This window comes from Thalassospira profundimaris WP0211 (assembly GCF_000300275.1).
Lineage (GTDB): Bacteria > Pseudomonadota > Alphaproteobacteria > Rhodospirillales > Thalassospiraceae > Thalassospira > Thalassospira profundimaris.
Genome location: NZ_AMRN01000004.1, coordinates 288357 through 344528, shown reverse-complemented (window position 1 = coordinate 344528; position 56172 = coordinate 288357). Strand labels below are relative to the sequence as shown.

Sequence of the window (56172 nt, the reverse complement as noted above, 5' to 3'; positions counted from 1 at the left end):
TTGCGCAGGACAACTGACATGTCCTGCATGGAATTCAGGTTAAAGTCAATTTCGCGTTCAACGATGCCGCCATTGGCAATACGTGCCGAGGTCGGAACGCCTTTGACGATGGTTTCAGCATTGCCACCAGCGGAAAAACCGCCAACCGCGAGATTACCCTGGGCAACGGCATAAACTTCGCCATCAGCACCGACCATCGGGGTCACAAGCAGCGTGCCGCCCTGGAGGCTTTCGGCAGTGCCAATCGCGCTGATATTGACATCAATGCGCGACCCTTGACGCGAAAACGGCGGCAGGGTTGCGGTGGCCATCACGGCCGCGATGTTATCAGACTCAAGGTCCTCGATCTGGTCGCGGACGTTGATGCCAAGGCGTTCAAGCATCGCAACCATGCTTTGGCGGGTAAATTCTGCATCGCCCAGATCATCGCCGGTACCATTCAAGCCAACCACAAGGCCATAACCCACCAGCATGTTGTCACGCACGCCTTCGAAATCGGCGATATCCTTGATGCGTGATTGTGCATGTGCAGGGGTAAGCTGCGTCAGGGCAAGCATTCCCAGCGTGAGCATTGCGAGCGCATTGCGTGCTATTTTGCCAAGACCTGTGATCATACTCTTAATTCCGCTTTTACATGGGATGCAGCGCATCCGGCAAATGAGGCGATTGATCGGGTAAACCGCGTTTGCAAACCTATTTGCGAAAACCATGCCAACTGAGGCTTTCTGCCGATGGTGACCTTGGTGACGCCAAAATCCCCTGAAAGCGACGCGTTTAAGGTGATTTTGCCTCTGTCTCGTCGCGGCCGATGCGCCAACCCGGCATTTTTTTCCCGTTGCGCGTCTGGCGCGATTGAGGGAGACTCATTTCTGCAAGTTTGGTGTTTGCCCTTTCTCCGGCCGCTTGGGCTGTATGAATGCATCCGACCATGCACTGCATATGTTCATTGAACAGATCGACAACAACTGAGCGGACACGGATCATGAAGGTTAGCGGTTCCAAGGCTGCTGGTGCGGGGGCAACCTCGCGCAAGAAATCGTCCGGCACATCTGGCGGAAGCGGTTTTGCTGACGCCATGCGTTCGCTCGACTCTTCCGGGGATGCTGGCGGTGCCGCTGGTGTTCGAAGTGCGGGGGCTGTCAGTGCCCTTGATGCCTTGCTTGCGCTCCAGCAAAGCGGGGATGCACTGGATTCGCCCAAAAAGGCCGCAATGTTGCGCGCAAAAAGCATGCTCGAGCAGCTTGAGGCTGTGCGCGACGGCTTGCTAAGTGGCCAATTATCCCCCGCACGCCTGCAGCAATTGGTCGGTTTGCTCGATCAGCAGCGCGAAATGATTGATGATCCCGAACTCTCTTCTGTTCTCGACGAGATTGATCTTCGTGCCCGGGTTGAGTTGGCGAAACTTGAAGTTTCCGGCCTGATCTGATTGTTTAATCAAAGGCATTTTCCATAGAAATATCGCAGAATTCTGCGCCTTTGAGGGGTGATTGGCATTTATTTGTTCAATCGGCTTGCACCGTTGGCGCGTGGCCTCTATATTGCCGCGCGATCGATGAGTCCTGTATAGAGGGCATACATGACTATCACTTTACCACCTGACTATCGTCCTGCTGAGGACGAAGAGTTCATGAACCCGCGTCAGCGGGAATATTTCCGCCAGAAACTTTTGACCTGGCGGGCAGAACTTCTGCATGAATCTTCAGAAACATTAGCGAACCTGCAAGATGGCGGGCTTCAGGAACCGGATCTTACCGACCGCGCGTCGGCGGAGACTGACCGGGCACTTGAACTTCGTACTCGTGACAGGGCGCGCAAGCTTATTTCAAAAATTGATGCTGCATTGCGTCGAATTGAAGACGGATCTTATGGTTACTGCGAAGAAACCGACGAGCCGATCAGCTTGAAAAGACTTGAAGCTCGTCCGATTGCGACCCTGAGCATCGAAGCCCAGGAACGCCATGAACGGATGGAGCGCACACGTCGCGACGATTGATCGCGCCGGGTGGAAAAAATACTTGGGATTTGGCTTGGCCGATCCCTGTCATGCAACGACATGACATGGTGGGAGATTACTGGTTAGGGATAACCAAAATCACAAAAGCCCGGCCTTCTGGCCGGGCTTTTCGTTTTTTTGTCGCTCTGATGCGAAAAAGGCCACCCGAAGGTGACCTTTGAACGCTTCGCCATGTGGTCAACCGGAACCAGGAAAACGGGATTGAGCCACAAGACTTTTCAAATGTTAGAACGGCAGAATGATGTCGAGAACTTCGCTGCCATAGCGTGGCTGCTGAACATCGGAAATCGTCCCGCGACCACCATATGAGATACGGGCTTCTGCAATCTTGTCGTAATTGACTTCGTTTGCGGAGCTGATGTCAGCAGCGCGAATAACACCGGCAATCTGGACTTCGCGAATTTCACTGTTCACACGAATTTCCTGGCGACCATGAATGACATAGTTGCCGTTCGGCAGAACCTGAATGACGATGGCTGCAACACGCAAATCAATGGCTTCGTTACGATCAAGAGTTCCGGCACCCCGGTTTGAGGTGTTGCTGTCGAAATCCAGCATCGAACTCGGATCAATCGCATCAGGCAGCACCTTGGCTACTTCCGCCTCGAGGCCGAACAGGTTCGGAACGGCGAGATCCTCGGAATTGGTGCGCGAGCGCACTGTCGTGTTGGCAAGGGCCGCGCGGTCTTCCATTTCAACAACCACGGTCAGGATGTCGCCAACCTGGTTTGCGCGTTGATCCTTGAAGAAGGACCGTGCGCCGGCACGCCATAGTGAGTTCGGGTTGCGTTCGGCAACCTGCGGGGCCGGCATCGGCAAACTTACCGGGCGATAGGCCTCTGACTGTGTCGGGTTATCAATGGACGACAGCTTTGGCGGTTCGCCAACTTCGGAAAGCCGTTTCATCGCGTTGCAGCCTGACAGCAATGCTGTGGCCCCGATGAGCGAACTGACAAGCGCAATGCGCCGCCATGATATCTGGGTGATTTTAGTAGGCATGAATTCCTCCTGGGTTCCTGCATTTCTTAACGCAAGTACCGTGCCAATTATCAGCTGGTATAAGAGGAAAAGCTTGCCGGGTTGTGTGGTGTTTTGGGGCGCGGATTACTGCGACAGAGCGGGCAGGGCGCGGACTTCGTTCTCGGCCACAACTTCGACCTGAATGGTCTTGTTGCTCGATTGGTTGACCACGCGAATGACATCACCAAGTGATCCGTCTTCCATTGCCTTGCCGCGTGCAGTCAGGGACATGTTGGCAGTGACCAGGCGAATAATCACAAGCGATCCGCGGCGGACCAGAATGGGGTTGCTCAGATCCCGGAACATCAAGGGTTCATTGGGATTGCTGGGCCGCATGACTTCCTTGCCAATAACATCATTGATGTCGCGAATGGCCCCGTTTGGAACGCGTTCGGACCGGAAATCACGGTATTCAACCTGGTCGGCACGGATGACGGAACCGCGAGATACTGGCTCGACCAGGACGGGAACGCTTGTTAGCGGGTAATATTTGCCGCTGATCCGATATGTCCGCTGCTGGGCCGTCTGGGCGCCGGTTGTGACGCTGGCAACAAAGCGCTGGGTGCGTGAATTGACCTCGATGGCACTGACGTCAACACTGTTGCGGGCGTCAACGGGCAGATGAATCTGGAAATTGTCACTCGAAAGATCGACCGTGAAGGGACGCTGAATACCATAGTCAACCAGGGAAATTTCGACCGCTTCACGGATTTCATCCATGGTAATCACTTGGCTGGCGCGGGTGATCAGGACCTGATCGGCTGTTGTGCGCGGACGCCATTCGACATTGTGGCGCTGGGCAATCCCGTATAGCCAGCGATAATCAAGAACGGTTTGTTTGCCCGGCTGTGGTGCATGGGCAACGGCAATATCTTGCTGTTGGGGATCAAGCCCGGAAAACAGATCACCCAAGGTCACATACTGACCTTCGACAAGGGCATCGGGTTTGAGAAAGACAGAAGAACTGCTCGGCTGATTGTTGCGAAGGTTGCTGCCTTGCGATGATTGCGCCAAAGCGCTCTCTGTCAATGAGGGCAGAGACGCAATTGCGGACAACAGTGCGAGCGCGAGGATTATGTTCTTTATCTTCATCCGCCTACTGTACCACGGAACGGTATAAATCGCGTAAATACAGTTTGCGCAAGTTCGCAGATCATGTGACCGCGACTTGCGCAAACGAAATGCTTTCAGAACCTGAAATTATCGCAGGTTGCTGACGGCGCTCATCATCTCGTCCGTGGTCGAGATCGATTTGGAGTTCATTTCATAAGCGCGCTGCGCCTTGATCAGGTTGGTGATTTCCTGAACCACGTTAACGTTCGAGGATTCAAGATATCCCTGCTGAACCGTGCCATAGCCGACATCCCCCGGGGCGCCGACATTGGCCTGACCGGATGCTTCGGTTTCAAGGAACAGGTTGTCGCCAAGCGCGTTAAGACCCGGCGGGTTGATAAAGGTCGCAAGCTGAAGCTGACCAAGGTTCTGCGGGGCAACCTGACCATCGATCTCGGCAAAAACTTCACCGTTGGAGTTGATGGTTACCGAGCGCGCATTGGCCGGAACCGTAATGCCCGGCTGAACCGCAAAGCCGTCCTTGGTCACAAGCGCACCGTTGGCATCAAGTTTAAGCGTACCATCGCGGCTATAAGCCGTTTCCCCGCTGGGCAGGTCGATCTGAAGATACCCGCGGCCCTGAATGGCAATATCAAGCTCGTTCTCGGTCATGGTCAGCGAACCCTGACCCATGTAGCGGCCGATTGCGGCGGTCTTCACACCAAGACCAACCTGAACACCGGTTGGCACGATGGTGCCGGTGTCGGAGGACGGCGAACCTGCACGGCGCAGATCCTGATACAGCAGATCCTGGAATTCAGCACGCTGGCGCTTGTAGCCGGTGGTGGTCATGTTGGCGATGTTGTGCGAGGTCACATCCACGTTGGTGGACTGAGCCTGCATGCCCAAAGCGCCGATATCAAGTGACCGCATCTGTCTTCTCCTTCGATTGCGCAGATTTCGCGCTATAATTCGATGTTATCTATCGGGTGCCACTGCCGGTTCAGGCGCGGACATCCCCGAGTTTGTTGATCATGTTGCGCATACGCTCGTTCTCGCTTTCAAGAGAACGGCTGACCGATTGATACGTGCGAAGAACGTCAATCATCTGCGTCATGGCGCTGATTGGATTGACGTTGGATTTTTCCAGCGCGCCCTGAACAATGCCGGGATTTTCGACAAGTTCGACGGCGTCTGCGTTATTTTCATCTTCCGGCGCACGATAAAGGGTGTTCCCGGTGACGATCATTTCCTGCACGTTATCGACAGTAACGACCTGAAGTTTGCCGATCTGGCCGATATCGGTGGAAATCGATCCGTCGCCCTTGATCTCGATCTGGCCGTCTGCCTCGTTAAAGAACAGAGGCTGACCGGCATCACTCAGCACGGGAAAACCGTCATTGGTGATCAGCTGGCCGCCCGGATCGAGTGAAAAGTTGCCTGAACGGGTATATTGAACACCAGTTGGCGTTTCGACGGCAAAGAACATGTCCGGCTGGCTAAGCGCCACATCAAGCGGACGATCCGTATGTTCAATGTTGCCGACAGTGGTATTTCTGTATTGCGAGATATCCTGAACCAGCGAGATTTCGCGTTCGCCACGGAACGGCGCGTCCTTGTTCTTTGCGATCCAGTCAGTGAACATCATGCGCTGCTCTTTGTAACCGGTCGTGTTCATGTTTGCCATGTTCTGCGACAGGTTGTTCATCATGCTGCGCAGCGTCTTCTGACGGGACAGTGCAATGTATGAAACGTTTTCCATGGTCGAATTTCCCTTTCAGGACTGTAACTTGACCATCAGGAATGCGATCTGCGTGCCAGTTTGATTAACCAATTGATTTAACATAATAAATTTTAAGTTCGGCATTTGTTGCCGGTCGTTTTTTGCGGTGGTTTGACTGAAAGTGCCGTTGCCGCCTGCCTTGATGGGCAAAGGATTGCCGGGTGACCGGGGAGGTCGGCAAAACATGTCCGGTTTGCAGGGTGGTAAAGGACCATCTGACAATTGCGCAACAAGCCGGATGCTCCGATCCGGCAATTTATTCCGGGATAGCCACGACAGGCTATTGCTTTGCGTGCCCGGGCTGAACATATGGCGCTGAGATGGTAATATTTGCCGCTGTGACAAATCACCAATAGACCGAAACGCAACATATTTTTAACGTGATAGCGTTATGGCTTTTAATCCGGCACAGTGTTTGCTGGATCAGGAAGATAGAACTTCAAACGCAGGAATTTGCGAAGCGATGGGTGACGACGTCGACGAAATCGAAATGGACGAGGGTGGCGGTGGCCGAAGCAAGAAGATGCTGGTCGTGGTCATTCTGCTCGTGCTGCTTTTGCTGGGCGGTGCTGCGGCGGCGTATTTCACCGGCATGCTTCAGCCGGTGATAGACATGCTGACCGGCGGCGGTGGCGAGCAGACCGAGGAAGTCATCACAGAAGATTCGATTGAAAATGACCCAGGCGTTCCGGAAAATGTCGGCTTTGTCGACTTGCCGGAAATTCTGGTCAATCTGAATACCGGTGGCGGCAAGCAGAGCTACCTTAAAATTCGTGTCAGTCTGGAAGTCGCCGACCAAGGAATGCTGCCGCAGGTCGAACAGATGATGCCGCGCATTGTTGACAACTTTCAGGTCTATCTTCGCGAACTGCGTCCAGAGGATCTTTCCGGCTCCGAAGGGATGTTCAGATTGCGCGAGGAACTTTTGATCCGGGTGAGTGCCGCAGCCAAGCCTGCGAAAATAAACGACGTTTTGTTCAAGGAAATGCTGGTACAATAATCTTGTAGCAGCCCGAGTGCCAAATTCAGGAAGCAATCGCTGATGGCTGATGAAGACGAAGATGATGATGCTCTCGCCGCTGAATGGGAAGCCATGGCAGGCGGCGATGACGAGGGTGGAGACGACGGCGGCGAGGATATGGCCGCCGAATGGGAATCCATGCTCGGCGATGATGACGGCGACGATGATGGCGGCGGCGACGATATGGCCGACGCCATGGGCGGCGGCACATCTGCGCGCGTTCTGAACCAGGACGAAATTGACAGTCTTCTGGGCTTTGATGACGGTTCGGGTGCAGGCGATCAGTCGGGTATTCAGGCAATCATCAACTCGTCGATGGTGGCCTATGAACGACTTCCGATGCTTGAAGTCGTGTTTGACCGCCTTGTGCGTATGATGTCGACATCCCTGCGTAACTTCACATCCGATAACGTCGAAGTCTCGCTTGATAACATCCTGTCGCTGCGTTTCGGTGATTACCTGAACTCGATCCCGTTGCCGGCCATGCTTGGTGTTTTCAAGGCAGAGGAATGGGATAACTACGGGCTGCTGACCGTCGATTCAGCGCTGATTTATTCCATCGTGGACGTTCTTCTGGGTGGGCGTCGCGGTACGGCGGCCATGCGTATTGAAGGTCGTCCTTACACCACGATCGAACGTAACCTTGTGGAACGTATGATCCACGTGGTTCTTGGCGACCTTTCGGCTGCGTTTGACCCGCTAAGCCCGGTGACGTTCCGCTTTGAACGCCTTGAAACCAACCCGCGTTTTGCCACCATTGCCCGTCATGCCAACGCCGCCATCGTGGCGAAGCTTCGCATTGACATGGAAGACCGTGGTGGTCGACTTGAACTTCTGATCCCTTATGCGACGCTGGAACCGGTGCGTGAACTTCTGCTTCAGATGTTCATGGGGGAAAAGTTCGGTCGTGACTCCATTTGGGAAAACCACCTCGCAAATGAGCTGTGGCAGACCCATGTTAATCTATTGGCTGTTCTTGATGAACAGATCATGGCCCTTGGCGATGTCCTCAACCTTGAAGTTGGGAACAGACTGGTTCTTAATACTGGTCCGACCTCGCCTGTCGAGGTCCGCTGCGGGGATGTGCCGTTGTTCAAGGGGTTGATGGGGCGCAAGGGTGACAGGATTGCCATTCAGGTTCGTGATCGTGCGCGCATAAACGAGGAAGACTAGCTGATGGACTTCGCGTTCTATCTGGATCTTGTGATGATCGTGCTGTTGGGGGCAACGATTGTCTATGCGATTATTCTGAACCGCAAACTGGCAGCTTTTCGGCGTAGCCGCGAAGATATGCAGAACTTCCTGACCGCGTTCAATGCCGCCAATGAGCGCGCCGAAACGTCGATCACCGCCCTTAAGGAAATGGCGGAGCAGTCTGGCGAACGGCTGCGCGAAGATATTGAAAAGGCCAGCGCGCTGAACGAAGACCTGAGCTTTATGGTCGATCGCGGTGAAAGCATTGCCAACCGTCTGGAAAAGGCTGCGCGTGACGTTAATTCCGTGCGCCGTACCGCTGGAAATGCGGCCGACGGCATCGCTGCTGGCGGTGATGGTGGAAAATCGGCCGGGGCTGGTAATGCCGGTCTTGGGCGAATGAAGGCGGCCAAAGACCGCAATGATGTAATTGACGACCGTGATCGCGTCGGTGTTGAAACCCGTGCCGAAGAACTTGCCGCCAGAATGGTCGGCGAGATCGAGCGCGGGGGAAATGGGCCGGTCGATGATGGCTATGACCGTGAAGAGCCCGCGCGTTCGGGGGGATCATATGGCAGTCGGGCGGATGTGTCCGATCCTTATGATCAGGATGAAGATGCGGGACGTTCCGAGGCAGAACGTGAATTGCTGGCGGCCTTGCGGTCGGTTCGATAAGAAGTTTCAAGCAACGAATTTGCGTTGTTGTCGGTCTTGAGATTACGAGTTTTCTATATATCTAATGGGTAGGATCCCGTTCCACTGGAACGGACAGAAATCAATCGGGAAGGAGCATGGGCACTTTGTGCCGACATGCTTGGGTGTGTGAATGTCAGGTGTGCGTATTCTGCCGTTGGTCGTTCTGGTTGGCGTGATGGTGCTTTCGATGCGGGTGGTTAACCTGTTTTCGTATGACTCCGCCAAGCCGGAAACGGCAGAGAATAAAGGTGTCAGCGTGGTGCAGATGGCCCAGGCGCAGGCACCGGCACCCGATCCTGCTGCCGAAGAGGCCGCAACGCCGGAAAATGGCGATCCGGGTCTGGATAACCCGGAAGGGCTTACCATGGAAGGTGAGCCGATTGACGGTGTCACGGGTAACCCCGACGTGCCGCCGATGCTGGGCGGCGATCCGACCCTTTTCACCCAGGAAGAAATTGACCTGTTGCAGAACCTGTCGGTCCGCCGTGTCGAGCTGGACCGCAAGGAGCAGCGCCTTGACGAACGTGAAAGCCTTATTGCCGCCGCCGAAGCGCGCATCGATGCCAAGATCGAGGAAATGAAATCCCTTAAATCGGCCATCGAAGGTCTGGTCGAAACCAAGGAAGCGCAGGAAGATGATCGCATCAAAAAGCTGATCAGCGTTTATGAAAAAATGAAGCCGAAAGATGCGGCTCGCATCTGGAACGATCTTGATATGGATATTCTTTTGCAGGTCGCACTGGGCATGCGCGAAGCCAACACCGCAGCGGTTCTGTCAGAAATGACGCCGGATCGTGCGCGCGCGCTGACGTCCGAGCTGGCCTACAAGCAGGATATCAACATGTTACCGCTTCAATAGCGGAATGCTGCAAAGGATTGACCGCACGGCCCGAATGGGAAAGAGTGGCCGTTGGGGGAGAATTTTTGAGCGAAGACAACGTGGTGGCGAATTTAATCGTGGGTTAAACATCTTGATTAACCAATATTAAATAGGTACATCACGATTATTAGGGGCCTTGTTACTATGCGGAAGTATGGTAGGCAAGGGTGGGAGATCAGATAGCTGATGGAGTTGTGAATGGCCGTCGATCCGAATATGCCGATCCTGATTGTGGATGATTACAAAACCATGTTGCGTATCATCCGTAACCTTCTGCGGCAGCTCAACTTTACGAATATTGAAGAAGCGACCGATGGTAGCATGGCGCTTCGCAAACTGCGTGAGGCTCCGTTCAGCCTCGTGATTTCCGACTGGAACATGGAGCCGATGACCGGTCTTCAGCTTCTGAAGGAAGTCCGCGCAGACGCAAAACTGAAGGATATGCCCTTCATCATGATCACCGCTGAAGCCAAGACCGAGAACGTGGTCATGGCGAAAAAGGCAGGCGTCTCCAACTATATCGTCAAACCGTTCAACGCAGAGACGTTGAAAGGCAAGATGAAGACTGTCATTGGTGATTTCTGATCAGGAGCGCGGGGCAGGTGTCCCGCGATACCGCTATGTCTAAGGCGACCAAAGACGAACTACGTCAGTTGTTGAATGATCTTCAGGCTCGCCTTGACGGTGATGACCTGAAGGTCGAACAATTGTCCGATCTGATGGATCAGTTGTCGCGCTTTATGGGCGATAAACCGACCGATGATCAGAAACGTTTGTTTGGCGAGCTCGATGAGCTTTCCGGCATCATTCGCAAGATGAAATCGGAAATCGCCTCGCTTCGTCCGGACGACATCAAGGCCGAGTATATCCCCAACGCAACCGACGAGCTTGATGCCATCGTCGATGCGACCGCCGGGGCGACGCACGAAATCCTTGATGCCATGGACACGCTTGAAGAATTCGCAAGCACCCTGCCGCCAGAACAGGCCGAAATCGTGACCAGTGCAACGATGCGCGTTTACGAAGCCTGTAACTTCCAGGATATCACCGGCCAGCGCACGACCAAGGTGATCAAGGCCCTGAAATCCATCGAAGAACGGGTTGAAGGGCTTGTGACGGCATTTGGTGATGAAATCGCCAAATATGCTGCCGCCAACCCGCGGAAGAAAAAAGAACCGGAAGGCGAAGATGCTTTGCTGAACGGTCCGCAGCTTGAAGGAAAAGGCGTAACGCAGGCCGACATCGACGCGATGTTTAACTAAGTGGCGTTATCATGGCGGAGATAGAGGACGATGGACCGACACCACCTTCCCCCCCTACAAACGGGGCAGTGGCGTTGTTTCTTGCGCTCTATCTTCTTCTGCTAGCCTTTTTCATTCTGCTCAATACCATTTCGACCTTTGAAGAGGTCAAAACCCGTGAAGTGCAGGAAAGCCTTTCCTCGGCATTTGCGGCCATTCTCCCGCCGACAACCAGTCTGCAGACCGTGACCTCCATCGAGGGGCCAACAGTATCAGCACAGGAAACACAGGACAAGCTGGGCCATCTTTTCGAGACAGCCATCAAAGTGGTCCGGGTTGAAGTCATTCAGCCGGGCAAGCTGATGGAGGTCATCATGCATGTCGATCAGCTGTTTGATACCAATTCCATTCTGGTCCGCGAAAGACAGGCCGATTTCATGCGCCAGCTTGCCGAAGTGCTGGCTGATGACGATGGTTATGCCTCCTACGAGATGGAAATGGTCATGGGCAGCCAGATCGAAGACAAAGGCACGATCCAGATTGAAAACAATCTTCAGATCGCCCAGGCTGGATCATTTGCTCGCGAGCTGACCGATGTTGGCGCACCCGAAGACCGTTTCTTTGTCGGGATTGATCCGGGTGCCGACCCGTTCATCGTGACATTTCGCTTTTTCTGGAATTTCGGTCCCAAGGAAGCGCCGGAACCGATCAATCGTAACGGCAATGGAAATGAAACGCCTGCCGCAACGCCGACCTCCACGACGCCGGATGCGGGCGCAAATGGCGGTGTTTCGGGCGGGCAGACGGGTGCTGTCGCGCCACAACAATTCATGATCCCGCCGGCAAATGGTGGCGCGCAGCCTTCCATTTCCCAGCCGATCCCGCTTGGACCACAAGCATCGGGAGGTGGCGGATGAGCGAAGACGCACCACGCAAGCCAGAGGTCAAGGGCCCGCCGCCCTGGATGCTTAGTCTGGCGGATCTGATTTCGCTGCTGCTGACATTCTTTGTCATGCTGTTTGCCATGTCCAAGGTCAAGATTGATCGCTGGGACGAGGTCGTTGATGCCTTGTCGCAATCGATCAAACCGTCGCCAGTTGAAGATACCGACGAGCCGATGGCGAACATGAACATTCCGCGCGTCTATCGCAAACCGGCAATGAACCTTGATTATCTCAGTGCCGTGATTGATGACGCGATTGATGACAACCCGGTCCTTGGGGATGCGCGCATGTCGCGCGAAGCCGACAAATTGGTGATTTCCCTGCCGGGTGATATTCTGTTTGTTGCCGGTAGTTCGGATATGACACCCAAGGCACAACAGGCTTTGTTCGTGCTTGGCGGGGTGTTGCGCAATATCGGTAACCGTATCGGTGTTCAGGGGCATACTGATCCAAGGCCGCTTAGCGGGCGTGGGCAATATGCATCAAACTGGGAACTTTCGCTGGCCCGTGCCGGGGCTGTTGCCAACGAGTTAAAGCAATCCGGTTACACAGATTACATAAATATTTACGGATTTGCGGCATCAAGATACGACCAGCTTCCCAAACTTTTGGATGAGGAGGCGCGATTTGCAATGGCGCGCCGGGTCGACATTGTAATCGAGCCTCACGGGGGAAGCGGGATCGGAGGCACGTAAGTATGGCGAAACTTGCCGTGCGCATCCTGCTGGCGGTTGCAATTGCGACCACCACGGCAATGGTTTTGCCTTATAGCGGAATGCGCCCTGCAATAGCCCAGGTGGCGGACCCTGTTATCATCCGCTCCGGGCTTCATAACGGGTATGGCCGAATTGTTCTGCAATGGAACGAGCCGGTCAATTACACCGCCGAGATCATCGGCGACCAGTTGGTCGTGCGGTTCGATCAGCCATTGGTGGCTTCGTTGCGCGGTGTTCTGACGCCGGTTTCACGCTATATTTCCGATGCATTCTTTGATCCCGATGGTCGCACAATCGCCTTTGTGCTGAGTGACGATTACGAAGTGCGCGCGTTTAACGTCGGCAGCAACGTCGTCCTGGATATCCTCGATAAACCCGACGCACCGGCACCCTCCGTACCAACACCCCCGGCGCGGCCCGCGCAGGATGCCCAAACCCCTGAAATAACCCCGGCGCCGACAACGCCGGTTGAAACCGTTGCCGATAACCCGGCAGAACTGGCGGAGCTTGACGTGCGGGTCGGACGCCATCCGACCTTCTATCGACTGGTGTTTGACTGGCCAAACCGCACCGATTACGTGCTTGAAGGGGCGCAAGGCGAGCAGACCATCGCGTTTGATGCGCCGGCCCGGATCAATGCCAACGATATTTCACGACGCCTGCCCGAAGGTGTGCGTGTGCGTCAGGGCGACACCAATCCGCTGGATGTCGTTGTCGAAACGACTCCTGCGCGGCAATTGCGCCATTTCCGGTCGGGCAACAAGGTCGTGGTTGATATCATGGGCGTGCAGCGCGCCCCGGCAACCACCACCGCGCAAACCCGGACGACAGACACACCAGAGGCCGGGGTGACAACCCCAGCACCACCCGCGCCGGAAACCCCGTCTGCGACTGCGCAGAATGAAGATGCGGCGCCGGACGTTCCCGATGCAGCCGCACCAACGTCCGAAGAGGGCGCGCTTGACCCCAACTCCCCCGAAGCCCTTGCCCAGGCCGCGCAGAACGCTGGCAATACCGTTCGAACCAATGGGCAGGCACCGATCGAACGGCAAAGCATTGGCGATCTTGTTGTCACCGTTGATCAGACCGCGACCGAACTTACGCTTGGTTTCCCGTTCGGTCAGCCGGGCGGGGCGGCGGTGTGGTCGCGCGCCGGGTTCTTGTGGTTGGCGTTTGATGTACGTGCCAATCTCAACCTTGATAACGTACGCCAACAGGCCGCCCAGATCATCGGCGTTGTCGAACAGATCGAAAGCCCGTACGCAACGATTGTCCGCATGACAATCCCCGAGGGCATCGGCCTTTACACCGGCCGGAGTGAAACGGGTGATTGGCGCATCACCATGCAGCAAGGCATCATGCAGCCGGTTGAAAAGCTGGGTCCGTCGATTGAATTGGATGAACAGACCCGTGCGCGCCTGATCGTGCCACTTGAGGATGTCGGGCCGATTATCCCGATTGATGATCCCGAAGTCGGCGACACTTTGCGTGTGACCACGACAACCCAGAACGGCTATGGCATCGAGGTGGCGCTGCGCTATCCGGAATTTGAAGTCCTGCCATCCGTTCAGGGCGTGGTCGTTGCCCCGATGAATGACAGCGTGCAGGTCGCCGGGCGCGATGATGGGCAGGCCGTGATTGTTACCGCCGAAGATGGCCTTAACATTTCACCGGAAGGTGCACGGTTGCTGGCCTCGGCAACCGGCGTACGCGCGCAAACAGGTGATGGTCGTGAAGGTCTTATTTTCGAGCTGGATGACTGGCGACGCGGTGGTCTGGATCAATACAATAAAACCATCCGTGGGCTGCGCCGGAAGATTGCAGAATCCGGTGACGAGCATCGCAACAAGGCGCGCCTTGATCTGGCCCAGTATTATCTGGCGAACGGATTGGGACCCGAAGCCGATGCGGTGATTTCCGCCATGGAACACGATGATCCGCTGATTGCCCAACGATTGCAGTTCCGTGCTCTTAAGGCAGCGGTCAAGTTCCTGAACCGGGAATACGAAGAGGCCGAACGCCTGCTTGAAGATGAACGCCTGCGCAAGATCCCCGAGATGCAGCTTTGGCGGGCAGTGACCCTGGCTGCGCGCGGGCGTCCGAACGAAGGTGCGCGCGACCTTCTTGAAAGTGTCCATATCCTTGATTACTACCCGCCCGAATTGCTGTCGCGTCTGGTGCCGATTGCAACCGAACAGGCGTTGATCGTCGGCAACCCAGAGGCCGGCATGGATATGATCGAAAAGATGCTGGTGACCCCGGGTCTTTCCGAAAGCAAGATCATGGATATCCAGTACCTCAAGGGTATTTTCGAAGAAGAAGCCGGCGAGCTTGAACAGGCTGTCGCGACCTGGGATCAGGTGGCAGAGGGTGAAAACCGCAAGGCGCGTGCGCATGCGATCTTTGATCGCACCGAACTTCTGATGCGGCTTGAACGCCTGACGGTCGAAGATGCGATCGAACAGCTTCAGAAGCTGCGGTTTGCATGGCGCGGTGATGCGTTCGAGATGGCGTTGCTCAAACGGATCGGTGAACTGCAGATCGAGAACAAGGATTTCCGCGAAGGGCTTAATACCCTGCGTCAGGTCGCAATCTTCTTCCCGAATATGCCGGTGGCGACCGAGGCGACCGACATGATGCACAAAACTTTCGAAAACCTGTATCTCGGCGAGGAAATCAATAATATCTCGGCGATCAAGGCGGTTGCGCTTTATGACGAGTTCCGCGAACTGACCCCGGCGGGGGACAAGGGTGACGAACTTATTCGCCGTCTTGCTGACCGCATGGTTGATGTCGAACTGTTTGAACGCGCCGAGGAACTCCTTGAACATCAGGTCGACTTCCGTCTGACCGGCGTGGAAAAGGCCCGGGTCGGAGCGCGACTGGCCTTGGTTTATCTTCTTGATAGCAAGCCAGAGGAAACCATCCGCATCATCGACGAGACCGAAGTGCCGGGTGTTTCCGATGAACTTGCCACCCAGCGTCGACATCTTCGGGCGCGTGCCCTGCTTGATACGGATCGCGGTATTGAAGCAATTGCGTCGCTTGAAGGCGACTATTCGCGCAATGCCGAATTGCTGCGGATCGATCATTATCGCAATACCCGCGATTACATGTCCGCCGCCGAGACGTTCCAGCGTCTGGTTGGTGAAGAACCGTTCGATGAAAACGGTATCTCGGATGAGCGTGGCCGATACATGCTAAATTGGGCGGTTAATCTGGCGATGGCCGGGCAGGAACGCACCCTTAACATGCTCAAGCGGCGTTATGGCGAAGTCATGGCCCAAAGCCCCTATGCCGAGGCCTTCAGCCTGATCACGTCTTCGCCGACCCAAGGGTTGATTGATTACCGGACGCTTGCCGATCGCGTCGACGAAGTAGAAGAGTTCCAAGGTTTCCTTGCAACCTATCGAGACCAGTTGGAAAAGTCGCAGCTTAGTGCTATAAATTAACGTTCAATAACTATATGGTGGCGCCTTTTTCGCCCAAAGTGGGTGTAAGCGCTATGATTCTGTTGGATTTTTTTGAGCGGTGAAGAGTGTAGTGCTGTGATGGATCGTGCACTTAAAATGGTCTATTACGATGAGGCGAATGTCGAAAAGGACATTTTCGCCCAGCTTTCGCTTGCCCAAAAGCATTATCTGGGCGACGGCATGCCGCGTGACGAGTCCGCGACCCGCCGCATCCTTGACCAAATTCACAGACAGAGCCGTGCTTTTGCGGCGGTTTGCTATGGCTATATGCGCAGCAAGGGACTCGGCGTTGCCGAGGATCTTGGCGAAGGCCAGCAATGGTACCGCGAAGCGGCCTACTGGTTTAACGAAGAAGCCGCCGCTGGTGGTCCGGTATCGGCAAACAACCTTGGTTATCTCTATGCCAAGGGGCTTGGCGTTCAGGAAAATGCCGAAACGGCGGCGCACTGGTTTGAAGAGGCGATCGAGTTCGGCTCAGTCGCAGCACTTTACAACCTTGGTGTTTGCTATCTGAACGGTTGGGGCGTGCCGCAGGACGACGAAAAGGCTGTCTCCTATTTCGAACGCGCAAGCGAACTGAATGACCCGTCTGCTGCCAGCGTTCTGGCATACCTTTATCTTGAAGGCCGCGGGGTTCGTCGCGATCCGTCGAAATCGTTCGAGTTTAACATGCGTGCTGCACGTGCTGGCAGTGTCGAGGCCGCATCGGCCCTTGGCTATGCCCTTGGTGTCGGGCTTGGCGCGGAACGCAATATCGCCGAAAGCATCAGCTGGTTTGAACTCGCCGCGAGCGAGGGTGATGCCTATGCGCAGGCGAACCTTGCGATGTATTTCTGCCATTCATCTGATTTGAAGCTGTTTGACCGCGGCTGGAAGATGTTGAGCCATGCGGTTAATCAGGGGGATGCATCTGCGAAATATCAGATGACCCAAATCCAGATTTTCGGTGTGCCGCATCGCGAACCCGATTACGCCAATGCGCTGGATCTTGCCATGGATCTGGCCGAGCTTGGCCATCCGGGCGGCTATCACCTGATCGGTGTGATGTACGAACATGGCCTTGGTGTGCCGGTTGATATGGTGCGTGCAGCGACCTGGTATGAACGTGCGGCCCGCAAGGGATCGGCAAATGGTCAGGCAGCACTTGGACGCCTTTATGCGATTGGCAGTGGCGTCGAACAGGACAATATTCTGGCCTATTACTGGCTGAAAATGTCGGCACCGACCGAAGGCAGTCAGGCGCAGCGCGAAATGGGGGCAATCCATGCCCGCATGAGCGAGGATGAACGCAAGGTGGCCGAAAAATACGTGGCGGAAAATCCCGGTCCGCGTCGCGGCAGCTTTGGCCTCAAGCCACTTGAACAGGATGTTTTCAAATCCGGCCGCCGCCAAGGCTAGGACCGGATAACCGTTGGGCGCCAAAGCCCAAGTCTAGGGAAGACCAAAAGCCGTCCTGCGCTGCAGGCGGCTTTTTTATTTGGCGGCCGGGTTGGAGGGATGGTGTTGTTACCAACGGCGCCCGATACATCAGAACTAATCCGTTGATGCCATCTGAATTTGAGTTATGGTTTTAAAATCAGTTCGTTAACCAATTCATTTCCGAGTTCCGCCGCAACACCCGGTGACCGAGGTCCAAATGCAAGATGATCTGACGTCGGTCTGGGAAGCGACCGCGAATAACGCCCCCGAAACGCAAAAGCCCGAAGGCGAATACGCTTGCGATGTCTTGGTTGTCGGCGGCGGTTTCACCGGGATGTCCTGCGCGCTTCAGCTTGCCAAGGGCGGTGCGTCGGTGATTGTTGTGGATACCTTCCGGCCGGGTTTTGGCGCGTCCGGGCGCAATGGCGGGCAGGTGATCCCGGGGCTTAAACAGGATCCGGACAAGATAGACCGGCTTTATGGCGAATTCTCAACCGCGTTTGCCGGTAAAACCGCCGAGACGACATTCAACCTGATCAAGGAAAACGACATCGACTGCGATGCCACGCCAAGTGGCTGGATACAGGGTTCGGTCAAGCGCGATCACCTTGGCTGGTTGGAACCCCGCATGCGCGAATGGCAGACACGCGGTGCGGATGTCAAAATGCTCGATACCGTCGAAATTCAGTCCCTTACGGGAAGCCAGCGCCTTGTCGGTGGCTGGCTCGATAACCGGGCAGGCCAGCTTCATCCGTTGAAATACATTCGCGGCCTGACGCGGGCAGCGCAGGCGGCAGGTTGTCGGGTATTTGCACCGGCACCGGTACAGCGCGTTAAAAGCATTTCCGGGAAATGGCATGCCGAGATTGGTGATGGCACGGCATCCATCACAAGCGACCATCTGGTGGTTGCGACAAACGCCTATTCCGGCGACCTGTTTCCGAAATTGCGCAAAAGCCTGATCCCGGTAAACAGCTTTCAGGTGGCAACAGCACCACTCAGTGAAGAACAGCTTGCGACAGTGCTACCGACCAAAACGCCCGTTTCCGACAGTCGCCGGATTGGTAATTATTTCCGCGTTGGACCGGGCGGGCGCCTGATGATCGGGGGGCGGGGATCCTTTGCTGATCCCGTCAGTCGCGCGGCATTCAATGGGATCGTCTCGGAACTTCATGCCTATTATCCGTGGACGAAGTCGGTTCCGATTGAGTTTTACTGGTCGGGCCGCCTTGCCATGACTTATGACCATCTCCCGCATATCCATCGCCCGGTGGACAATATGACGATGGCGGTTGGCTATAACGGGCGCGGGGTGGCTTTGTCGACGTCACTGGGCAAGGCAATTGCCGATAACCTGTTGGCGCCCGATACGCCGTTGCCCCTGCGGTTCACTGACATCAGCCCGTTGATTGCCCATGACATGCATCGTGCCTACGCGACGATTGCGATCTGGTATTATCGCCTGCGCGATTATCTCGAAAGCTGAGATAGGCTGTTTTTCTGTTGTCTGGGATGCAACGTTTTTGGCCCGTCGGCCTACCCGCCGAAACTCTCAACCAGTGATCCGGCAATCAGATACCAGCCATCCACCATCACAAAGAAGATCAGTTTGAATGGCAGGGAAATGATGACCGGCGGCAGCATCATCATACCCATCGACATCAGGATACTGGCAACCACCATGTCGATGATCAGAAACGGGATAAACAGCAAAAAGCCGATTTCGAACGCACGGCGCAATTCACTGATCATGAAGGCAGGGATCAGCGAGCGCAGCGGGATGTCATCAGGGGATGTGATTTCCTCGATCCCGGCCAGATTGACGAATAACTGAAGATCACGTTCGCGGACCTGGGTCATCATGAAATCATGAACCGGTTTGACGGACCGTTCGAACCCTTCGAATTCATCAATGTTGCCATTGATCATCGGCTCCAGCCCCTCGTCCCAGACGCGTTCCAGGGTTGGCATCATGATAAACAGGGTCAGGAACATCGCCAGACTGATCAGAACCTGGTTCGGTGGCGATTGCTGAATGCCAAGGGCGGTTCGAAGCAGGCTGAGAACCACGATGATACGGGTAAAGGACGTCACCATCATCAGGATGGCGGGCGCAATGGACAGAACCGTGATCAGGCCGATCAACTGGATCAGACGTCCCGATGATGTCACCCCGGGGCCGTCGCCAAGATCAAAGTTGAATGATTGCGCGTGAACGGTGTCACCGCCTGCCATGATGCCGATCAGCGGGATCAGCGACCAGATTGCGCAAAGCGTTAACCAGCGCGGCGCGCGCCAACCAGTTTTGGCCGGTTTCACATCCTGGGTGCGTGCTGATGGTGATGGGACGTCACGGTTCATGCAGGCGCATTCCTGTCAGTCTGATCGATGTCTTTTGGGTTGTCGGCCGTGATCGAGCTACCCGAAGATTCGGGGGTTTCATCGGCAAGGCTCTGATTGCCGAGGATTTCGCTGAACTGTGTGCCGATATTACGTTCGATCACGGTGTCGCCATTCGGGCCAAGCATGACAAGATGTTCAGTGTCATCACGTTTGAGCAGAACCAGACGGCGTTTGGTATCGACCGGGACGACTTCAACAACCGACAGGCGTCTTTTCACGCCACGGCGGTTGATATTGCGTGCACCGGGGACAAAACGCCGCGCCAAAAGGGTAAACACGCCAATAATCCCCAGCACAAAAAGCAGGGCGGCCACAAACCGGAAATAGGCGCTTAGTTCCATCAGGCAGTTTTCCCCGTCGACAACCTGTGACGCTCAGTTGGCAGGTTGATCTTGAAACGATCACCTGTCTTCGTGTTTCTGTTTACCGTGCCGTGCAAGGTCAGGCAAGGCAGCATCCACATGCATTGCCCCAACGGTCAGTTTCAAGGGCCGGTTTTAAATCAGCACCTTAGTGGGCAGGTCCTATTTCGTGCGTGCAGCCTGCGCATAGGCATTTGTTGCCTGTGCGGTGTTGCTGATGCCGCGCAGCTGGCGCTGGATGTCGCTATATTCCTGCTGCATGCGCGTTTCGAACTCTGCCAGTTCCTCGCTCAATGCGGCAAGCAACGGGGCAACATCCTGGCGCTGGTCCGGGGCCATGGTGCGGGCTTTCTCGCACAGATCGGCAATGCGGCTTTCAAGCGCTGCCAGTTCAACCACCTTGCCGTCTTCAAGGTATCGCTGTCCGGTGCGGATCAATGACAGGACGCGCTTCAGGTCGTTCTTGAACTGATCGGGCTTGTACTGTTCTGGGCTCATGATGGGCCTTCCCCGTTTACGTCATTATTTGGTGTGGCCATGATCTGATCTTCGGGATCGGACTGGCTGCGCGACGGACCGCCATAGATGCGATTGATCCGGTATATATAGTTCAAAATCTCGGCGACGGCTGCAAAGGCTTCGAGCGGGATTTCGCTTTCAACATCGACAGCCATCAGAATTTCGGTCAGGTCACTGTCCTTGCGGACCTTGATGCCGTTGGCAAAGGCGACTTGCAATATCTGTTCCGCAACGCTGCCTTCGCCCTTGGCACTTAATGTCGGGGCATTATCCTTTCCATGCCGATACCGTAGCGCGACCGCCTTTTGGTCATGCGCACCCGGTGCGGCAAGATTTTCCGTCCTGCTTGCCGGGGTGTCGGTAATGTCATAGGTGGGCTTTTTCCCGCTCATTCGGTTCTTCAACTCAGGACGGTTTGCCGTGCCAGTCTGCGGCGATCAACCTCAATAGCGTCGACCATAGACCCAAGATGGTCAACAAATCGTTGTCGCCGACAACTGCGATGTGTCGTCGGGCAAACGACTGTCAGATGACACAGTCGATAATCAGCGGACTGAGATGTTTTGGATGCGGGATGTCAGTGGGGTGGGTATTTAAGCGATAAGCGGGGCGGAGGCATAGTGCCTAATCGTCGCTGGAATCGCTCTTTTTCTCGGACGCGGTCTTGTCGGACGATCCAACGGTGCCGAGGTGGCGAATAAGATCTTCGCTGACCGCTGCCGAACGGTTTTCTTCCTGAATGCGATCATAAAGTTCGCGACGCAGAACCTGCACATCTTCAGGGAAGGTGAAGCCGAGCTTTACGGTCTTGCCGCGCACCTCAACGACAGTGACTTCAATATTGTCATCAATGACAACGGAGTCGCCAACTTTTCGTGTGAGATAGAGCATGCAATGTCCCGGTTTCGATAGATAGATGACAAATATAATTCGTCAGATGCGCTCAATATGCCCGGTTTCATACTCGGGGTCTAGTGCCCGCATCGATTAGAACGAAATGCGGGCAAATTCAACGCTGTTTTTATGTTTGGCACGCTACGTGCATTTGTGTTGGCAGGATTTATCGGGGCGGCAAAAACGGCCCTTCGAACGATCCGGGTCCGATCAGGGCGTGATGTTAACTTCGGCTTTACCCGCGCACTCAATACTGCAAGACGCGCAGACAAGGAGCAGGAAATGGATATCGGCAAACTTGGCATGTTCGCCAACCTCAAAGAGAAGATGGACTGGCTGACACAGCGTCAGGAAGTCATCGCGCAGAATATTGCCAACTCCGATACGCCGAACTACCGCGCCAACGATCTTAAGGAATTCGACCCGAAGAATATCGGCCGCGACCGCCAGTTCATCCTTGCGATGCAGGCGACCACGCCGGGCCATAGTCAGGGTCTTAACAAACCGCAGAACTTCAAGGACGAGGAAGTGCGCAAGAACTATGAAGTCGCACCGGGCAAAAACGCCGTGATCCTTGAAGAACAGATGGTCAAGATGAACGAAAACCAGGTCGATTATCAGACCATGACCCGTCTGTATGCCAAACAGAAATCAATGTTCATTTCGGCCCTTGGCCGCATTTAACCTGTCGTTAGAGAGCAAGAACCATGGAACTTTACAAGGCTTTTAAAATCTCGGCTGCTGGTATGCGCGCACAGGGTACCCGTCTTCGTGTTGCGGCTGAAAACGTTGCCAACGCAGACAGCCTTGCAACGGCACCGGGGCAGGAGCCCTATCGCCGCAAGCTTCTGACGTTTAAAAACGTCATGGACCGCGAAGTCGGTGTCGAGATGGTTAAGGTCAATAAGGTGATGCCGGATCGCTCTGATTTTGGTATGAAGTACGAACCAAGCCATCCGGCCGCAAACGATCAGGGCTATGTTCAGACCCCGAACGTTGAAACGCTGGTCGAAATGATGGATATGCGCGAAGCACAGCGTTCATACGAGGCCAACCTCAATGTGATCCAGTCATCGCGCAGTATGTTGCTCAAGACCCTTGATATCCTGCAGTAGGCAGTCGATATAACGGGACAAGAACACGCTTAAGGATTGATACCCATGGTCGCAAGCTTCAACGATGCTATTTCTGCCTACCGCAATGCGGCCGCTGGCAAGACCAACACCGTTACGGAAACCGTAACCGGTTCGGGCCAGTCCGTGAACCCGGGGGAAAGTTTTGCCGACATGGTCAAGGGGGCGGCATATGATGCCCGCGACACCATGAAAGTCAGCGAACAGATGACCCAAAAGGCCATCACCGGTGATGCCGAATTGCACGAAGTGGTGACTGCGGTGTCTGCCGCAGAAGTTACCCTGCGTACTGTTGTCTCGGTTCGTGACAAGGCCGTTGAAGCCTATCAGAGCATTCTAAACATGCCGGTTTGATCGGCATTTTCAGACGCCCTTGATAAAGCCGCGCGATCTTTCGTGCGGTTTTTGTGTTTTTGGGAAATCCGCAAGGAAGCGTTTGATAAGTCAGGAAATCATGGCAAAACCCGTGATAAATCCTGTATGAAGAATAAAGGCCCGATGCGGCCCGCATGACAAGACGGCGAACAGGAAGACCCGATGGATCAAGCTGAAATCATGGACGTGGCCTATGACGCGGTATGGACACTGCTGAAAGTCACCACGCCGTTGATGCTGATTGCGCTGGGGGTTGGTTTGATCGTCGCCCTGTTTCAGGCCCTGACACAGATTCAGGAAATGACACTGACCTTCGTGCCCAAGATTCTGGTGATCTTTATCGCCCTTCTGGTCTTGTTGCCCTGGATGATGACCGAGTTGATCGAATTCATGGGCCGAATGGTTGACCACTTTATCGGGTTGCCCAATTAGCGTGAAACCCGCGGCACACCTGCGTGAATTAGCCAGTGTGACTTTGTAAGGCAGTCGAAGACGATATGGATCTTCAAGAACTTCTTACGCTGAATGTTTACGTCGTCCTGATGACTTTCGCCAGGGTGGGGGCAGCTTTTGCCTTTATGCCGGGTATCGGGGCGCGTTCAGTCCCGGCACGCGCGCGCCTGTTATTTGCCTTCTGGGTGGCGGTTGTCATTTCACCTTTGGCTGGGCCGCTTTTCCCGCCACAGCCGGCTGATGCGCCGTCTCTTCTGGTTGGTATCGGATATGAAGTCACGGTGGGATTGTTCTTTGCCCTGTTTGCCCAGGTCATGATGGCCGGGATCCAGACTGCCGGGTCGATTATTGCCTATCTGTCATCGATGGCAAACGCGTTTACCGCCGATCCGTTGTCCGGGGCGCAAAGTGCTGTGACGGGTAATTTCCTGATGCAGGTCGGGTTGGTGTTGCTGTTTGCCACCGGGATGGATCACCTGATGATCCAGGCGGTGTTTGAAAGCTATACCCTGTTTCCGCCAGGCGGTGTTTTGCCGGTGGGCGATATGAGCGAGTTTTTTGCAAGGGCGCTGAATGACAGTTTCGCGATTGCGATGCAGATGTCGGCACCGTTTCTGGTGGTCGCAATCTGTTTGCAGATTGCGTTGGGTCTGCTCAACAAGTTGATGCCGCAATTGCCGGTGTTCTTTGTCGCGATGCCGGTCCAGATCGCGATCGCACTGCTTTTGTTGACCTTGGCCTTGCCATCCATGATGATGGTTTATCTTGCATATTTCGAGAACGGGCTTGAGGCGTTTCTTAGTCCGTAAGGCAATGACGGGTAGCATTTTCCCCCGCATTGCCAAGCATGGGTTTGCCAATGGCAGAAGAAGACGACAGCCAAAAGACAGAAGACCCCACAAGTAAAAAGCTTGAGGACGCGCGAAAGAAAGGTCAGGTGCCGGTTTCCAAGGAAGTCGGCAACTTCATGATCCTGTTCGGCGGTGGTCTTGTCATGACCATGCTCGGGCCGAGCATGGCCGCAAGCGTTCGTGATCTTGCTGTCGGTTTCCTTGAACATCCCCATCGATTTGACGTCACCCAGGCGGGCATTCCCGGTCTGTTTGAAGACGTGATTCTGGGCATGCTTTGGGTGCTGGGCATTCCGTTTGTGCTGTTGATGTTTTTTGCCGCAGCCGGGCACATTGTCCAGAACGGTATTGTGGTTGCGATGGAACGGATCGAACCCAAGCCCGACAAACTGAACCCGCTGACCGGGCTCAAGAATCTCTTTTCCATGAAAAGCATGGTCGAGTTTGTCAAAAACGTCAGCAAGATCATCCTTGTTGGTGTTGTGCTTGGCCTCGTGATCGTGCCTGAACTGATGGACGTTGAACTGTATCCGCAACTGTCACTCGGCCTGACGCTGGAACGCCTGTACGACATGATCGTGATTCTGCTGATTGCGACAATCTCGCTCACTGCGGTGATTGCCGGGCTCGACTTCGCCTATCAGAAGTACGAGTTCAATCAGAAAATGAAAATGTCCAAGCAGGAGATCAAGGACGAATACAAACAGACCGAGGGTAGCCCCGAGATCAAGGCAAAGGTCCGCCAGATCAGGATGGAACGCGCCCAGCAGCGCATGATGTCAAACGTGCCCAAGGCCGACGTGGTTATCACCAACCCGACGCACTTTGCCGTCGCCTTGCAATATGACATCGATACCATGGGTGCACCGATGTGCATCGCCAAGGGGCAGGATAATGTCGCGCTTAAAATTCGTGAGGTCGCCGAAGAACACGACATCACGATCATGGAAAACCCGCCGGTAGCCCGTGCACTTTTTGCAACCGTCGAGATTGATCAGGAAATCCCGCCGGAACATTACAAGGCCGTCGCCGAAATCATCTCCTTCGTGTTCCGTCAGCGCGGCAAAAAACTTGGATAATCGGCTTCTCTAGCCGAATAAAGTCCTGCAAAACTCCCCATTGAAACTTTTTAATAATTTTTGATTGCAACGATCTGGATCAATAAACAACTGCCGCTTTGGTAGTAAGAGTGAATTAAAGGTTCCCATTACGTGTTTCGGAAACTATACGTATGGCGACTTAGGCTCAACCAGATGGCAAAAATGTCTGCCATTTCAAACAGGAATACCTTGATGAACTTGAGGATTGCCGGGCAGATAGCCCTCTCAAACGCGATCATCGTCGTCATGCTGATCGCTGTCGCTGTTGGTATAGGTGTCGTAAATAGCCAAAGCCGCCAGGCGACTCACGAGGCTGCTGAAATCGGTGTCGTCGTCAGTATAGACGTTCCGAGCTTGATCAAGGCGATTGAGGGCGCACGGTATAACGTTATTCAGGTCCAGCAATGGTTGACAGATATTTCTGCGACCCGTGGTCTTGATGGTCTGAATGACGGTTTTGACGAGGCTGAAGCCGCCGCACAGGGGCTGGCAGAGAACCTGGCAACGGCAAAGACCTTGGCAGAAAAGCTTGGTCAGACTGAACTGCTCGCCTCGCTTGAAAAAGTTGAGGCCGCATTCCCAGCTTACTACGCCGCGGGCAAGAAGATGGCGCAGGGCTATATCGATGGTGGTCCGGAAGTCGGCAATAAGATGATGGGTGGTTTCGATGATGCCGCCGCCAATCTTGCCGCGGCACTTGAAGTGGCTGTCGAGCTTACCGACACCTATAGCTTGTCTATCGAACATGCGTTGGTCGACAAGCTCAAGGGTCTTGAGAGCAACGTTGAATCGGTCTTTGTGCTGACCACCGCAGTCACAATTGCCTCTATCATCATCTGTGCATTGATTGCGTGGGTCATGCATCGCCGCATTTCGGCACCGGTGGCCGAAAGTGTCACCACATTGGCGCAACTGGCGGATGGCAAGTTTGATGTCAAACTGACAAAGTCTGAGCGCAATGACGAAGTTGGCGATCTGGTGCGTGTCATGCATGTGTTCCGCGAAACCGGTTTGAATAACCTGAAGATGCGCGAACAGCAGGAAGCCGACCGACTGGCATCTGAAGAACAGCGTCGTAAGTCGCTGCGCGAAATGGCGGAGCGGGTTGAAAGTGAAACCCGTCGCGTTGTTGATACCATCTCGGGTCAGACTGGCGAACTCGCCGAAGCTGCCCAGCGGATGTCGAGCTCTGCTGACCTTGTTCAGGGTAACTCCCAGACCGTGGCTGCGGCTTCCGAGCAAGCATTGGCAACGGTTGAGGCGGTTGCCGGTGCGGGTGAAGAGCTGAATTCTTCGCTTGGTGAAATCAATAATCAGATTTCGCGTGCCAACCGGGTCAGCGAAGATGCCGTTGAGGCCAGCCGTTCGACGGAAGCGACTGTTTCGCAGCTGGCTGACAGCGTGCGCGGTATCGGTGAAGTGGTTGAACTGATTTCCGGCATTGCTGAACAGACCAACCTGCTTGCTCTTAACGCAACCATCGAGGCTGCCCGTGCCGGTGACGCCGGTAAGGGCTTTGCTGTTGTGGCGCAGGAAGTCAAAAACCTCGCGACCCAGACCAGCCGTTCGACCGATGAAATCACCCGCCAGATTGCTGAAATTCAGGCGGTGACGGATTCTGCTGTGACCGCGGTGGCAACCATTGCCGAGAAAATCCACGAGATGGATGAAGTCTCGACCGCGATTGCGGCTGCTGTTGAAGAACAGAGTGCTGCGACTTCTGAAATCGCACGCAACGTGAATGAAACGGCGGCGGCATCCCGTGAAGTTTCCAGCCGAATTAACGAGGTGTCCGAAGAGGCGTCTGGAACCGGTCGTCTGGCTTCCGAAGTTGGTACGCTTTCCGAACAGGTTGCTGTTGCCGTACGTGATTTGCGTAATGTGCTGGTTGAGGTTGTCAGGACATCGACTGCTGATGTTGATCGTCGTAGCTCAAAACGTCATCCGTCCTCGCAGGAAGTTGCAATCCGGTTTGGTGGCAAGGCGTCAAAAGCACGTCTTGAAAACATCTCGGAACGCGGGGCGATGCTTCTGTGCGATGACAGTATCGCTTCGGGCACCAAGATCGAGCTTGAACTACCCGGCATCAACAGCCCAATGCGCGCAATCGTCCGCAATGTCAGCGAAGAAGGCATCAGTGTCGAGTTCGATGGCACCAAGCTTGACGAAGCACAGGTCAAACGTCTGAGCAACTAATTGGGCCTCTATCGGCTTCGGGTGTTCTAGCGCACGCCTACAGGAAATGTGTGAAAGGCAGGAACTGTAATGGTTCCTGCCGCCTCAACATGTGTCTACTTAGAAGGCGGTTTCTATGTCGCTCTTAGCTTTTCTAGCAGCGCTTAAAGTGGACCCTGATATCCGTATACTATTCCCTTTTGTTTCATCTAACGCGTAAATTAATTCTATCGTTGCTAAAAAAGTTTGCCTAAGCATATCAATGCGGGCGTCAAGTTCTGGAGTGTTTGATAGGTTTACGTCGTCAAAGATAGCACCAAGTCGATCAAACCATTTCCGCTGAGTAGTATGATTTTCGTAAAACAACTGCTCGAATTTGCCAAATCCGATAACACTATAATTTCTATTATGCTGATGTTCTTGGTCGAAAAATGCTTCGCCAATTGCTGACTGATAGTCTCGATATAGCCACGCTTCTCTGATGGATATGGCTTGGATGATTTTTGTCTTCTGAGCCTCTGTGAGCGGTCCTAAACTTTTAAAAGGATCATGTTGCTTCAATTCTGCGACGATTCCATGGCACAGAGTAGATTGATCGTCAGAACTAAGTTTTGCTGGAACTCGGCAGCTTTGTTTTTTGTTCAATTCCCTGGCGATAATATGATCAATTCTGATTGCAAGCTCCGACTCTATTTCCACGCGTGTCTCTTTGCCAATAAGTTCATTAACCAAATTCTGTAATCTTGCATCTTCAACATGATTACCGTCAGACATCGCTCTTTCTAAATTAGATATCGCGGTTGCGAAGCGTTCATAACTCTTCTTGTTAGCTAAAGTCTTGTATGCATTTTCTTTCTTTAGAGCCGTAATCCAAGAGATAACTGCTCCAAGTCGATATATCGTGCTGACGTACTTGTATTCTTCAAAGGCTGTACGGGACTCTTTGGAAACAAGGTAAGTCCCTCTTCCCTTCTTTATCAGTGTTTCGTTGAGGCGAAAGAATAAGGCTGTAAGCGCATCAGAAAGAGCTGGGGCATACGCATTAAAGAGCTTCTCAGCCTCTTTCTTCTCTTTGAAGTAATCGCTGATAACTTGAAATACGAAATCTTTTAGGAAAATTCCTAAAAGCACTGTTAGAGATCCAATTACAGCTGCCTTTAGCTCAACATCAAGACTTGAGAACCAATCCATAACTCCCCCCGAGATATTCCTCTTGGAAAACGAATGCGAAACTTGCCGGTAGCCAGTCGGGCGATAAGCAGCTAAAAGTATAGACTATTTTGTTAAGTTATTGTCGTTAAAGGCGGTCGCGTGCTGTTTCGGGGGCTTATCCTTGCTGTAAGTGTCGCATTCGTTGCGTTTGTCTTCGTCCTGATGGACGTCTTGGCAAAGGCGGGGCTTGACGCGCGTCTGATGTGGATCATCGGTTCGATGGTCACCGGTGTTGCGGTGGTCGCCGTTGCCTCATTGTCGCTGTCTGCAAAGCTTCGTAATGGCGGGCATGATGGGCTTGGCCCGCTGATTTCGGGCTTTGCCAAATCCGATATCGGCGTTGCGCTGATTGATGCCTATGGCCGCACGCTTTACGCCAACCCGGCCTTTTCATCCAAGCTCGGCATAGAAGCCGGACCGGACATGCTGTCCGCGCTTGAGGCGCGCCTGTCCTTCCTTGGGATTGGCAGTGACGAACTGGCCGAATTGCGCACCCGTGCGATGCGCGGTGAAGGCGGGCAGATGTTTGTCGATCTGTCGCATTCTGAAAAGTATCAAGCCGATAGTGCCACTTCCGATGCGGATGACGAAACCCCCGAAGAAGCCAAAGATGGCGAAGAGGCTGACAAAGAAGCCGACATCACCCCTGATACGAACAAGGCCGCCAATGGTGCCTGTCTTCGCATTTCTGTCACCGCCGCCGATGCGCGTGCGGGCAAGATGCTGTGGACTGTTGACGGTGTCGACAGTGCCGTGATGGCCGATGGCGGATCTTCGTTGCTGTTGCCGACTGATGATACCGAGAAACGCTTTGCCCTGTCGGGGCCACAGGCCAGCGAAATGGTCGCCAACCTTCCGGTTGCCGAGGCGCAAGGTGGGTTTGAGCACGCCGATCAGATGATCGAACGCTTGCCGGTCGGGGTGTGTGGCCTGGATGAAGAAGGCCGCATCCTTTACCTCAACCGCCGTCTGGCAAGCTGGCTGGGCGGGGAGCCCCAAGACTTCAACAACGGGTCGGTCGAACTTGCCGATCTGATCGTTGGTGATGGCGTTAATGGCGAGGTCAAATTCAAGGTTGCCGGTGGCGAACCCATCCGCTGCTTTGTCACTCATTCGATCAATGCGCCGGGCACCGGGCCAGTGCGCAGTCAGGCCGTGATCTTCCCCGATCCGATGCCGGCCCACGAATGGGAACATGCACTGGCCGAAACCGAACGTCGGGTGCGCTGGTTCTTTGATGAAAGCCCGCTTTCGATCGTTCTGGCCGATATGTCTGGCACAGTCACGGATGCCAACCGCGCCTTTATCGATACGGCCGGTCAGATGCATCACAAGGTGGTTGGTCGTTCGATCCTGGAACTGATCGTGCCCGAAGACCGTGACGAAGTGGCGCGATACCTGTCCAAGGCCGTGATGGGCATGGGCAAAGGGGGGCAGATCGAAGCCCGCCTTTCGGGATCACGCGGTGTTGCCGCCCAGATTTACCTGCAACGTGTGGCGGGCCGTTCGGGCGAAGCCGGTGCATTGCTTCTGAACTTCCTTGATACGACCGAACAGAAGAACCTTGAGGAACAATTTGCCCAGTCCCAGAAAATGCAGGCTGTTGGTCAGCTTGCCGGTGGGGTGGCGCATGACTTCAATAACCTTCTGACCGCGATGATCGGCTTCTGTGATCTGTTGCTGTCGCGTCACGGGCCGGGTGACCCGAGCTTTGCTGACATCATGCAGATCAAACAGAATGCCAACCGTGCGGCCAATCTTGTCAGGCAGCTGTTGGCGTTCTCGCGCCGTCAGACATTACAGCCGAAAATCATCAATATCACTGATGCGCTGGCGGAAATGTCCAACCTTCTGCGCCGCCTGATCGGCGAGAAGATCGATCTTAAGGTCAGCCACGGTCGCGACATAGGTCTTGTAAAGGTCGACCCGGGTCAGCTTGATCAGGTGATCATTAACCTTGTTGTCAATGCGCGCGATGCCATGGCGGGCGAGGGCGGGACGCTTACGGTTCAGACCAGCACCGAAATTATTGACGAGCCGACCGCAACCGGCACTGAAGTTATCCCGCCGGGCGATTATATCGGCATCAAGGTGACCGATACCGGCATCGGCATTCCCAAGGATAATCTGACCCGCATTTTCGAGCCCTTCTTCTCGACCAAGCAACGCGGCGAGGGGACGGGGCTTGGTCTTTCGACCGTCTATGGCATCGTCAAACAGACCGGCGGCTTTATCGCAGTCAATAGCGAAGAGGGCAAAGGCACGACCTTTACCATCTATCTGCCGCGCTATGAGGCGTCCGAGGCCGAACTTGCCGAAACGCAGGCCGTTGTCGAAGAAACCCCGTCACGCGATCTGACCGGCACCGGCGCGATCTTGCTGGTCGAGGATGAGGACGCGGTTCGGACCTTTGGCGCGCGGGCCCTTCGCAGCAAGGGCTATGACGTGCTTGAGGCCAATAACGGCGACAACGCGCTTGAGGTGCTAAACAACACCGACAAGGTCATTGATCTGGTGATTTCGGACGTCGTCATGCCGGGCATTGATGGCCCGACCCTGATCCGCATGCTGCGCGAGAAAAAGCCGGAACTGAAGATCATCTTTATCTCTGGCTATGCCGAGGATACCTATCGCGATGAGCTGGACGAAGAAAACGGTGTGCACTTCCTGCCCAAGCCGTTTTCGCTCAAAGATCTTGCGACCAAGGTCAAGGAAGTGCTTTAAGGCGTTTACGCCACGGGCCAGCCCGCCAGATAGAATCTAGCCCGCCAGATAGAATATTGATCCACCATAAAGTGCCAGCATCGCGAAGCTTTCCCAGCCGATATTGCCGATGCCGCGGCGTTCGCGGTTGAGCATCCCTAACAGCAACACCCCGCTCATCAGGATGACCAGCGCGATGGTGAAGATGTGCTGATCGGTAAAGGCAGCGTAGATCGATCCCTCGCGATAGGCAAAGTCGGATGCGGCCAAAAACAGCACATCAAAGGCATTGCCGCCGATGATGTCGCCGACAGCCAGATTGACCGCCCCCATCCGCACCGCGGCAATGGCCGAAACAAATTCCGGGAAGGATGTTGAAATCGCAGTCAGGAAGGTGCCAACGGCGGTCTCGCTGATCCCGGTAACTGCAACGATTGCAAGGCCGGCCTGCCCGATGACGTGACCGGCAATGGCGGTCAAAAGCGCGAAGGCCAGAAATTCACCCCAAAGCCGAACGGAGCTTTCCGGGTGGGTGTCGGCTTCGTCATGTTTGGCGTCCTCTTCGGTCAGGTCGGTTTTCTTGGGATGCCACATCGGTTCATCGCGGATTTCCGACAAAAGGTTCAGGCCAAACGCATAAATGATAAACAAAAGGATCGATGCCGGGTGAATATGAAAAATCATCCATTCCGGCCCGGCATAGGCCAGAAGCGGCACGGACAGCATGCTTAAAAGAAGGGTGGTTTGCGCAAGGCCCGTCGCACTTGCGGCGGCATGTTCCAGATTGCCCTTGCGATAAACCAGATCGGCTATGGCCAGAAAGGTTGTCTGGGCGGCGATCCCGCCAAGGGCGTTGCCAATCGCAAGATCGGTATGGCCCTGCCATGCGGTCGTCACCGACAGGACACTGCCCGGCAGGCTGGTTGACATGCCGACAAACAACGCGCCTGCGATGATTTGCCCCATGCCGGTACGCTCGGCCAGTTTGACGGCAATCCCTGCAAGTCGGGTCCCGGCAAAACCGATAATCAGTGTGCAGACCGCAAAGGTCATCACAATTATGCCGAGCGACTGCTGGCCAAGGTCAAAGGGCATGCGCTGCTTTCCGTGATCAGAGAGAACTATCTAGTCTAACTTCTCACAGGCCTGCTTGTTCCTTGGCGGATGTGGTGCGCGTGGCTTACGGGATTTCAGGGACGCTCGGACGTGGACGCATCCACGCAGGCACAAGGTTCAGCACCAGCGCGCAGCCCAGCATGATTGTGATCCCGCCAATGAACTGCATGGCGGAAAGTTTTTCCCCCAAAACGGTCGCCCCGATAAAGACGGCAATCACGGTGACCAGAAACTCAACACTGATCGCGCGGGTCGGCCCGATGGAGGCGACCAGTCGGAAATAGGCGATATAGGTGCACACACTCATCAAAACTGCGGCAATGATCAGATACAGGTAATCCATGGCAACCGGTGTGCGTTCCAGCGGCACGGCAAAGATCAGTGGCAAGGTCATCAATCCACCAAACAGAAACGCCCCGATGGTGGTTTCCCAGTTGCCACTGTTGCGCAGATGGCGGCTGGCATAGTTGCTGCCAAAGGCCGCACACAGGGCGGCAAGGATTGATGCCACACAGCCAAGGGCAAATTCGAATGTGACCGGGACGGCGGGGAACCCGACCAGCAAGACAATGCCACTGATGCCAAGCACCAAGCCGGCAAAGCCCTGCCTTGTGGTGCGTACAAGGCCCCAGAGCTGGCTGATGATCATGGAAAACAACGGAATGGCCGCGACGAAAATGGCGGCCATCGCGGTCCCGATCCGCGGTGCGGCATAGGAAAGGCCGATCAATTGTCCGGCAACCGTGGTGGCACCGACAATGGCAAAGGGACGCCAGCCAGCAGAAAAATCAAGTTTGCGGCGAAATAACCGGGCAAGAAGGTAAAGCGATCCCGCCGCAATCAGGGCGCGGAAGGTGACGGCACCAACCCAGCCAAAGGCCTCGACAATTTTAACAACAACAAGGAATGACAGTCCCCACACGATGGCAAGGAACAGGTAGCGGGCGATATCCCCTGGTTTCATCGAGGGTGTCCGGAATATGGGGCGTCGTGCATCCACTCGGGATGCAGGGCGGCACGGTTGAAAACTTTGGTGGCTTGGTGGCGCTGCTTTCCCGATTTCCGGGCCAGCCGCGCGCAGATGGTGCGCCCCATCCGCATATTGGTCAAGTTCCAAAAGCGCGCAATGCAGGAACATTTATCGATGGTCAAGCGGCCAAGTGCCAGACCCTGTTTAAGGGTGCATCAAAGAAACCGAAAGTATTGGATTCTTGGGCCAGACGGTCAGGTTGCAGTGCGTCGGGGTTTCCTTTCCCTATGCGCATAGTCGCATAATTCCGGCTGGTAAAGCTTAGCATTCCGACGTATCGTTTGACGCAATGAGGCGCAAAAGCCGCAACGGCAATGGCCAAAACAAACAGGTTCCTGAGTGGTTCGAAGTAACGGAAATTCGGGAAACGAAAGAAAAAATAGACCGAATGCCTTTGGGGGTAAGTATGGCGCGCACTTCAAAGCACAGCTTTGCCACAGCCTGTGTTTTTGCAACGATATGTTTTGTGGCTGTTGTGATGTCTTTTGGGGTGTTGCCGTCTACCAGTGCGGATGAGAAATGCCTTCGTATCGCTATGCCGGAAATCTATATCGATCAGCAAAAAATCGAGCTTTATCAGAAGGCGATGAAGGATGCGGGTTTGTGTGTGCTTGCGACGGAAATGCCGCAAGTGCGCGCGATTGCAGCGCTCCGCTCGGGCAAGATTGATGGTGTTTTTGCCGCAAAGAACGATTTGCCGGATATCGCAAAACTGCCGATGGTTCCCGGTGATGTTCTTCTGGGTTCTTTGGACGGTTATCTGGTGATGCGAGAAGGCCCGATTGAGGGCATTTCTGATCTTAGCACAGAGGTGCTGGGCGTACCACTTGGTGCAACATGGTGTTCGCAGATTGTTGATAGCTATGCCAATATCGTTAAAGTGCCACGCGGCACACAGATGTTGCAGCAAATGCTGGCCGAAGGTCGGATTGACGCGATGCTGACCGATGCCTATTCGCTGGACCTCACAGGGGGAGTGCCCGACGGCTACAAGGCAATCACGATTGATCATTTCGATGTAACGAGCTGGCTGAAGGCTGAGTTCAAAGACATCAGGCCGCTTTTTGATAAGGGAACCAGTGCCTTTATGGCGTCCGTTGGACGCTGATCTGCGCCATTTTTCCGCGTGAAAATTGTCTGGACTCACGCAGGGCGGGCAATTGGCCCTAGGCAACCGGCGTGCTTGGATATATCGTCTTTTCCAACGGGTCACAAAGATCCGAAAAAAGGACTTGTGGCCCAATCACAAGCCGACTTTCCCGGGATGCGGTCATTCAACACTCAGTTGGTGCCGTGGGGCCTTAAAATGATATTTTTTCAATTGCACTGGTTCTTGCGAACCTGCTTGCTGGCAACGGTATCCATCGTTGCGCTTGTCCTTTCCTTTGCCCTGTTGCCAAGCGTGGAAGCGAAGCCGGTCTGCCTTCGCATAGCCTTGCCAGAAACTGCAGCGGGCCCGGTTGGGCCAGAAGCTTATCGTGCGGTCATGCGCGATGCAGGGCTTTGCGTCGACCCGGTGCCTATGCCGAACGCACGTGCGTTTATGGCGTTGCGCCACAATCAGGTCGATGGTGTCTTTGCCATGCTCGAGGATTTTGAACAAAGTCTCAAAATGCGGGTTATCCGCGGCAACACCCTTGTTGGCAATCCCGATGGTATTCTGGTCATTAAAGATGATGGACCGCGTGGTGTATCCGAACTGACCAACGAAGAAATCGGCATCTGGCTCGGAGCATCATGGTCAGAAAAGCTGCTTGGGACTTATGATCATGTTGTGCGTGTGCCAGGCGGCCCTGGAATGATGCGCGAAATGCTGGTAAAGGGGCGTCTGGATGGCATGTTGCTCAACTCTTTCTCGTTGGAGGTTGTGGGTGGTGCGCCAGAAGGATTTGTGCAAATCCCTGTGACCAAGCTTGAGGTCTATAGTTGGCTTCGGGCAGAGCATGCCAGTCAGATGGAGAAGTTTGATGTCGGCACAGCGCTTTATCTGGAGAAAATCATCGCCTGGCATAATCGGGCGTCTTGAGTGGCATCAAACTTTGGGCCAAAGGCGCTCCCGCCTTTGCGGTTGAATGCTGCAATGTGCGGTCAAAACGGCTCCGCGCCCTGTCGGCTTGGCTTTGATTCTGGCGCATAATGCTGCAGTGCGACCTATACGTTTGCCTTAAACGATCGGCAAACAGGCGCTTGCACGCGCTTTTGGATTGCACTTATAGTTTTCCCTAACGGCAAAAGCCGAAACCAAAGAACAATGAAAATGACCCGACCGCAAACAATGACGGCGGGCAGATCAGGTAGGCTCGCAACATGTCCCGCTATCACCGGGAAGATGTTGCTTTGGGGGTGATATTATGGCGCTTAGCAAGCCCAATGCGATCGTTCGGTCGTGTATGTTTGCTGTCATTTTTCTGGCAGCACTTTTCCTGTCATTTGAATTGCTGCCCTCGGCAAAGGCAGACGAAGAAGTCTGTCTCAAGATTGCCTTGCCGGAAATGGCCGATCATGTCCGCTCTGCCGAACGCTACCGTGCGGCAATGGCAGAGGCTGGGTTATGTGTGCAGCCGGTCTGGTTGCCAAACAAACGCACCGCCGTCTCGCTTAAACGCGGCGAAATCGATGGTGTCTTTGCCAGTGTCGAAACCATTCGACAATCGGCTGGTGTGCCGCTTGTTTCCGGGGCGGTGGTTGTTGGACGTCCCAAAAGCCTTTTGATCACGGCTGACGACACCGTGAAATCACTCAATGATCTTAAAAACAAGGAAATCGGCGTTTGGCTGGGCGATGACCATGGCAAACAGGAACTGGTCGGTCTTGCCGATATCATCACCGTACCCGGGGGGGCTGGCATGATGTTGCGCATGCTCCGTCATGGGCGGCTGGATGGTCTGTTGATTGACGATTTCTCGCTTAAACAGACCGAAGGCGTGCCGGAAGGCTATCGCACCATCGAACTGGAAACCCTTACGACCTATAGCTGGCTGCGCAAGGAATACGAGGCCCTGTTGCCGCAATTCAATCGCGGCACCGATATCTTCCGCGCGGCTCTTGATATGACTGGTCCGGAAACCAAGTCCTGATCAACCGGTCTTGCTGGCCAAAAATCTATCGAAGCTGTCCATCTGGCTCTGGCGCGTGAGCCGTCAAACCGTCATGCAATAAAAGCAATTGCCAACTTCCGAAAATTTGCGGTTTATGACAGGCAGGGTTGCCCCATTACGACCCGCCAAAACAACCGGCATTACGGTTGAATAACCAAACCCTTTCGGAAACGCGCCCCATGATTTCCCTTTTTGGTGAAGCTGCTGCCTTTACTGCTGCGCTCTGTTGGGCGAGTTCCAGCATGATCTTTTCCAATATCGGCGGCAAGGCAGGGGCGCAGACGGTTAATCGCGGGCGTCTGGCCTGTTCGATCTTTTGTCTGACCATTTTGCATTGGATACTTCAAGGCCAGCCATGGCCGAATGCCATCACGTGGGAACAACTTGGCTGGTTGTCGCTTTCATCGGTATTGGGGCTGGTGATTGGCGATGCCATGCTGTTTCAGGCTTTTGTTCTGATCGGTGCGCGGCTTTCGATGTTGCTGATGTCGACTGTTCCGATCATGGGCGCGGTTCTGGCCTGGGTCCTGTTTGATGAAACGCTGCGTCCGATTGAAATCACCGGGATCGCCTGTGGGGTGGGTGGTGTTTTGATTGTCATTCTTGGCAAAAAGGGCCGCCCGATCGGGCTTGAGGGACGCAATTACGCCATTGGTATTCTGTTTGGTTTTGGCGGCGCGGTCGGTCAGGTCGCAAATCTGATCACGGCGAAATATGCCCTGATTGATGGCTATTCAGCACTTTCCGCCACATGGATCAGAACGCTGGTCGCGGTGATTGCCATGTGGGGACTGGCGATCATCCTTGGCCGGGTGCGGCGGACTGTTACGGCCTGTATCGCGCCGGATGTTGGCAAATGGCTGTTGCTCGGCGCGCTTATTGGACCCGCAATCGGTGTGTGGCTTTCAATGCTGGCGGTTCAAAACGCCAATGTCGGGATTGCATCAACCCTGATGGCGCTGCCGCCGGTTATTCTGATTGTTTATGAAGGCCTGATCCTGCGCAAGCCTGTCGGCATTCAGGCCGTAATCGGAACCTGCCTTGCCTTTGGCGGGGTGACCTTGCTGTTCATGCCCTGATCAGTTCGACTGTTTCCGAGCCATCTGGCGACGCTGCCAAAGCATAAGCCCGCCAAACAGGTTGGCGAGGATGCTACATCCAAACAGGATGCTTGCCCAAAGTGGCAAATCAAACAGTGCGGGCGTGCCTTGTATGGCCGTTGCTGACGACGCGGCAGCTGTCTGTCCGCCCGCCGGTGTAACTCTGGTGGCGGCGGTATCGGTTGGCTGATAGGTCAATTGCACAACATGGCCCATGCCATCGGCCACCTTGATGTGGAGTTCACTTGGCGCATCTGGTGCAGGTGTGCCGCCGAGCCCAAGCGAAAACTGACCGATCCGGTCCGTGCGCGCCTTTTGCCAGACCTTGCCGTCCTTGGTTGTGACAACAACCTCGGCAAAGGCCATCGGGGATCCGTCGGTATATCGGAACCCGTAGGTCTTTGTATTGGCACTATCTTCGACCTGCCAACCAGCACCATGGGCATGGGCGGGGGCAGGGGCGGCCAATGGCCCTGCAATCAGCAGGGCCACCAGAACCGATAAATATGCAAAGGCGATCCGTGCCATCATCATTGATCAGCGGTGAAGGAGAGGGTCGCGCGGATGTTGTGGTTGCCGACACCTTCCTCGGCATCGGGCATGTCGGCCGCGACACGCACAATCCACAAACCGGGGGCCGAAACCCGGACCTTGGCAATGCCACTGCCGGTCTCGGTGCTCAGCGTTTCGGTCGCATAGGCCCAGGAGGACGGTGTTTCAGTAAATCCGGCATAGGTTGCCAGAACCGAGGTCGTCAACGGGTGGCCGTTCAAAAGGATCTGGAATTCGGCATCCTCGCCTACCTTGGTGTCACGCGGATCGCTAAGCGGCACGATTTCAAGCGCATCACCAAGTGGTTTGGTAACAAAATCAGCTGAGCCTTCGGTACCCACCAGAAGCTTGGCAAACTTTTCATAGCGGGTCGATGCGATGGCATCGGGATGTTCATCGGCGCCGCCAGCCTGCCAGCCATCGGGGGTCTGAGACCAGACAACACCCAGACGATGGCCGGAAATCCAGGCCGCGGTATCGGGCATTTCAAACGTACCGATCAGGTTGGGCGCGGTTTCATTTTGGGAAATCGCAATGTCGTTCGCGCCATCGGCGGTGATCAGTGTGGCGCGCACATCATTGACGCCTTCTGCTTCTTCCGGAAGGCCAAACTGATGGGTCGAATCAAGGATAAGTGTCGCATTCTCGCCCGGCTTCGCCGTTTCTGGCGATTGGCTTGCGATGAATTCATGGGCGTTTGCCGACAGACCGATCAAAAGCGTTGCGGCACCAATCACCATGCTTGCTGCGAACTTTGGTTGAAACATTTGCGTTCCTTTGGGAAATTGTTTTTATGGAAGAACCATGTGCGGGTGTGAACTTTTCAAAAAAGATCATACTCGTCAAGCCGTTGATTGTGAGAGGTAGTCAAAATGACCCGCGTGACCGTATCGATTGAAGACGATCTGATGGAGGCGTTTGACGCGTTTCTGGATCACCGCGGCTATACCAACCGGTCAGAGGGATTTCGCGATCTGATCCGCGAAAAGCTTCAGAACACCAAGCTTGAAGACAATGCCGACGGGGTCGGAATTGCGGTTCTGAACTATGTCTATGATCACGAGGAACGCATGCTGGCGTCACGCCTGATGAGCACCCAGCACGAACATCACAATCTGACGGTTTCCACGGTTCACTTCCATATTGATCATGATACCTGCCTTGAAAGCGTGACATTGCGCGGGCGGCTTTCGGAAATCCGCGCCTTTGCCGACAAGGTTCTGGCTCAGCCGGGTGTGCGCCACGGGCAGCTTTATACCGTGCCGGGCGAACTGCATGTCGAAAGCCATCATCATGGCGATGATCATCACGGACATGCGCATAAGCACGAACATCTTAAAATCACCACCTGATCGCGTTGCCAAACCGTCACTGACCCCACGCCCCTCTGTTGCCGGGCGGGTGATTGATGCGTCTGTTCTCAGAAAGTTCTGCTCGAAGCAATGAGAACAAACTTGCAACATCCGAATTTTTGTGAGAATGTTCGCATTATGTTCTCAGTTGTTTTGTCGATAAGAACGCAGTGGCAGGCTGCGGCAACAGGCAAAACAGTCTAGCGGTGGCGTTCCGCATTATAGGTCCGGGGAACCGCCTGCGTTGCATCCAACCCGGCCCTGTGGAATAAGAGAGTTCGAGCAATGATTCAGACCGCGCTGCATTTGGTGGATAAGGATACTATGGATAAGCAGAAGGCACTCGAAGCCGCCCTTGGGCAGATCGAACGGGCATTTGGCAAAGGTTCGATTATGAAGCTGGGTCAGCGGGAAAGCGCCGTTGATATCTCAGCCATTTCAACCGGTTCGCTCGGTCTTGATATCGGACTGGGCATTGGCGGTCTGCCGCGTGGCCGTATCGTCGAAATCTATGGTCCGGAAAGTTCGGGTAAAACCACGCTGGCGTTGCACACGGTTGCCGAAGCCCAGAAGCTTGGCGGGACTTGTGCGTTTGTCGATGCCGAACACGCGCTTGACCCGGGATATGCCCGCAAGCTGGGTGTGAATACCGACGAACTCCTGATTTCCCAGCCTGATGCCGGTGAACAGGCCCTTGAAATCGCTGACACGCTGGTGCGTTCTGGCGCGATTGATGTTCTGGTCGTCGATTCGGTTGCTGCCCTTGTGCCGCGCGCCGAACTTGAAGGTGAAATGGGCGATACGCACGTTGGTCTGCAGGCCCGTCTGATGAGCCAGGCACTGCGTAAACTGACCAGTTCTGTTTCGCGTTCGAACTGCATGGTCATCTTCATCAACCAGATCCGTATGAAGATCGGTGTGATGTTTGGCAGCCCGGAAACCACCACCGGTGGTAACGCGCTTAAATTCTATGCCTCGGTCCGTTTGGATATCCGTCGTATCGGTCAGATCAAGGATCGCGACGAAGTTGTCGGTAACCAGACGCGTGTCAAGGTCGTCAAAAACAAGATGGCCCCGCCGTTCAAGCAGGTCGAATTCGACATCATGTATGGCGAAGGCATTTCCAAGATGGGTGAAATTCTTGATCTTGGCGTCAAGGCCGGTATCGTCGAGAAATCCGGCTCCTGGTTCTCCTATAACTCGACCCGTATCGGTCAGGGCCGCGAGAACGCCAAGAGCTTCCTGCGTGAAAATCCGGAAATGACCAAGGAGATCGAAAACAGCATTCGCGAGAGTGCCGGTCTGATCGCCGAAGCCATGACCAATATGAGCGAAGACGAACCGGTCAACGACGATTGATCTGATCAATCTGGCGACATAATTTCAAAGGGTGGGGTACAAATGTATCCCGCCCTTTTTGCTGCAATACCCTATGGCGGAGATAAAGCCGTGGTTACTTGTTATGTGAAATACATCCTCGACAGCTACAAGGTCCCTGAATTCGAGACCTATGCCAAACGCTGGATCCCCATCGTCACTCGCATGGGCGGAACCCATCATGGCTATTTCTTGCCTCATGAAGGGGCCAGCAATGTTGCTTATGCACTGTTTAGCTTTCCAAGCCTTGCCGACTATGAGGATTACCGCAAACGCATGGCCGATGATCCCGAATGTCAGGAAGTGTTTGAAATGGAAGTGCGCAATCGTAGCATCATTTCCTATGAGCGCAGCTTCATGCGCCCGGTTTTGGAATGATCCGGGCATGATGCTTGGGGTGAATGCGTTGTCAAATTTCGCGTGAAATAATGGTTTTCTGCTGCCATTGGCTTGGCGTTTTGCCTGTAATCCGCAGGAATTCACGATTGAAGTTCGACTTGGTGTTAAAGCCGCTTTCAAGCATCGTGTTGGTCACATTTTCCCCTGCGTCAAGCATGCGACAGGCATGGTCAATCCGGTACTTATTGATATAGCGCGACACGTTTTCACCGGTGGAGGTGTTGATCGCCATTGAAATCTGTTTGAGCGGGCGTCCCATGCGTCGGGAAATGCGGGCAAGGGTCAGATCCGGATCAAGATACAACCGTTCCTGTGTCTGTAACGCGTTGAGTTCATTCATGATGGCCTGACATTGCTCAGAACTCAATGCGGCCTGGCCATCATCGACCGGGTCCTTCAATGCGACATCAATCGCAATGTCTGGCGACAGGCTGAGAAAGCCAATTGTCAGTAGCGCGATTGACGAGGTGACGCTGAGAACCACACCGGCAATCTCGTCGTTCCCGTCAATCTTGGCCAGCAATATCAGAAGGTCGCTGATGGCCGATATGATCAGTGCAATGGCGATAAAGCGCCAGACCATTGCGGGGATCTGTCCCGATGTCAGGCGCATATGCGCAAAATCGCCCCGTTGGCGACGAAGCATCACCAAAATTGCCGATCCATATCCGACAAACAGGCTGCACAAGACAGCATCAATCACGACAGGCAAAAAGAAGACACAGAGCGCGACAAGTGCTGGCATCGAAAAATGCAGCAGATCCCCGCGTTGTAAACGGGCGCGAAGGCTTGCCTCAACAAATGCCATCCACGCCATGACCGGAATGGCAGAAGCCGTGATTGGCTGAAGCCATCTCAGCCCGTCGATGCCGTAATATTGAACAAGCCCGACCAAAAAACTTTGCGCGGCGGCAGCCAGCAGAAGCGCCATCAGCATCTTGGGCGTTTTCTGGCCGACAAGGGCGCGGGCAAACAAGAACCCTAAAACCAGCGCCACAATCATCGGAACAGGTAGAACAAGCATCTGATCGCAATTTTCCGCCTAAGGGGTATCAAAACCGGTTTTGAGACGTCCACAAACCCGTTCGAGGACGCAAGGCCATCCTGTTTTGGGCAGAACTTCTTCTGTACTCCAACTTAGGACAAGGATCCTTGTGATGAAACCGATATATCTCGCCTTTGCCCTGTGTCTGTTCGCAGGCCTGAAAACATCGCCTGTGCTGGCGGAACAGCAAACCGATTATGCCGGGTATGATCGTTTTGATGTGCGTGCTGACCATCGTTCCATGCCAATCGCGGCCTCAGTCTGGTATCCCGCAGATACCGTGATTTACAAGGCACCTGTCGGCAACAATATCATCTGGAAGGGAACAAGCGCCTATATCGGTGCGGCAATTGCACCGGGCAGGCACCCGCTGGTTCTTCTGTCGCATGGCTCGGGCGGTAATATGGATGGACTTGGCTGGTTGTCTTCGCAACTGGCCTTGCGCGGGGCAATTGTTGTTGCGCTAAACCATCCCGGTACGACATCCGGGGATTCTTCACCCCGCCGGACACCATTTATTGGCGAGCGGGCGGCAGATGTTCGTGCAACCCTTGATCAGGTTCTGTCAAATCCGTCCTTTGCTCCTTACATTGATCGCCAAAATATCTCTGCGATTGGCTTCTCTTTGGGCGGAACGACGGTCCTAAACCTTATCGGGGTAAGGTTTGATCAAACGCTTTTTGCGCAATATTGCGACCGATTTGGCGATGCCGCACAGGATTGCGATTTTTTGCGCAAAGGAGGCGTCGATCTTGATCATATGCCCAATGACTTCCAAGTTCCCAGCCGGGATGACCGGATTACACGTAGTGTTGCGATTGAACCGGGCATGGGGTTCGCAGCGACGGAGCAAAGCCTTGCAGCGGTAACTTCTCCTGTGCTTTTCATTGGCCTTGGCGAAGAAGAAAAATGGGCGGCTGCCGATTTTGGTCCGACTGGCAGCAATCTTGTTGCGCGGCTCAAAAATGCGTCTTCGGCAAATTTTGCGCCTGCACATCATCTGACATTTCTTGACGAATGTCAGGCAAACGCCGCCGAAATCCTGGAAGAAGAAGGTAGCGATCCGATCTGCACCGATCCCCCAGGCACGGACCGCGCCCTGATCCATCGCCAGATCATTGATGAAATCAGTGAATATCTGGCGCTTGATGCAAAGGCATCCTGATTTCGCAGGTATTGATGTGAAGGAGGTCAAGCGTGATCTCCTTCGCTTGACGTGCCCCAAAATGATCACGATTGAGGAAAGTTCATTTAAAATCAACGGATTGTCGCACTGTTTATGACGGAAAATTTGACCGGGAAGAACAGTGCCGGGAACAATTATGGGTTGTCGCCGTTTGAATTCCTGTGAGCTTTGACACCATCAATCAGGAGAATGAACATGTCGAATACGATGAAAAAGTTTCTCGCGATTCTGATGATTTCCGGTATGGGCCTTGGCCTTGCTGCCTGTGAAACTGCCGAAGGCTTTGGCGAAGACGTCGAAGATGCCGGTGAAGCAATCCAGGACGGCGCTTCCTGATCTGTAACGGATCGTTATTCATTATCTTAAAGCAACAATAGTGGGAGAATCCCATGCTAGGTTGGGCAATATTCTGTTTGGTTCTGGCACTGATCGCCGCCGTTCTTGGCTTTGGCGGACTTGCAGGGACATTCGTCGGGATCGCAAAGATCTTGTTCTTTGTTTTCCTCGTGCTGTTTGTCGTATCGCTTGTCGTCAATGCGTTGCGTGGCCGTCGCCCGCCGGTCTGATGACCGGACAGTTGCAAGACTGCACGAAGCATACATGCCTATAGAAAGGACGCCATTTCGGCGTCCTTTTCTGCGTTTAGTGCGGCAAACGGCCCTTGTGCGCGATAACGGTTGCAAGCCGGATGCCCCGAGGCCAGAATATCGCGATAAACAACAAGACAGGCGACATGCCTGTTATCCGGACTTGAATGGAGCATCCTGCAAAGATGGAAACGATGACAAAACGTCTTCTGGCCGTCCTGATGGTTATTGGCTTTGGCCTTGCGCTTGGTGCCTGCGAAACCGCCGAAGGATTTGGTCGCGATATGGAAAAACTCGGCAAGTCGATCCAGGACAGTGCAAACGACTAATCCACGAACGGCCCATCTTCAGACAAACCGTCTTCAAACCGACCGCCTCCACCTTTCGGCGGCCAGATTGGCCGATATCCCCGACCTTTATGCCTTCCTTGGTGATCGTGACGCGATGCGGTTCACCCAGTGTGATGAAAGCTTTGCGGCGTGTCGCAAGCGTGTACTGGTCCATGAATGGTTCCGGCGCCGCGATGGATTTGCACCATGGGTCGTAAGGCTGCGCACGTCTGGCGACATCATTGGATGGGGCGGACTATATACCGATCCGTTTGATCCCGGTTGGGGGCCGGAGCTTGGCTATTATTTGGCGCCGAAAGTCTGGGGGCAGGGGCTTGGCCGGGAACTGGCGACTGCGGCCCTTGACTATGGACGGGGCCGGACATCGATTTCGTGTCTGACCGCCTTTGCCCATCCGCAAAATTCGGCGTCGCGCAAATTGTTGCTGGGCCTTGGCTTTGAGGCCGCCGGGTTTGTTAAGGAAATGAACCGGGATCGATTCACATTATTGCTGAAAACTGGCTGAATTTCAGCTGGGTTTGGTCCGATTAACCGGCCCCAAATCGCCGAATTGGGCAAAACTTGCGGCAAATCCCCCGGACTCCTTTCGCCTGACTGGACAGGGCAGGGCCGAGCCGCTAAATAGGGCAGTCCGTTCGCCAGTATGGCGCGCGCAGTTGTTCCGCGTTTTCCGGGTTGGAGAGATATGCAGACCGTCAACGATATCCGCACCACGTTTCTGGAGTTCTTCCGCAAGAACGGCCACGAAGTCGTTTCGTCCAGCCCGCTGGTGCCGCGCAATGACCCTACCCTGATGTTCACCAACGCCGGGATGGTTCAGTTCAAGAACGTTTTCACCGGCCAGGAACACCGCGATTATTCGCGTGCAGCGACCTCGCAGAAATGCGTGCGCGCCGGGGGCAAGCATAACGACCTTGAAAATGTCGGTCATACCGCACGCCATCACACCTTCTTTGAAATGCTCGGCAACTTTTCGTTTGGCGACTATTTCAAGGAAAACGCGATTGAATTCGCCTGGAACCTGATCACCAAGGAATATGGCCTTCCGAAAGACAAGCTGCTGGTCACGGTCTATCACACCGATGACGAGGCGCATGGCCTTTGGAAAAAGATCGCCGGTCTGACCGATGATCGCATCATCCGCATCCCGACTTCGGATAACTTCTGGTCGATGGGCGATACCGGCCCGTGTGGTCCGTGCTCGGAAATCTTCTTTGACCATGGCGATCACATCTGGGGTGGCCCTCCGGGCAGTGCGGAAGAAGACGGCGACCGTTTCATTGAAATCTGGAACCTCGTCTTCATGCAGTACGAACAGATGGCAAATGGTGATCGTGTTGATCTGCCAAAACCGTCGATCGATACCGGCATGGGTCTGGAACGCATTGCTGCTGTGCTTCAGGGCAAACACGACAACTATGACATCGATTTGATGCGTGCGCTGGTCGAGGCATCGGCCGATGCCACCAATACCGATCCGGATGGTTCGCATAATGTGTCGCACCGTGTGGTTGCCGACCATCTGCGTTCGACCAGCTTCCTGATTGCCGATGGTGTTCTGCCGTCCAATGCCGGTCGCGGCAACGTTCTGCGCCGTATCATGCGTCGCGCGATGCGCCACCTGCATATGGTCGGAACGCAAGATCCGACGATGTATAAGCTGGTCCCGGCCCTGGTAAGCAAGATGGGCGGTGCCTTCCCGGAACTGGTTCGTGCACAGGCATTGATCGAAGAAACCCTCAAGCTGGAAGAGCAGGGGTTTAAAACCATGCTGGATCGCGGTCTCAAGATGCTTGATGACGCGACCGATGGCATGGATGCGGGCGCGACCCTTTCGGGTGACGTGGCCTTCAAGCTTTATGACACCTATGGCTTCCCGCTTGATCTGACCGCCGATGCGCTCAAAGAACGCAAAATCGGCATCGATGAAGCTGGCTTCACCACCGCCATGGAAGAACAGAAAGCCAAGGCACGTGCGGCATGGTCCGGTTCGGGCGAAGCTGCGACCGAGGAAGTCTGGTTTGACATCAATGACCGTGATGGCGCGACCGAATTCCTGGGTTATGAAACCGAAACCGCCGAGGGTGTTGTTACCGCGCTGATCAAGGACGGTGCCGAAGTCAAATCCGCATCCAAGGGTGACGAAGTTGCCGTTCTTGCCAACCAGACTACCTTCTTTGGTGAGTCCGGTGGTCAGCAGGGCGATGCCGGTGTGATCAAAACCGAACATGGTGCGATCATTGAAATCACCGATACCCAGAAAAAGCTGGGAAGCTTGCATGTGCATCTCGGCAAAGTGACCGAGGGCGACGTCAAGGTGGGCGATGCTGCGGAATTCCGCGTCGATCATACCCGCCGCTCAAGCCTTCGTGCCAATCACTCGGCCACACACCTTTTGCATGCGGTTCTGCGCAAGCATCTTGGTGACCACGTAACCCAGAAGGGCTCCCTGGTGGCGGCTGATCGTCTGCGTTTCGACATCTCGCATCCCAAGGCCGTCACGGCCGAGGAAGCCGCGGTGATCGAAGCCGATGTGAACAGCCTGATCCGGGAAAACAGTGAAGTCACCACCCGTCTGATGACCCCGGACGAGGCGATTGAACTGGGCGCGATGGCACTGTTTGGTGAAAAATACGGCGACGAAGTCCGCGTTGTTTCGATGGGCCTGCCGGTTGCCAATGAACATGCCTATTCGCTTGAACTTTGCGGCGGTACGCATGTGAAGCGCACTGGTGATATCGGCATGTTCAAGATCGTGTCCGAGGGCGCTGTTTCAAGTGGTGTCCGCCGTATCGAAGCACTGACCGGTGCCGATGCCGCCAAATACATGTCAGCGCGCGAAAACGTTCTAACCACGGTTGCGGCAGACCTTAAGGCCGTTCCTGAAGATGTCCCGGCCCGCGTCAAGGCGCTGCAGGAAGAACGTCGTCGTCTGGAACGCGAAGTGTCCGACCTGCGCAAAAAGCTGGCAACAGCTGGCTCGGGTGCGGCTTCTGGCGGTGATGCGTTTAAGGAAGTCAATGGTGTCAAAATGGCACTACGGTCGCTTGACGGCATTCCTGCCAAGGAACTCAAAGGCATGGTCGACGAGCTCCGCGATCAGATGGGCTCAGGGATTGTCGCCCTTGTTTCGGGTGACGGTGGCAAGGCATCCATCGTTGTCGGCCTGACCGCGGACCTGACAGATAAATACAGCGCCGTTGATCTTGTGCGCATCGGTGTTGAAAAGCTCGGTGGCAAGGGCGGCGGTGGCCGTCCGGATATGGCACAGGGCGGCGGTTCTGATCCTGCGCAGGCGGATGCCGCACTGGCCGCGATCGAGGCACATATCGCTGGCTAAGCGATCACCCGCCAAAAAGTCTGATGAATTAAAAGGGCCCCGTTTGGGGCCCTTTTCTTTTGTCTGATGATATCGTTTGGTGCCGCGTTCGTTTGTTATGCGTCGTCTTCGGACGCAGAATTTTTGACCGGCTTCTGATGATGCAATACCCGCGTGGCGGCACGAACGACGGTTTTACGGTCGTTTTCTTCGGGGATGTCGCGCTCGGCGGCATTGGCGATCATGCGGGCGTGGGTGCGCAGCACTTCGCGTTGATGATCGGTCTCGGCCAGTCGCATCAGGCTTTCAAGGATTTCAGCCATCGGCAGCAACACATCCGGCTTTGCCGTCGCAGACTGGCGGATCTGGTCATAGGCTGCCCCCAACATGCCGCCAAAATCGGACATCAGGGCATGCAGGCGGACTTCATCGTCATCATCGCGCCAGATGCCGACCGGGTAGCGAAACTGCATGGCATGTGGAAGGGCATCCCCCAGGCGATAGATCGCGGCAATGGCCGTGAACGGGTCATTGATGCCCGGTGACAGGGCGCGCAAAGCAACTTCGACCAGTTGGCGCAAGGCAAATTCGACATCGAGCATGGCCGTGCGGTGCGATCCGATCATGATCGCCTCAAGAATATCGGCATGACACTGTTCGATATTGTCTTGCGCCTGTTTGGCGACGTCATCCTTCAAGGGGACGATGCGTCCGACAATATCACCGATCAGCACGTGCTGGCCGGCACGGATCACAAGCGAGATACGCGTATCCGTCTGTTTGGCGATTTCACAGATTTTTTCATAATCGACGCCCTGCACATATCCCGAAGATGCGACGCAAATGGCCTGATCGCGGGGGATATCTTGCGGGTCGGGCAGGGTTGTCTGGGCCTTCTCGGCGGCCTTGATCGGATCGGTCAGGGTATTGCTGGCTGACTGAATGGTTTCTTCAAGGTTTTTACCAACACGCTGAATGACCTCGTCGGCAACGATCGATCGGCCAAGGTGGTGGACAAACAGGATCAGGACAAAAACGCTGATGACAAACAGCGCGATACCGACCGTCACAGCCAGATGCGGCACCGGTGCAGAATCCGGTTTTTCGCCCATCAGCATAAGGGAGGTGATCAAAAACAGGATGCTGCCAACAAAAGTGCCCAGCGCATTCTGGGTTTTGTTATCGCCCATGAAGTTGCGGATCATACGTGGTCCAAGTGACCCGGCGGCAAGGGTCAGGACCACCATCGTGATCGACAGGGCAAAGGTCGTCAGGGTAACCAGCGTGGCCAACAGGGTTTCAAGCAAACCGCGTACCGCCTGGATTTCATTGAAACCGGGTAACAGGCTGGGAAACATGTCGCGCAGGATATCCTGGGGGGCTGCCATAATGCCCACCGCAAAGGCCGCACCGCCCAGCGCAAAAAGCAACGGCGATACCCACAGGCTATAGGTCAGAAACTCCCAAACGCGGATCAGGCGTTGAACCATGATGCAAAAACCCCTTTCGGGTCAAAGAGTGTCGCGTGACCCGGATCGGGGGAAAACGCATGGACATCATATGATTAAACGCCGATCAGCGCATGCAGTTCCCGCCTGATCTGTTTTGCCATCGGCAAGGGGGATTTCAAAATGCGCAAGCAATGAGGAAACCCGCGCAGAAAGGCTGCGCAAACGTATCAGATGTCGACTTGTTCGATGGCTGCTTTGCCAATCAGCGCCTCTGCCTCGGGTGTGCCCTTGCGCGCGGTGTCGGGCAGCTTTGCCAGTTGATCGGCGGCCGCCCGGATGTCGTCAAGATCATCGATCTCGTCACAGACTTCCATCACCCGGTTCCAGATCGCGTCATGATCCATCCCGCCCATAACGGTCAGGGCGATTGCGCGATTAAGCGTTGCCTGCGGATGGTCGGCATCCTGGGACAGAATTTGTTCAAACGCCTCAAAGGCTGCGATCAGATGGCCTTCTCGCAGATTGATCACACCCAAATCGTTTGATGCAGCAAGCGACGACGGATTGATCCGAAGCAGCTGTTCAACCGCACGCCGTTCGCCTTCAAAATCCTCGTTGGCGCGGTGGCATGTGGCGATCAGCCGGTGGATGCTTTCTGATCCCGGATTATGATGGGCGGCGGTTTGCAGGGCCGAAAGGGCGGCGTCATAGCGTTCCAGCGCGATCAATGCCTGCCCGCGCAAGGTCAGCATTTCAGGATCGGTCGGTTTGGCGCGCAGCACGATATCAATATGGTTGAGTGCGCTACGTGCGTCCCCGTTTTCAAGCAATGCGCGTGCAATGTGATGCAGGCAGTCTTCATGACCCCCATCAGATTGCAGCACCGTGCGATACTCGCCGATTGCTTCGATGATCGAACCTTTTTCATGAAGCGCACGCGCCAGCCCGAAACGGGCATCTAGGTTATCCATATCTTCGCCAAGTGCCTGGCGCAGCATGTTGATTGCGGCGTCATACTGTCGCTGCTTTAAGGCGGCAAGCCCCATATCAGAAAAGGACATTGCATTCATAGGAGGTCTCCCAATCCAATCGCAATCCGTTGACCGGATCGCTGAATTTATCGATTAACGATGGGATTATAATGCCCAAGCCGATCATTACCAGCCCTATGTCATAACGAATTCATGACGCCAGACCTGTTGCCGTTGTGAGCGCCAAAAAGCAAAGGCCCCGGAATGTGCCGGGGCCTTTGTGTGATCATGATATGCGTGGCTTAAAGCTTATGGATCATCTTGATTTCCATGAAGTCTTCAAGGCCAAACAGGCCACCTTCGCGGCCATTGCCTGATTGCTTGTAGCCGCCAAACGGACTGCCCGCGAGCGGCGAGGAGCCATTTAGCAACACCATGCCAGCACGCAGTTTGCGGGCGACGCGGTCGGCCTTTTTGGCATCCGGGGTCTGGATATAGGCGGCCAAACCGTATGGTGTGTCGTTGGCGATCTCGATGGCTTCTTCTTCGGTATCGAACGGGATCATCGAGACCACCGGGCCAAAGATTTCCTCGCGTGCGATGCGCATATTGTTATTCACATCGGCAAAGATGGTCGGTTTGACGAAGTATCCCTCGTTGGTGTCATCGGGCTTGCCCGCACCACCAACGAGAACGGTCGCACCTTCGTCAATGCCAGCCTGAATGAGGGTCTGTACCCGGTCAAACTGGATGTGGCTGACCAGCGGGCCGATATGGCCACCTTCCTTGGTCGGATCGCCGACGGATGCCTGCTCGCCGACACGTTTGGCAACCTTGACCGCGTCATCATAGATCGAGCGTTGTACCAGCATGCGGGTCGGTGCGTCACAGGTCTGGCCGGAGTTGTTGAAAACGGCATTCACACTCCAGGCGATGCGGTCTTCGATATCGACATCGTCGAACACGATGTTGGGGGACTTTCCGCCGAGTTCGAGCGTCACGCGTTTGATGTTTTCCGACGCATCCTTGGTGATCGCCTTGCCCGCACGGGTCGATCCGGTAAAGGACATCATGGTGATGTCAGGATGACGTGACAGGGTCGCACCGGCAACCGGACCAGCCCCCTGAACCATGTTAAAGGCCCCGGCCGGGAAGCCTGCCTCGTGGATCATTTCGGCATACAGCATGGCATTAAGCGGGGTGAACTCGGATGGCTTCAACACACAAGTGCAGCCGGTGGCAAGGGCCGGGATGACCTTGAGCACGATCTGGTTGATCGGCCAGTTCCACGGCGTAATCAGGCCGCAAACCCCGATGGGTTCGCGCAACAAAAGCTCGCCATTATAAAGGATTTCCTCGGTCTTGAGCTTTTTCAGCGCAACAATGAAATCTTCGAGATGTGCCGTGCCGGCTGCGGCCTGCTGTTCGTGCGACATGGTGGTCGGCGCGCCGAGTTCGGTCGTGATGGTATCTGCAACTTCGCCGTAGCGGCGCTTATAGATCGCAAGCAGGTTTTCAAGCCAGCCAAGACGCTGTTCGAGCGTGGTCTGGCTGTAGCTTTCAAAGGCGCGCTTGGCCGCGGCGACGGCAAGGTCGACGTCTTCTTCGCTGGCCAGGGTGATTTGGGTGATGACTTCTTCGGTGGCCGGATTGATCACGTCCATCTTTTCCGAGGAAATCGGATCAACCCATTTGCCGTTGATGTAAAATTTGCCTGCGTTATCCATTGGAAGCCTTCCTGAGTTTCTCTGTGTTGGGCCAAGGCGTTAGCCCCGGCACGAGTGGCGCGGTTTCAGGTTCGTTCCCTCAGCCAGCTTTTTATTATTTCCCGGTGGCGTTCGGCCCCGTAACTGGCGAAATGCCCGCCATGCACGACCCGGACCGGCAAATCATAAAGCCGTTCCATCGATCGGACATAGTCAGCTGCATTTGCATGATAAGTGTCTTCGATCAAAGGTCCATCATAAACAATGTCGCCGGAAAACAGGATGCCGGTGGCCTTTTCCCAAAGCGCAATACCGCCCGGTGAATGGCCCGGTGTGTGGATGACCTCGAAATGGCGGTCGCCCAGATCAATCACATCGCCGTCCTCGACAATGCGGGTGGCCGGTGCCGCCTTGACGGCGTAGGTGGTCGAGGCATAGGGAAGCGGCGGGAGTTTTGTGAAAATCTCGTCGGTCACATAGGGATCAGCCAGCGTGTTTTTACGCGTGGGTGCTGCCAGAAGATCGGCTTCGCACCGATGGCACACCCGGTTTTCAAATTCATGATGGCAGCCGATATGGTCAAAATGGGTGTGGCTGGCAACCGCCTGAACGCTGCGTTCGGTGACAAGCGGTACCCATTCGGTCAGCGATACAACACCCATGCCGCTATCGACCAGCATGTCGCCATCGCGGCCGCGCACATGCCAGATGTTGCAGCGGTAAAATTCCTCGATAAACGGTTCGCCGATATAGGTGACGTCATCGCCGACGGTTTTCAGGCTATACCAGTCTTCGGGTTTGGCGCGGTCGATCGTCATAGGGCAGCACTTTCTGGTGTGGGGCGGGGCGGATGGCCATGCAACACCACAACCGAGGTCGGATCAAGGGTCAGTTCAACCCATGCCCCCGGTTCGATGATGGCCGATTGCGGCATGTGGGCGGTGATCGTCATGTTGGGGTAATCAAGCGGGCTTAGATGGGCGCGATGATGGGTGCCAAAGAACGATCCGTCTTCGACCTTGGCCTTGCCCAGCGTGATGCGCGGGCCGGTCCCGGTGCTGGCACGGAAATGTTCCGGGCGAATGGCGAGGGTGACCGATGCACCGGGGACAAAGCCCCTGCATTCGAACTCCGGCAGTTCGACGGTGCCAAGCGGCGTCTTGACGGAAATGGTACTGTCGGTTGCACTTTCAAATGTGCCGGGGATGAAATTGACCTCCCCCATGAAGCTTGCAGTGAAAATCGTCTTGGGCTGCATATAGATGTTTTCGGGGCTGCCGACATCTTCGATCCGGCCGGCATTCATCACCACGATCCGATCGGCAATCGCCATGGACTCTTCCTGATCGTGGGTGACGTGGACAAAGGTGGTGCCAACGCGTTTCTGAATGGCTTTCAGTTCATCCTGCATTTGACGACGGAGTTTGAGATCAAGCGCCCCCAGCGGTTCATCAAGCAACAAGACATCGGGTTCAACCGCCAGCGCACGGGCAAGGGCAACGCGCTGGCGTTGACCACCGGAAAGTTCATGGGGTTTCTTGTTGGCCGATGTCTTAAGCCCGACCATATCAAGCAGCTCTTCGGCCTTGGCATGGCGTTCGGCCTTGCCAACCTTGCGCATTTTAAGGCCAAAGGCGACGTTGTCGCGCAGGCTCATATGCGGGAAAAGGGCATAGTCCTGAAACATCGTGGTGGTTGGGCGTTTGGCCGGTGCGACATCGCCCATATCCTTGCCATTGATTTCAATCGTGCCACTGGATGGCGACAGGAACCCGCCGAGCAGAGACAGCAAGGTGGTCTTGCCGCAGCCCGATGGTCCCAGCAGGACGATATATTCGCCCGCCGCGATTTCGAGGCTGATGTCGTCAAGGGCGGTAAAGTCGCCAAAGATCTTCGTGGCGTTGCGAATGGAGACAGGGGCGGTCATTTCTTTGCCGTCCTTCTAAAGACAATCAATTCAAGAATAAGCAGCAGCGCAACCGAGACCAGGAAGACAACGCTTCCCACCGCGTTGGTTTTCGGGTTCAGGCCCGAACGCAACATGCTCCAGATTTCAACCGGCAGGGTGACGTCAAAGCGCGATAGCAAGAATGCGATGATGAATTCATCCCAGCTAAACGTCACCGACAGGAAAAAGGCCGCAAGGATCGATGGCATCAACATCGGGGCAGACACCTGCGTCATCACCTGCCATTCGGCGGCACCCAGGTCGCGGGCGGCCCGTTCGATGTTTTTCTGATGATCGCCCATGGAGGCATAAATAATCGCAAAGCACAGCGGCAAATTGATCACCACATGCCCGATCCCGACCGTCCAAAGCGACAGCGAAACACCAAGCCAGTTAAAGGTGGTCAGCAAGCCCAGCGCAATGATCAGGTAACTGACCGTCATTGGTGCAATCAGAAGGCCGCGTTGCAGACGCGATGCTGGCAGAACAAAGCGCGCCAGCCCATAGGCCGCACAGAAACCAAGCACGCAGGCAACCGTCGCCGAGCCGATGGCAACCATCAGGGAGTTGGTCAGGGCCGACATCAGTCGACTGTCAGAAAAAACCTCGCCATACCATTTAAGGGTCGCGCCGTTAAACGGTGGAACCGGCAGGCGGCCATCCTGAAATGAAAACAGGACAAGGACCGCCACGGGCAAAAAGATGAAGCCATACAGCGCGATCAGATAGGACCATGAAGCCAGTTTCGATAGGCGTGAAGAGATCATTTTACGTTCTCTCCATCTTGAGCCAGCGCGCACAGGCAATATAGGCCAGTGTCACCACCACCATCAGAATGATCGAAAGCGTGGCGGCCATCGGAAAATCAGCCCGACGGCCCAGTTGGAGCATGATGACTTGCGGCAGGGCGAGTTCGTTATTGCCGCCCAGGATCTGCGGGGTGATGTAATCACCGATACACAGCACAAAGGTCAGGAACGCACCGACCATAATGCCCGGCAATGTGAGCGGTAACACAACATGCCAGAACACCTGAAACCCGTTTGCACCAAGATCGGCCGCAGCCCTGCGATAGTTCGGCGGCATCTGCACCAGATTGGCATAAATCGTAAGCGTCAACAGCATGACAAAGAAATGCACAAACCCGATGACGGTCGCACTGCGTGTGCTGGCCAATTCAAGCGGTTCGGAAATCACCCCCAGATAGACCAGCGTGTTATTGATCACCCCGTTTTGCGCCAGCACCAGAAGCCAAGAATAGGACCGCACCACATAGCTTGTCCAGAATGGCAGGATCGCCATGATTAGCGCCATGCGCTGCCACTTTTGCGGCACACGTTCGGCAATGATCCAGGCCAGCGGATAGGCAAGAATCACGGAAATGATCGTGACCGTGAAGGTGATTTCAAGCGAGACGAAAAGGCCTTTCAGCAAATGGGCTTTTTCAAAGAATTCAATGTAATTGTCGAAATTCCACGCCATGACGATTTCGCGCCCTTTGCGGGTCGCCAAGCTCATCGCGGCCATGACGATAAAGGGAATAACGAAAAACGCGACGGTCCACAGCAGGGCCGGGGTCACAAAGCCCCATGCGCGGCGATTTTCGCGTGTTTCAAGGCTGGCAGTGGCCATAACGGTATCCTTTTCGCAAACCAGCCCGCCTGGATGGGTGGGATGGTTGCTTATAACTCGCTTGGGATGGTGGGCGCCGTTGGGGTCAGCTTACCGCAAGTTTGGCACCGATGCCCCGCAAAAAGCGGGACATCGGCAGGTGGCAGTAGACAAGGGACTGCTTACTGCTGGAGCATCTCAACCCAGGCATCCTGCATCTCGGCATCGAGATCGGCATCCGGGATCGGGTAAAGCTGCGAGTTTTTGAGGTATCCGTCCTGATCATCCCAGCGAAGGGCTGCTTTCTGGGCATCGGTCAGGTTTTCGCCAGCCTTGGCGT

59 protein-coding genes (2 of these 59 running past the window's edge) are annotated in these 56172 nt (G+C 54.9%); 34 read left to right on the top strand and 25 right to left on the bottom strand.

The features are described 5' to 3' along the window. Positions 1 to 614, bottom strand: partial view of a flagellar basal body P-ring protein FlgI gene (locus tag TH2_RS10515; RefSeq protein WP_008890406.1) — the 5' portion only. Its footprint begins 529 nt before the window's first position; only the first 614 of its 1143 coding nucleotides appear in the window; the start codon lies at positions 612 to 614; its stop codon lies beyond the left edge, outside the window. A 160-nt stretch (positions 615 to 774) separates the two neighbouring features. Continuing rightward, complete coding sequence (locus TH2_RS10510) at positions 775 to 984, bottom strand: hypothetical protein (protein WP_008890405.1); 210 nt, start codon at positions 982 to 984, stop codon at positions 775 to 777. Between TH2_RS10510 and TH2_RS10505 the strand changes: the two genes are divergently transcribed. Together TH2_RS10505 and dksA are read left to right on the top strand one after the other, a co-directional pair. After that, on the top strand, positions 983 to 1426 hold the full coding sequence (locus TH2_RS10505) for a flagellar assembly protein FliX (protein WP_008890404.1): 444 nt from the start codon (positions 983 to 985) through the stop codon (positions 1424 to 1426). The two genes, TH2_RS10510 and TH2_RS10505, sit on opposite strands and share 2 nt — an antisense overlap. Before the next feature lie 150 nt (positions 1427 to 1576). Then, the gene (dksA, locus tag TH2_RS10500) at positions 1577 to 1993 is read left to right on the top strand and encodes an RNA polymerase-binding protein DksA (RefSeq protein WP_008890403.1); all 417 of its coding nucleotides are present in this window, start codon (positions 1577 to 1579) and stop codon (positions 1991 to 1993) included. Between the two features lie 246 nt (positions 1994 to 2239). Here dksA and flgH read toward each other — a convergent pair whose 3' ends face one another. The 4 genes from flgH to TH2_RS10480 all read right to left on the bottom strand — a co-directional run bounded on the left by flgH (position 2240) and on the right by TH2_RS10480 (position 5849). Then, a complete protein-coding gene (gene flgH / locus TH2_RS10495) occupies positions 2240 to 3013 on the bottom strand; it encodes a flagellar basal body L-ring protein FlgH (protein ID WP_008890402.1) in 774 nt (257 codons plus the stop codon). Positions 3014 to 3118: 105 nt separating this feature from the next. After that, entirely contained in the window at positions 3119 to 4048 is a 930-nt protein-coding gene (gene flgA, locus TH2_RS10490; RefSeq protein ID WP_008890401.1) for a flagellar basal body P-ring formation chaperone FlgA, read from the bottom strand. Between the two features lie 186 nt (positions 4049 to 4234). Then, entirely contained in the window at positions 4235 to 5020 is a 786-nt protein-coding gene (gene flgG / locus TH2_RS10485) for a flagellar basal-body rod protein FlgG (protein ID WP_008890400.1), read from the bottom strand. 70 nt (positions 5021 to 5090) lie between these two features. Then, positions 5091 to 5849: a flagellar hook-basal body complex protein gene (locus TH2_RS10480; protein ID WP_008890399.1), complete on the bottom strand. Its 759-nt coding sequence runs from the start codon at positions 5847 to 5849 to the stop codon at positions 5091 to 5093. Between the two features lie 484 nt (positions 5850 to 6333). On the opposite strand from TH2_RS10480, the gene TH2_RS10475 reads away from it, so the two are divergent. The 11 genes from TH2_RS10475 (at position 6334) to TH2_RS10425 (ending at position 18940) form a co-directional block, all read left to right on the top strand. After that, a complete protein-coding gene (locus TH2_RS10475) occupies positions 6334 to 6870 on the top strand; it encodes a flagellar basal body-associated FliL family protein (protein ID WP_008890398.1) in 537 nt (178 codons plus the stop codon). A 42-nt stretch (positions 6871 to 6912) separates the two neighbouring features. Then, positions 6913 to 8064, top strand: coding sequence for a flagellar motor switch protein FliM (gene fliM / locus TH2_RS10470; protein WP_008890397.1), 1152 nt, complete (start codon positions 6913 to 6915; stop codon positions 8062 to 8064). Between the two features lie 3 nt (positions 8065 to 8067). Next, a complete protein-coding gene (locus TH2_RS10465; RefSeq protein WP_008890396.1) occupies positions 8068 to 8760 on the top strand; it encodes a DUF6468 domain-containing protein in 693 nt (230 codons plus the stop codon). 151 nt (positions 8761 to 8911) lie between these two features. Further along, positions 8912 to 9640: a MotE family protein gene (locus tag TH2_RS10460; RefSeq protein ID WP_008890395.1), complete on the top strand. Its 729-nt coding sequence runs from the start codon at positions 8912 to 8914 to the stop codon at positions 9638 to 9640. 219 nt (positions 9641 to 9859) lie between these two features. After that, positions 9860 to 10246, top strand: a complete 387-nt coding sequence (locus TH2_RS10455; RefSeq protein WP_008890394.1) for a response regulator — start codon at positions 9860 to 9862, stop codon at positions 10244 to 10246. A gap of 35 nt (positions 10247 to 10281) precedes the next feature. Further along, positions 10282 to 10923, top strand: coding sequence for a protein phosphatase CheZ (locus tag TH2_RS10450; protein ID WP_040823392.1), 642 nt, complete (start codon positions 10282 to 10284; stop codon positions 10921 to 10923). Positions 10924 to 10991: 68 nt separating this feature from the next. Continuing rightward, complete coding sequence (locus TH2_RS10445) at positions 10992 to 11819, top strand: hypothetical protein (protein WP_238538687.1); 828 nt, start codon at positions 10992 to 10994, stop codon at positions 11817 to 11819. Further along, positions 11816 to 12541: an OmpA/MotB family protein gene (locus TH2_RS10440; protein WP_008890391.1), complete on the top strand. Its 726-nt coding sequence runs from the start codon at positions 11816 to 11818 to the stop codon at positions 12539 to 12541. The genes TH2_RS10445 and TH2_RS10440 overlap by 4 nt, the downstream gene beginning before the upstream one ends. A gap of 2 nt (positions 12542 to 12543) precedes the next feature. Further along, the gene (locus tag TH2_RS10435) at positions 12544 to 16014 is read left to right on the top strand and encodes an SPOR domain-containing protein (RefSeq protein WP_008890390.1); all 3471 of its coding nucleotides are present in this window, start codon (positions 12544 to 12546) and stop codon (positions 16012 to 16014) included. Between the two features lie 99 nt (positions 16015 to 16113). Continuing rightward, entirely contained in the window at positions 16114 to 17433 is a 1320-nt protein-coding gene (locus tag TH2_RS10430) for a tetratricopeptide repeat protein (RefSeq protein ID WP_008890389.1), read from the top strand. A 238-nt stretch (positions 17434 to 17671) separates the two neighbouring features. Beyond that, complete coding sequence (locus TH2_RS10425) at positions 17672 to 18940, top strand: NAD(P)/FAD-dependent oxidoreductase (protein WP_008890388.1); 1269 nt, start codon at positions 17672 to 17674, stop codon at positions 18938 to 18940. A gap of 50 nt (positions 18941 to 18990) precedes the next feature. Here the strand turns inward: TH2_RS10425 and fliP are convergent, their stop codons facing one another. From fliP to csrA, 5 genes are all read right to left on the bottom strand, one after another. Continuing rightward, positions 18991 to 19815, bottom strand: coding sequence for a flagellar type III secretion system pore protein FliP (gene fliP, locus TH2_RS10420; protein ID WP_008890387.1), 825 nt, complete (start codon positions 19813 to 19815; stop codon positions 18991 to 18993). Then, entirely contained in the window at positions 19812 to 20198 is a 387-nt protein-coding gene (locus TH2_RS10415; RefSeq protein ID WP_008890386.1) for a FliO/MopB family protein, read from the bottom strand. Before TH2_RS10415 ends, fliP begins: the two co-directional genes overlap by 4 nt. Before the next feature lie 183 nt (positions 20199 to 20381). Beyond that, positions 20382 to 20717 carry a flagellar protein FliT gene (locus TH2_RS10410; protein ID WP_008890385.1) on the bottom strand — a complete coding sequence of 112 codons (336 nt, stop codon included), beginning with the start codon at positions 20715 to 20717 and terminating at the stop codon, positions 20382 to 20384. Then, a complete protein-coding gene (locus tag TH2_RS10405) occupies positions 20714 to 21130 on the bottom strand; it encodes an EscU/YscU/HrcU family type III secretion system export apparatus switch protein (protein WP_008890384.1) in 417 nt (138 codons plus the stop codon). Before TH2_RS10405 ends, TH2_RS10410 begins: the two co-directional genes overlap by 4 nt. A gap of 232 nt (positions 21131 to 21362) precedes the next feature. Continuing rightward, positions 21363 to 21629 carry a carbon storage regulator CsrA gene (gene csrA, locus TH2_RS10400; protein ID WP_008890383.1) on the bottom strand — a complete coding sequence of 89 codons (267 nt, stop codon included), beginning with the start codon at positions 21627 to 21629 and terminating at the stop codon, positions 21363 to 21365. Positions 21630 to 21761: 132 nt separating this feature from the next. Between csrA and TH2_RS10395 the strand changes: the two genes are divergently transcribed. The 7 genes from TH2_RS10395 to TH2_RS10365 all read left to right on the top strand — a co-directional run bounded on the left by TH2_RS10395 (position 21762) and on the right by TH2_RS10365 (position 27740). After that, positions 21762 to 22316 (top strand): flagellar basal body protein, encoded by a 555-nt coding sequence (locus TH2_RS10395; protein WP_238538686.1) that lies wholly within the window; start codon positions 21762 to 21764, stop codon positions 22314 to 22316. 23 nt (positions 22317 to 22339) lie between these two features. Next, positions 22340 to 22747, top strand: a complete 408-nt coding sequence (gene flgC / locus TH2_RS10390; protein WP_008890381.1) for a flagellar basal body rod protein FlgC — start codon at positions 22340 to 22342, stop codon at positions 22745 to 22747. Positions 22748 to 22792: 45 nt separating this feature from the next. Further along, the gene (gene fliE, locus TH2_RS10385) at positions 22793 to 23119 is read left to right on the top strand and encodes a flagellar hook-basal body complex protein FliE (RefSeq protein ID WP_008890380.1); all 327 of its coding nucleotides are present in this window, start codon (positions 22793 to 22795) and stop codon (positions 23117 to 23119) included. Positions 23120 to 23302: 183 nt separating this feature from the next. Beyond that, positions 23303 to 23572, top strand: coding sequence for a flagellar biosynthesis protein FliQ (fliQ, locus tag TH2_RS10380; RefSeq protein WP_008890379.1), 270 nt, complete (start codon positions 23303 to 23305; stop codon positions 23570 to 23572). A 65-nt stretch (positions 23573 to 23637) separates the two neighbouring features. Next, positions 23638 to 24402, top strand: coding sequence for a flagellar biosynthetic protein FliR (gene fliR / locus TH2_RS10375; RefSeq protein ID WP_008890378.1), 765 nt, complete (start codon positions 23638 to 23640; stop codon positions 24400 to 24402). 50 nt (positions 24403 to 24452) lie between these two features. Beyond that, the gene (flhB, locus tag TH2_RS10370; protein WP_008890377.1) at positions 24453 to 25523 is read left to right on the top strand and encodes a flagellar biosynthesis protein FlhB; all 1071 of its coding nucleotides are present in this window, start codon (positions 24453 to 24455) and stop codon (positions 25521 to 25523) included. Between the two features lie 213 nt (positions 25524 to 25736). Continuing rightward, positions 25737 to 27740 carry a methyl-accepting chemotaxis protein gene (locus TH2_RS10365; protein WP_008890376.1) on the top strand — a complete coding sequence of 668 codons (2004 nt, stop codon included), beginning with the start codon at positions 25737 to 25739 and terminating at the stop codon, positions 27738 to 27740. A 99-nt stretch (positions 27741 to 27839) separates the two neighbouring features. On the opposite strand, the gene TH2_RS10360 is transcribed toward TH2_RS10365, so the two are convergent. Continuing rightward, positions 27840 to 28910 carry a hypothetical protein gene (locus TH2_RS10360; protein WP_008890375.1) on the bottom strand — a complete coding sequence of 357 codons (1071 nt, stop codon included), beginning with the start codon at positions 28908 to 28910 and terminating at the stop codon, positions 27840 to 27842. A gap of 120 nt (positions 28911 to 29030) precedes the next feature. On the opposite strand from TH2_RS10360, the gene TH2_RS10355 reads away from it, so the two are divergent. After that, the gene (locus TH2_RS10355) at positions 29031 to 31655 is read left to right on the top strand and encodes a hybrid sensor histidine kinase/response regulator (protein WP_008890374.1); all 2625 of its coding nucleotides are present in this window, start codon (positions 29031 to 29033) and stop codon (positions 31653 to 31655) included. A gap of 36 nt (positions 31656 to 31691) precedes the next feature. Here the strand turns inward: TH2_RS10355 and TH2_RS10350 are convergent, their stop codons facing one another. Together TH2_RS10350 and TH2_RS10345 are read right to left on the bottom strand one after the other, a co-directional pair. Then, positions 31692 to 32729 carry a sodium:calcium antiporter gene (locus tag TH2_RS10350; RefSeq protein ID WP_008890373.1) on the bottom strand — a complete coding sequence of 346 codons (1038 nt, stop codon included), beginning with the start codon at positions 32727 to 32729 and terminating at the stop codon, positions 31692 to 31694. A gap of 85 nt (positions 32730 to 32814) precedes the next feature. Then, the gene (locus tag TH2_RS10345; protein ID WP_008890372.1) at positions 32815 to 33714 is read right to left on the bottom strand and encodes a DMT family transporter; all 900 of its coding nucleotides are present in this window, start codon (positions 33712 to 33714) and stop codon (positions 32815 to 32817) included. Between the two features lie 355 nt (positions 33715 to 34069). On the opposite strand from TH2_RS10345, the gene TH2_RS10340 reads away from it, so the two are divergent. The 4 genes from TH2_RS10340 (at position 34070) to TH2_RS10325 (ending at position 37957) form a co-directional block, all read left to right on the top strand. Then, positions 34070 to 34888, top strand: a complete 819-nt coding sequence (locus tag TH2_RS10340) for a hypothetical protein (RefSeq protein WP_157194016.1) — start codon at positions 34070 to 34072, stop codon at positions 34886 to 34888. Positions 34889 to 35086: 198 nt separating this feature from the next. Continuing rightward, the gene (locus tag TH2_RS10335) at positions 35087 to 35806 is read left to right on the top strand and encodes a substrate-binding domain-containing protein (protein WP_008890370.1); all 720 of its coding nucleotides are present in this window, start codon (positions 35087 to 35089) and stop codon (positions 35804 to 35806) included. Between the two features lie 364 nt (positions 35807 to 36170). After that, positions 36171 to 36857 carry a substrate-binding periplasmic protein gene (locus tag TH2_RS10330; RefSeq protein ID WP_157194014.1) on the top strand — a complete coding sequence of 229 codons (687 nt, stop codon included), beginning with the start codon at positions 36171 to 36173 and terminating at the stop codon, positions 36855 to 36857. 200 nt (positions 36858 to 37057) lie between these two features. Further along, positions 37058 to 37957, top strand: coding sequence for a DMT family transporter (locus TH2_RS10325; RefSeq protein ID WP_008890368.1), 900 nt, complete (start codon positions 37058 to 37060; stop codon positions 37955 to 37957). On the opposite strand, the gene TH2_RS20560 is transcribed toward TH2_RS10325, so the two are convergent. Then, the gene (locus tag TH2_RS20560; protein ID WP_008890367.1) at positions 37958 to 38506 is read right to left on the bottom strand and encodes a hypothetical protein; all 549 of its coding nucleotides are present in this window, start codon (positions 38504 to 38506) and stop codon (positions 37958 to 37960) included. Positions 38507 to 38508: 2 nt separating this feature from the next. Beyond that, entirely contained in the window at positions 38509 to 39297 is a 789-nt protein-coding gene (locus TH2_RS10315) for a DUF4198 domain-containing protein (protein WP_008890366.1), read from the bottom strand. A gap of 105 nt (positions 39298 to 39402) precedes the next feature. Between TH2_RS10315 and nikR the strand changes: the two genes are divergently transcribed. From nikR to TH2_RS10300, 3 genes are all read left to right on the top strand, one after another. Continuing rightward, positions 39403 to 39882, top strand: a complete 480-nt coding sequence (gene nikR / locus TH2_RS10310; protein WP_008890365.1) for a nickel-responsive transcriptional regulator NikR — start codon at positions 39403 to 39405, stop codon at positions 39880 to 39882. A gap of 285 nt (positions 39883 to 40167) precedes the next feature. After that, positions 40168 to 41241: a recombinase RecA gene (recA, locus tag TH2_RS10305; RefSeq protein WP_040823385.1), complete on the top strand. Its 1074-nt coding sequence runs from the start codon at positions 40168 to 40170 to the stop codon at positions 41239 to 41241. A gap of 90 nt (positions 41242 to 41331) precedes the next feature. Then, positions 41332 to 41637: an NIPSNAP family protein gene (locus TH2_RS10300; protein ID WP_008890363.1), complete on the top strand. Its 306-nt coding sequence runs from the start codon at positions 41332 to 41334 to the stop codon at positions 41635 to 41637. A gap of 31 nt (positions 41638 to 41668) precedes the next feature. Here TH2_RS10300 and TH2_RS10295 read toward each other — a convergent pair whose 3' ends face one another. Beyond that, on the bottom strand, positions 41669 to 42682 hold the full coding sequence (locus tag TH2_RS10295) for a helix-turn-helix domain-containing protein (protein ID WP_008890362.1): 1014 nt from the start codon (positions 42680 to 42682) through the stop codon (positions 41669 to 41671). Positions 42683 to 42815: 133 nt separating this feature from the next. Between TH2_RS10295 and TH2_RS10290 the strand changes: the two genes are divergently transcribed. From TH2_RS10290 to alaS, 6 genes are all read left to right on the top strand, one after another. After that, entirely contained in the window at positions 42816 to 43868 is a 1053-nt protein-coding gene (locus TH2_RS10290) for an alpha/beta hydrolase family protein (protein WP_008890361.1), read from the top strand. 216 nt (positions 43869 to 44084) lie between these two features. Next, positions 44085 to 44225, top strand: coding sequence for an entericidin A/B family lipoprotein (locus tag TH2_RS10285; protein WP_008890360.1), 141 nt, complete (start codon positions 44085 to 44087; stop codon positions 44223 to 44225). Positions 44226 to 44278: 53 nt separating this feature from the next. Next, entirely contained in the window at positions 44279 to 44455 is a 177-nt protein-coding gene (locus TH2_RS20755) for a DUF1328 domain-containing protein (RefSeq protein WP_008890359.1), read from the top strand. 206 nt (positions 44456 to 44661) lie between these two features. Beyond that, positions 44662 to 44805: an entericidin A/B family lipoprotein gene (locus tag TH2_RS10275; RefSeq protein ID WP_008890358.1), complete on the top strand. Its 144-nt coding sequence runs from the start codon at positions 44662 to 44664 to the stop codon at positions 44803 to 44805. Further along, complete coding sequence (locus TH2_RS10270) at positions 44792 to 45331, top strand: GNAT family N-acetyltransferase (RefSeq protein ID WP_008890357.1); 540 nt, start codon at positions 44792 to 44794, stop codon at positions 45329 to 45331. Before TH2_RS10275 ends, TH2_RS10270 begins: the two co-directional genes overlap by 14 nt. Positions 45332 to 45511: 180 nt before the next feature. Next, positions 45512 to 48166 carry an alanine--tRNA ligase gene (gene alaS, locus TH2_RS10265; protein WP_008890356.1) on the top strand — a complete coding sequence of 885 codons (2655 nt, stop codon included), beginning with the start codon at positions 45512 to 45514 and terminating at the stop codon, positions 48164 to 48166. A gap of 95 nt (positions 48167 to 48261) precedes the next feature. Here the strand turns inward: alaS and TH2_RS10260 are convergent, their stop codons facing one another. The 8 genes from TH2_RS10260 to TH2_RS10225 form a co-directional block, all read right to left on the bottom strand. Then, the gene (locus TH2_RS10260) at positions 48262 to 49635 is read right to left on the bottom strand and encodes a DUF2254 domain-containing protein (RefSeq protein WP_008890355.1); all 1374 of its coding nucleotides are present in this window, start codon (positions 49633 to 49635) and stop codon (positions 48262 to 48264) included. Between the two features lie 188 nt (positions 49636 to 49823). Further along, positions 49824 to 50666: a tetratricopeptide repeat protein gene (locus TH2_RS10255; RefSeq protein ID WP_008890354.1), complete on the bottom strand. Its 843-nt coding sequence runs from the start codon at positions 50664 to 50666 to the stop codon at positions 49824 to 49826. Between the two features lie 203 nt (positions 50667 to 50869). Then, positions 50870 to 52294: an aldehyde dehydrogenase family protein gene (locus TH2_RS10250; RefSeq protein WP_008890353.1), complete on the bottom strand. Its 1425-nt coding sequence runs from the start codon at positions 52292 to 52294 to the stop codon at positions 50870 to 50872. Positions 52295 to 52359: 65 nt separating this feature from the next. After that, positions 52360 to 53091, bottom strand: a complete 732-nt coding sequence (locus tag TH2_RS10245) for an MBL fold metallo-hydrolase (RefSeq protein WP_008890352.1) — start codon at positions 53089 to 53091, stop codon at positions 52360 to 52362. Then, complete coding sequence (locus TH2_RS21955; RefSeq protein WP_008890351.1) at positions 53088 to 54200, bottom strand: ABC transporter ATP-binding protein; 1113 nt, start codon at positions 54198 to 54200, stop codon at positions 53088 to 53090. The genes TH2_RS10245 and TH2_RS21955 overlap by 4 nt, the downstream gene beginning before the upstream one ends. Further along, positions 54197 to 54988, bottom strand: coding sequence for an ABC transporter permease (locus TH2_RS10235; protein WP_008890350.1), 792 nt, complete (start codon positions 54986 to 54988; stop codon positions 54197 to 54199). The genes TH2_RS21955 and TH2_RS10235 overlap by 4 nt, the downstream gene beginning before the upstream one ends. A gap of 1 nt (position 54989) precedes the next feature. Then, entirely contained in the window at positions 54990 to 55853 is an 864-nt protein-coding gene (locus tag TH2_RS10230) for an ABC transporter permease (RefSeq protein WP_008890349.1), read from the bottom strand. A 161-nt stretch (positions 55854 to 56014) separates the two neighbouring features. After that, positions 56015 to 56172, bottom strand: the 3' portion of a protein-coding gene (locus tag TH2_RS10225) for an ABC transporter substrate-binding protein (protein WP_008890348.1). It continues 931 nt past the right edge of the window; only the last 158 of its 1089 coding nucleotides appear in the window; its start codon lies beyond the right edge, outside the window; it ends in the stop codon at positions 56015 to 56017.

Excerpts from the sequence above, each read along its gene's own strand:
- TH2_RS10435 (WP_008890390.1), top strand. The coding sequence starts at position 12,544 with ATGGCGAAACTTGCCGTGCGCATCCTGCTGGCGGTTGCAATTGCGACC.
- TH2_RS10260 (WP_008890355.1), bottom strand. The coding sequence starts at position 49,635 with ATGGTTCAACGCCTGATCCGCGTTTGGGAGTTTCTGACCTATAGCCTG.
- TH2_RS10290 (WP_008890361.1), top strand. The coding sequence starts at position 42,816 with ATGAAACCGATATATCTCGCCTTTGCCCTGTGTCTGTTCGCAGGCCTG.
- TH2_RS10480 (WP_008890399.1), bottom strand. The coding sequence starts at position 5,849 with ATGGAAAACGTTTCATACATTGCACTGTCCCGTCAGAAGACGCTGCGC.
- TH2_RS10275 (WP_008890358.1), top strand. The coding sequence starts at position 44,662 with ATGGAAACGATGACAAAACGTCTTCTGGCCGTCCTGATGGTTATTGGC.
- TH2_RS10365 (WP_008890376.1), top strand. The coding sequence starts at position 25,737 with ATGAACTTGAGGATTGCCGGGCAGATAGCCCTCTCAAACGCGATCATC.
- alaS (WP_008890356.1), top strand. The coding sequence starts at position 45,512 with ATGCAGACCGTCAACGATATCCGCACCACGTTTCTGGAGTTCTTCCGC.
- TH2_RS10255 (WP_008890354.1), bottom strand. The coding sequence starts at position 50,666 with ATGAATGCAATGTCCTTTTCTGATATGGGGCTTGCCGCCTTAAAGCAG.
- fliR (WP_008890378.1), top strand. The coding sequence starts at position 23,638 with ATGGATCTTCAAGAACTTCTTACGCTGAATGTTTACGTCGTCCTGATG.
- TH2_RS10295 (WP_008890362.1), bottom strand. The coding sequence starts at position 42,682 with ATGCTTGTTCTACCTGTTCCGATGATTGTGGCGCTGGTTTTAGGGTTC.
- TH2_RS10315 (WP_008890366.1), bottom strand. The coding sequence starts at position 39,297 with ATGTTTCAACCAAAGTTCGCAGCAAGCATGGTGATTGGTGCCGCAACG.
- dksA (WP_008890403.1), top strand. The coding sequence starts at position 1,577 with ATGACTATCACTTTACCACCTGACTATCGTCCTGCTGAGGACGAAGAG.
- csrA (WP_008890383.1), bottom strand. The coding sequence starts at position 21,629 with ATGCTCTATCTCACACGAAAAGTTGGCGACTCCGTTGTCATTGATGAC.
- fliQ (WP_008890379.1), top strand. The coding sequence starts at position 23,303 with ATGGATCAAGCTGAAATCATGGACGTGGCCTATGACGCGGTATGGACA.
- TH2_RS10330 (WP_157194014.1), top strand. The coding sequence starts at position 36,171 with ATGTTTGCTGTCATTTTTCTGGCAGCACTTTTCCTGTCATTTGAATTG.
- TH2_RS10440 (WP_008890391.1), top strand. The coding sequence starts at position 11,816 with ATGAGCGAAGACGCACCACGCAAGCCAGAGGTCAAGGGCCCGCCGCCC.
- TH2_RS10335 (WP_008890370.1), top strand. The coding sequence starts at position 35,087 with ATGATATTTTTTCAATTGCACTGGTTCTTGCGAACCTGCTTGCTGGCA.
- TH2_RS10455 (WP_008890394.1), top strand. The coding sequence starts at position 9,860 with ATGGCCGTCGATCCGAATATGCCGATCCTGATTGTGGATGATTACAAA.
- recA (WP_040823385.1), top strand. The coding sequence starts at position 40,168 with ATGATTCAGACCGCGCTGCATTTGGTGGATAAGGATACTATGGATAAG.
- TH2_RS10475 (WP_008890398.1), top strand. The coding sequence starts at position 6,334 with ATGGGTGACGACGTCGACGAAATCGAAATGGACGAGGGTGGCGGTGGC.
- TH2_RS20560 (WP_008890367.1), bottom strand. The coding sequence starts at position 38,506 with ATGGCACGGATCGCCTTTGCATATTTATCGGTTCTGGTGGCCCTGCTG.
- TH2_RS10465 (WP_008890396.1), top strand. The coding sequence starts at position 8,068 with ATGGACTTCGCGTTCTATCTGGATCTTGTGATGATCGTGCTGTTGGGG.
- fliM (WP_008890397.1), top strand. The coding sequence starts at position 6,913 with ATGGCTGATGAAGACGAAGATGATGATGCTCTCGCCGCTGAATGGGAA.
- TH2_RS10460 (WP_008890395.1), top strand. The coding sequence starts at position 8,912 with ATGTCAGGTGTGCGTATTCTGCCGTTGGTCGTTCTGGTTGGCGTGATG.
- TH2_RS10250 (WP_008890353.1), bottom strand. The coding sequence starts at position 52,294 with ATGGATAACGCAGGCAAATTTTACATCAACGGCAAATGGGTTGATCCG.
- flgH (WP_008890402.1), bottom strand. The coding sequence starts at position 3,013 with ATGCCTACTAAAATCACCCAGATATCATGGCGGCGCATTGCGCTTGTC.
- TH2_RS10430 (WP_008890389.1), top strand. The coding sequence starts at position 16,114 with ATGGATCGTGCACTTAAAATGGTCTATTACGATGAGGCGAATGTCGAA.
- TH2_RS10345 (WP_008890372.1), bottom strand. The coding sequence starts at position 33,714 with ATGAAACCAGGGGATATCGCCCGCTACCTGTTCCTTGCCATCGTGTGG.
- TH2_RS10350 (WP_008890373.1), bottom strand. The coding sequence starts at position 32,729 with ATGCCCTTTGACCTTGGCCAGCAGTCGCTCGGCATAATTGTGATGACC.
- TH2_RS10245 (WP_008890352.1), bottom strand. The coding sequence starts at position 53,091 with ATGACGATCGACCGCGCCAAACCCGAAGACTGGTATAGCCTGAAAACC.
- TH2_RS20755 (WP_008890359.1), top strand. The coding sequence starts at position 44,279 with ATGCTAGGTTGGGCAATATTCTGTTTGGTTCTGGCACTGATCGCCGCC.
- TH2_RS10285 (WP_008890360.1), top strand. The coding sequence starts at position 44,085 with ATGTCGAATACGATGAAAAAGTTTCTCGCGATTCTGATGATTTCCGGT.
- TH2_RS10425 (WP_008890388.1), top strand. The coding sequence starts at position 17,672 with ATGCAAGATGATCTGACGTCGGTCTGGGAAGCGACCGCGAATAACGCC.
- TH2_RS10415 (WP_008890386.1), bottom strand. The coding sequence starts at position 20,198 with ATGGAACTAAGCGCCTATTTCCGGTTTGTGGCCGCCCTGCTTTTTGTG.
- TH2_RS10340 (WP_157194016.1), top strand. The coding sequence starts at position 34,070 with ATGAGGCGCAAAAGCCGCAACGGCAATGGCCAAAACAAACAGGTTCCT.
- flgC (WP_008890381.1), top strand. The coding sequence starts at position 22,340 with ATGGAACTTTACAAGGCTTTTAAAATCTCGGCTGCTGGTATGCGCGCA.
- fliP (WP_008890387.1), bottom strand. The coding sequence starts at position 19,815 with ATGAACCGTGACGTCCCATCACCATCAGCACGCACCCAGGATGTGAAA.
- nikR (WP_008890365.1), top strand. The coding sequence starts at position 39,403 with ATGACCCGCGTGACCGTATCGATTGAAGACGATCTGATGGAGGCGTTT.
- TH2_RS21955 (WP_008890351.1), bottom strand. The coding sequence starts at position 54,200 with ATGACCGCCCCTGTCTCCATTCGCAACGCCACGAAGATCTTTGGCGAC.
- flgG (WP_008890400.1), bottom strand. The coding sequence starts at position 5,020 with ATGCGGTCACTTGATATCGGCGCTTTGGGCATGCAGGCTCAGTCCACC.
- TH2_RS10325 (WP_008890368.1), top strand. The coding sequence starts at position 37,058 with ATGATTTCCCTTTTTGGTGAAGCTGCTGCCTTTACTGCTGCGCTCTGT.
- fliE (WP_008890380.1), top strand. The coding sequence starts at position 22,793 with ATGGTCGCAAGCTTCAACGATGCTATTTCTGCCTACCGCAATGCGGCC.
- flhB (WP_008890377.1), top strand. The coding sequence starts at position 24,453 with ATGGCAGAAGAAGACGACAGCCAAAAGACAGAAGACCCCACAAGTAAA.
- TH2_RS10395 (WP_238538686.1), top strand. The coding sequence starts at position 21,762 with ATGTTTGGCACGCTACGTGCATTTGTGTTGGCAGGATTTATCGGGGCG.
- TH2_RS10450 (WP_040823392.1), top strand. The coding sequence starts at position 10,282 with ATGTCTAAGGCGACCAAAGACGAACTACGTCAGTTGTTGAATGATCTT.
- TH2_RS10360 (WP_008890375.1), bottom strand. The coding sequence starts at position 28,910 with ATGGATTGGTTCTCAAGTCTTGATGTTGAGCTAAAGGCAGCTGTAATT.
- TH2_RS10230 (WP_008890349.1), bottom strand. The coding sequence starts at position 55,853 with ATGGCCACTGCCAGCCTTGAAACACGCGAAAATCGCCGCGCATGGGGC.
- TH2_RS10505 (WP_008890404.1), top strand. The coding sequence starts at position 983 with ATGAAGGTTAGCGGTTCCAAGGCTGCTGGTGCGGGGGCAACCTCGCGC.
- TH2_RS10410 (WP_008890385.1), bottom strand. The coding sequence starts at position 20,717 with ATGAGCCCAGAACAGTACAAGCCCGATCAGTTCAAGAACGACCTGAAG.
- TH2_RS10510 (WP_008890405.1), bottom strand. The coding sequence starts at position 984 with ATGATCCGTGTCCGCTCAGTTGTTGTCGATCTGTTCAATGAACATATG.
- TH2_RS10235 (WP_008890350.1), bottom strand. The coding sequence starts at position 54,988 with ATGATCTCTTCACGCCTATCGAAACTGGCTTCATGGTCCTATCTGATC.
- TH2_RS10405 (WP_008890384.1), bottom strand. The coding sequence starts at position 21,130 with ATGAGCGGGAAAAAGCCCACCTATGACATTACCGACACCCCGGCAAGC.